The organism is Streptomyces sp. NPDC048751 (assembly GCF_043198595.1).
Classification (GTDB): Bacteria; Actinomycetota; Actinomycetes; order Streptomycetales; family Streptomycetaceae; genus Streptomyces.
The window spans coordinates 508,824-563,904 of the sequence record NZ_JBICUX010000006.1; the positions used below are offsets into that span (position 1 = coordinate 508,824).

56 protein-coding genes and 1 pseudogene (2 of these 57 only partly in view) are annotated in these 55,081 nt (G+C 70.4%); 26 read left to right on the forward strand and 31 right to left on the reverse strand.

Features of this window, described 5'->3' with window-relative positions:
* The 3 genes from lipA to ACGFNV_RS22100 all read left to right on the forward strand — a co-directional run.
* Positions 1-810, forward strand: partial view of a lipoyl synthase gene (lipA, locus tag ACGFNV_RS22090; RefSeq protein ID WP_393624655.1) — the 3' portion only. 156 nt of this gene lie to the left of the window's left edge; 810 of the gene's 966 nt are visible here — the last part of the coding sequence; the start codon falls outside the window, past its left edge; the stop codon is at positions 808-810.
* Between the two features lie 280 nt (positions 811-1,090).
* On the forward strand, positions 1,091-1,297 hold the full coding sequence (locus ACGFNV_RS22095) for a hypothetical protein (RefSeq protein ID WP_133926825.1): 207 nt from the start codon (positions 1,091-1,093) through the stop codon (positions 1,295-1,297).
* A 69-nt stretch (positions 1,298-1,366) separates the two neighbouring features.
* Complete coding sequence (locus ACGFNV_RS22100) at positions 1,367-2,068, forward strand: DUF4191 domain-containing protein (protein WP_393624656.1); 702 nt, start codon at positions 1,367-1,369, stop codon at positions 2,066-2,068.
* Between the two features lie 141 nt (positions 2,069-2,209).
* Here ACGFNV_RS22100 and ACGFNV_RS22105 read toward each other — a convergent pair whose 3' ends face one another.
* Complete coding sequence (locus ACGFNV_RS22105) at positions 2,210-2,677, reverse strand: RDD family protein (protein WP_393624657.1); 468 nt, start codon at positions 2,675-2,677, stop codon at positions 2,210-2,212.
* Between the two features lie 211 nt (positions 2,678-2,888).
* Between ACGFNV_RS22105 and glnA the strand changes: the two genes are divergently transcribed.
* Complete coding sequence (glnA, locus tag ACGFNV_RS22110; protein ID WP_393624658.1) at positions 2,889-4,298, forward strand: type I glutamate--ammonia ligase; 1,410 nt, start codon at positions 2,889-2,891, stop codon at positions 4,296-4,298.
* Positions 4,299-4,301: 3 nt separating this feature from the next.
* Here glnA and xerC read toward each other — a convergent pair whose 3' ends face one another.
* Complete coding sequence (gene xerC, locus ACGFNV_RS22115) at positions 4,302-5,420, reverse strand: tyrosine recombinase XerC (RefSeq protein ID WP_393624659.1); 1,119 nt, start codon at positions 5,418-5,420, stop codon at positions 4,302-4,304.
* 96 nt (positions 5,421-5,516) lie between these two features.
* On the opposite strand from xerC, the gene ACGFNV_RS22120 reads away from it, so the two are divergent.
* Positions 5,517-6,047 carry a hypothetical protein gene (locus ACGFNV_RS22120; RefSeq protein ID WP_393624660.1) on the forward strand — a complete coding sequence of 177 codons (531 nt, stop codon included), beginning with the start codon at positions 5,517-5,519 and terminating at the stop codon, positions 6,045-6,047.
* 107 nt (positions 6,048-6,154) lie between these two features.
* Here the strand turns inward: ACGFNV_RS22120 and ACGFNV_RS22125 are convergent, their stop codons facing one another.
* The 8 genes from ACGFNV_RS22125 to ACGFNV_RS22160 all read right to left on the reverse strand — a co-directional run bounded on the left by ACGFNV_RS22125 (position 6,155) and on the right by ACGFNV_RS22160 (position 11,918).
* Entirely contained in the window at positions 6,155-6,454 is a 300-nt protein-coding gene (locus ACGFNV_RS22125; RefSeq protein ID WP_393624661.1) for a hypothetical protein, read from the reverse strand.
* Complete coding sequence (locus ACGFNV_RS22130) at positions 6,454-6,714, reverse strand: hypothetical protein (RefSeq protein ID WP_393624662.1); 261 nt, start codon at positions 6,712-6,714, stop codon at positions 6,454-6,456. Before ACGFNV_RS22130 ends, ACGFNV_RS22125 begins: the two co-directional genes overlap by 1 nt.
* On the reverse strand, positions 6,714-7,124 hold the full coding sequence (locus tag ACGFNV_RS22135) for a hypothetical protein (RefSeq protein WP_393624663.1): 411 nt from the start codon (positions 7,122-7,124) through the stop codon (positions 6,714-6,716). The genes ACGFNV_RS22130 and ACGFNV_RS22135 overlap by 1 nt, the downstream gene beginning before the upstream one ends.
* A gap of 316 nt (positions 7,125-7,440) precedes the next feature.
* On the reverse strand, positions 7,441-8,229 hold the full coding sequence (locus ACGFNV_RS22140) for a hypothetical protein (protein WP_393624664.1): 789 nt from the start codon (positions 8,227-8,229) through the stop codon (positions 7,441-7,443).
* The gene (locus ACGFNV_RS22145) at positions 8,222-8,371 is read right to left on the reverse strand and encodes a hypothetical protein (protein ID WP_393624665.1); all 150 of its coding nucleotides are present in this window, start codon (positions 8,369-8,371) and stop codon (positions 8,222-8,224) included. Before ACGFNV_RS22145 ends, ACGFNV_RS22140 begins: the two co-directional genes overlap by 8 nt.
* Before the next feature lie 427 nt (positions 8,372-8,798).
* Positions 8,799-10,541 carry a DUF927 domain-containing protein gene (locus ACGFNV_RS22150; RefSeq protein WP_393624666.1) on the reverse strand — a complete coding sequence of 581 codons (1,743 nt, stop codon included), beginning with the start codon at positions 10,539-10,541 and terminating at the stop codon, positions 8,799-8,801.
* Entirely contained in the window at positions 10,538-11,410 is an 873-nt protein-coding gene (locus tag ACGFNV_RS22155) for a bifunctional DNA primase/polymerase (protein WP_393624667.1), read from the reverse strand. The genes ACGFNV_RS22150 and ACGFNV_RS22155 overlap by 4 nt, the downstream gene beginning before the upstream one ends.
* Before the next feature lie 307 nt (positions 11,411-11,717).
* A complete protein-coding gene (locus ACGFNV_RS22160; RefSeq protein WP_393624668.1) occupies positions 11,718-11,918 on the reverse strand; it encodes a helix-turn-helix domain-containing protein in 201 nt (66 codons plus the stop codon).
* A gap of 145 nt (positions 11,919-12,063) precedes the next feature.
* On the opposite strand from ACGFNV_RS22160, the gene ACGFNV_RS22165 reads away from it, so the two are divergent.
* Positions 12,064-12,627: a hypothetical protein gene (locus ACGFNV_RS22165; RefSeq protein WP_393624669.1), complete on the forward strand. Its 564-nt coding sequence runs from the start codon at positions 12,064-12,066 to the stop codon at positions 12,625-12,627.
* A 54-nt stretch (positions 12,628-12,681) separates the two neighbouring features.
* Here ACGFNV_RS22165 and ACGFNV_RS22170 read toward each other — a convergent pair whose 3' ends face one another.
* The 11 genes from ACGFNV_RS22170 to ACGFNV_RS22220 form a co-directional block, all read right to left on the reverse strand.
* On the reverse strand, positions 12,682-13,176 hold the full coding sequence (locus ACGFNV_RS22170) for a hypothetical protein (protein WP_393624670.1): 495 nt from the start codon (positions 13,174-13,176) through the stop codon (positions 12,682-12,684).
* Positions 13,177-13,364: 188 nt separating this feature from the next.
* Complete coding sequence (locus ACGFNV_RS22175; protein WP_393624671.1) at positions 13,365-15,479, reverse strand: FtsK/SpoIIIE domain-containing protein; 2,115 nt, start codon at positions 15,477-15,479, stop codon at positions 13,365-13,367.
* On the reverse strand, positions 15,479-16,204 hold the full coding sequence (locus ACGFNV_RS22180) for a hypothetical protein (RefSeq protein ID WP_393624672.1): 726 nt from the start codon (positions 16,202-16,204) through the stop codon (positions 15,479-15,481). The genes ACGFNV_RS22175 and ACGFNV_RS22180 overlap by 1 nt, the downstream gene beginning before the upstream one ends.
* A gap of 2 nt (positions 16,205-16,206) precedes the next feature.
* Positions 16,207-16,482, reverse strand: coding sequence for a hypothetical protein (locus tag ACGFNV_RS22185; protein ID WP_393624673.1), 276 nt, complete (start codon positions 16,480-16,482; stop codon positions 16,207-16,209).
* A 17-nt stretch (positions 16,483-16,499) separates the two neighbouring features.
* Complete coding sequence (locus ACGFNV_RS22190) at positions 16,500-18,035, reverse strand: DUF2637 domain-containing protein (RefSeq protein WP_393624674.1); 1,536 nt, start codon at positions 18,033-18,035, stop codon at positions 16,500-16,502.
* Between the two features lie 190 nt (positions 18,036-18,225).
* Positions 18,226-18,444, reverse strand: coding sequence for a hypothetical protein (locus tag ACGFNV_RS22195; RefSeq protein WP_393624675.1), 219 nt, complete (start codon positions 18,442-18,444; stop codon positions 18,226-18,228).
* Positions 18,441-18,821 carry a DUF6907 domain-containing protein gene (locus ACGFNV_RS22200; RefSeq protein WP_393624676.1) on the reverse strand — a complete coding sequence of 127 codons (381 nt, stop codon included), beginning with the start codon at positions 18,819-18,821 and terminating at the stop codon, positions 18,441-18,443. The genes ACGFNV_RS22195 and ACGFNV_RS22200 overlap by 4 nt, the downstream gene beginning before the upstream one ends.
* Positions 18,818-19,132 carry a hypothetical protein gene (locus ACGFNV_RS22205; RefSeq protein ID WP_393624677.1) on the reverse strand — a complete coding sequence of 105 codons (315 nt, stop codon included), beginning with the start codon at positions 19,130-19,132 and terminating at the stop codon, positions 18,818-18,820. Before ACGFNV_RS22205 ends, ACGFNV_RS22200 begins: the two co-directional genes overlap by 4 nt.
* 2 nt (positions 19,133-19,134) lie before the next feature.
* Positions 19,135-19,284 carry a hypothetical protein gene (locus tag ACGFNV_RS22210; RefSeq protein ID WP_393624678.1) on the reverse strand — a complete coding sequence of 50 codons (150 nt, stop codon included), beginning with the start codon at positions 19,282-19,284 and terminating at the stop codon, positions 19,135-19,137.
* Positions 19,284-19,697, reverse strand: coding sequence for a hypothetical protein (locus ACGFNV_RS22215; protein WP_393624679.1), 414 nt, complete (start codon positions 19,695-19,697; stop codon positions 19,284-19,286). The genes ACGFNV_RS22210 and ACGFNV_RS22215 overlap by 1 nt, the downstream gene beginning before the upstream one ends.
* The gene (locus ACGFNV_RS22220; RefSeq protein WP_393624680.1) at positions 19,694-19,939 is read right to left on the reverse strand and encodes a helix-turn-helix domain-containing protein; all 246 of its coding nucleotides are present in this window, start codon (positions 19,937-19,939) and stop codon (positions 19,694-19,696) included. Before ACGFNV_RS22220 ends, ACGFNV_RS22215 begins: the two co-directional genes overlap by 4 nt.
* Before the next feature lie 191 nt (positions 19,940-20,130).
* On the opposite strand from ACGFNV_RS22220, the gene ACGFNV_RS22225 reads away from it, so the two are divergent.
* The 5 genes from ACGFNV_RS22225 (at position 20,131) to ACGFNV_RS22245 (ending at position 24,763) form a co-directional block, all read left to right on the forward strand.
* A complete protein-coding gene (locus tag ACGFNV_RS22225) occupies positions 20,131-20,883 on the forward strand; it encodes a GntR family transcriptional regulator (protein ID WP_393624681.1) in 753 nt (250 codons plus the stop codon).
* 352 nt (positions 20,884-21,235) lie between these two features.
* Positions 21,236-21,493: a hypothetical protein gene (locus tag ACGFNV_RS22230; protein WP_393624682.1), complete on the forward strand. Its 258-nt coding sequence runs from the start codon at positions 21,236-21,238 to the stop codon at positions 21,491-21,493.
* Positions 21,494-21,498: 5 nt separating this feature from the next.
* A complete protein-coding gene (locus ACGFNV_RS22235) occupies positions 21,499-23,133 on the forward strand; it encodes a hypothetical protein (RefSeq protein ID WP_393624683.1) in 1,635 nt (544 codons plus the stop codon).
* Between the two features lie 122 nt (positions 23,134-23,255).
* Entirely contained in the window at positions 23,256-24,176 is a 921-nt protein-coding gene (htpX, locus tag ACGFNV_RS22240) for a zinc metalloprotease HtpX (RefSeq protein ID WP_393624684.1), read from the forward strand.
* 2 nt (positions 24,177-24,178) lie between these two features.
* Positions 24,179-24,763 (forward strand): hypothetical protein, encoded by a 585-nt coding sequence (locus tag ACGFNV_RS22245; RefSeq protein WP_393624685.1) that lies wholly within the window; start codon positions 24,179-24,181, stop codon positions 24,761-24,763.
* A gap of 63 nt (positions 24,764-24,826) precedes the next feature.
* Here the strand turns inward: ACGFNV_RS22245 and ACGFNV_RS22250 are convergent, their stop codons facing one another.
* The gene (locus ACGFNV_RS22250; protein WP_133926812.1) at positions 24,827-25,099 is read right to left on the reverse strand and encodes a hypothetical protein; all 273 of its coding nucleotides are present in this window, start codon (positions 25,097-25,099) and stop codon (positions 24,827-24,829) included.
* A 160-nt stretch (positions 25,100-25,259) separates the two neighbouring features.
* On the opposite strand from ACGFNV_RS22250, the pseudogene ACGFNV_RS22255 reads away from it, so the two are divergent.
* Positions 25,260-25,982 (forward strand): annotated as a pseudogene (locus tag ACGFNV_RS22255) (alpha/beta hydrolase); the annotation flags it as partial.
* 10 nt (positions 25,983-25,992) lie between these two features.
* On the opposite strand, the gene ACGFNV_RS22260 reads toward ACGFNV_RS22255, so the two are convergent.
* Positions 25,993-27,333 carry a DUF2252 domain-containing protein gene (locus ACGFNV_RS22260; RefSeq protein ID WP_393624686.1) on the reverse strand — a complete coding sequence of 447 codons (1,341 nt, stop codon included), beginning with the start codon at positions 27,331-27,333 and terminating at the stop codon, positions 25,993-25,995.
* 238 nt (positions 27,334-27,571) lie between these two features.
* Here ACGFNV_RS22260 and ACGFNV_RS22265 point away from each other — a divergent pair, with 238 nt between their 5' ends.
* On the forward strand, positions 27,572-28,759 hold the full coding sequence (locus ACGFNV_RS22265) for a winged helix DNA-binding domain-containing protein (protein ID WP_393624687.1): 1,188 nt from the start codon (positions 27,572-27,574) through the stop codon (positions 28,757-28,759).
* A 101-nt stretch (positions 28,760-28,860) separates the two neighbouring features.
* Here ACGFNV_RS22265 and ACGFNV_RS22270 read toward each other — a convergent pair whose 3' ends face one another.
* Positions 28,861-29,175: a hypothetical protein gene (locus tag ACGFNV_RS22270; protein ID WP_393624688.1), complete on the reverse strand. Its 315-nt coding sequence runs from the start codon at positions 29,173-29,175 to the stop codon at positions 28,861-28,863.
* A 163-nt stretch (positions 29,176-29,338) separates the two neighbouring features.
* Between ACGFNV_RS22270 and ACGFNV_RS22275 the strand changes: the two genes are divergently transcribed.
* Entirely contained in the window at positions 29,339-29,698 is a 360-nt protein-coding gene (locus ACGFNV_RS22275; RefSeq protein WP_393624689.1) for an arsenate reductase family protein, read from the forward strand.
* Positions 29,699-29,813: 115 nt separating this feature from the next.
* Positions 29,814-30,482 (forward strand): hypothetical protein, encoded by a 669-nt coding sequence (locus ACGFNV_RS22280; protein ID WP_393624690.1) that lies wholly within the window; start codon positions 29,814-29,816, stop codon positions 30,480-30,482.
* A 15-nt stretch (positions 30,483-30,497) separates the two neighbouring features.
* On the opposite strand, the gene ACGFNV_RS22285 is transcribed toward ACGFNV_RS22280, so the two are convergent.
* The gene (locus ACGFNV_RS22285; RefSeq protein ID WP_393624736.1) at positions 30,498-31,391 is read right to left on the reverse strand and encodes an alpha/beta fold hydrolase; all 894 of its coding nucleotides are present in this window, start codon (positions 31,389-31,391) and stop codon (positions 30,498-30,500) included.
* A gap of 87 nt (positions 31,392-31,478) precedes the next feature.
* Between ACGFNV_RS22285 and ACGFNV_RS22290 the strand changes: the two genes are divergently transcribed.
* The 8 genes from ACGFNV_RS22290 to ACGFNV_RS22325 all read left to right on the forward strand — a co-directional run bounded on the left by ACGFNV_RS22290 (position 31,479) and on the right by ACGFNV_RS22325 (position 40,820).
* Positions 31,479-31,928: a MarR family winged helix-turn-helix transcriptional regulator gene (locus ACGFNV_RS22290; protein ID WP_393624691.1), complete on the forward strand. Its 450-nt coding sequence runs from the start codon at positions 31,479-31,481 to the stop codon at positions 31,926-31,928.
* Positions 31,929-32,123: 195 nt separating this feature from the next.
* Entirely contained in the window at positions 32,124-33,152 is a 1,029-nt protein-coding gene (gene glnII / locus ACGFNV_RS22295; protein WP_393624692.1) for a glutamine synthetase, read from the forward strand.
* A 79-nt stretch (positions 33,153-33,231) separates the two neighbouring features.
* Positions 33,232-35,046, forward strand: a complete 1,815-nt coding sequence (locus ACGFNV_RS22300; RefSeq protein ID WP_393624693.1) for a HEAT repeat domain-containing protein — start codon at positions 33,232-33,234, stop codon at positions 35,044-35,046.
* A 283-nt stretch (positions 35,047-35,329) separates the two neighbouring features.
* Positions 35,330-35,896, forward strand: coding sequence for a winged helix-turn-helix domain-containing protein (locus ACGFNV_RS22305; RefSeq protein ID WP_393624694.1), 567 nt, complete (start codon positions 35,330-35,332; stop codon positions 35,894-35,896).
* Between the two features lie 70 nt (positions 35,897-35,966).
* A complete protein-coding gene (locus ACGFNV_RS22310; RefSeq protein ID WP_393624695.1) occupies positions 35,967-37,004 on the forward strand; it encodes an NAD-dependent epimerase/dehydratase family protein in 1,038 nt (345 codons plus the stop codon).
* 54 nt (positions 37,005-37,058) lie between these two features.
* Positions 37,059-38,348 carry a sensor histidine kinase gene (locus ACGFNV_RS22315; protein ID WP_393624696.1) on the forward strand — a complete coding sequence of 430 codons (1,290 nt, stop codon included), beginning with the start codon at positions 37,059-37,061 and terminating at the stop codon, positions 38,346-38,348.
* Positions 38,333-38,986 carry a response regulator gene (locus tag ACGFNV_RS22320; RefSeq protein WP_393624697.1) on the forward strand — a complete coding sequence of 218 codons (654 nt, stop codon included), beginning with the start codon at positions 38,333-38,335 and terminating at the stop codon, positions 38,984-38,986. Before ACGFNV_RS22315 ends, ACGFNV_RS22320 begins: the two co-directional genes overlap by 16 nt.
* A gap of 196 nt (positions 38,987-39,182) precedes the next feature.
* Entirely contained in the window at positions 39,183-40,820 is a 1,638-nt protein-coding gene (locus tag ACGFNV_RS22325) for a DUF1996 domain-containing protein (protein ID WP_393624698.1), read from the forward strand.
* Positions 40,821-40,918: 98 nt separating this feature from the next.
* Here the strand turns inward: ACGFNV_RS22325 and ACGFNV_RS22330 are convergent, their stop codons facing one another.
* Positions 40,919-41,338 carry a hypothetical protein gene (locus ACGFNV_RS22330; protein ID WP_393624699.1) on the reverse strand — a complete coding sequence of 140 codons (420 nt, stop codon included), beginning with the start codon at positions 41,336-41,338 and terminating at the stop codon, positions 40,919-40,921.
* A 98-nt stretch (positions 41,339-41,436) separates the two neighbouring features.
* On the opposite strand from ACGFNV_RS22330, the gene ACGFNV_RS22335 reads away from it, so the two are divergent.
* The 3 genes from ACGFNV_RS22335 (at position 41,437) to ACGFNV_RS22345 (ending at position 44,680) form a co-directional block, all read left to right on the forward strand.
* Positions 41,437-41,937 (forward strand): tetratricopeptide repeat protein, encoded by a 501-nt coding sequence (locus tag ACGFNV_RS22335; protein ID WP_393624700.1) that lies wholly within the window; start codon positions 41,437-41,439, stop codon positions 41,935-41,937.
* 49 nt (positions 41,938-41,986) lie between these two features.
* A complete protein-coding gene (locus ACGFNV_RS22340; RefSeq protein WP_393624701.1) occupies positions 41,987-43,891 on the forward strand; it encodes a hypothetical protein in 1,905 nt (634 codons plus the stop codon).
* Between the two features lie 99 nt (positions 43,892-43,990).
* Positions 43,991-44,680 carry a TetR/AcrR family transcriptional regulator gene (locus tag ACGFNV_RS22345; protein WP_393624702.1) on the forward strand — a complete coding sequence of 230 codons (690 nt, stop codon included), beginning with the start codon at positions 43,991-43,993 and terminating at the stop codon, positions 44,678-44,680.
* Between the two features lie 5 nt (positions 44,681-44,685).
* Here the strand turns inward: ACGFNV_RS22345 and ACGFNV_RS22350 are convergent, their stop codons facing one another.
* The 5 genes from ACGFNV_RS22350 to ACGFNV_RS22370 all read right to left on the reverse strand — a co-directional run.
* Positions 44,686-45,039 (reverse strand): 5-carboxymethyl-2-hydroxymuconate Delta-isomerase, encoded by a 354-nt coding sequence (locus ACGFNV_RS22350; protein ID WP_393624703.1) that lies wholly within the window; start codon positions 45,037-45,039, stop codon positions 44,686-44,688.
* A 28-nt stretch (positions 45,040-45,067) separates the two neighbouring features.
* Positions 45,068-50,497 (reverse strand): pullulanase-type alpha-1,6-glucosidase, encoded by a 5,430-nt coding sequence (gene pulA, locus ACGFNV_RS22355; protein WP_393624704.1) that lies wholly within the window; start codon positions 50,495-50,497, stop codon positions 45,068-45,070.
* A 143-nt stretch (positions 50,498-50,640) separates the two neighbouring features.
* Entirely contained in the window at positions 50,641-52,038 is a 1,398-nt protein-coding gene (locus tag ACGFNV_RS22360; protein ID WP_393624705.1) for a glycoside hydrolase family 30 beta sandwich domain-containing protein, read from the reverse strand.
* Positions 52,039-52,150: 112 nt separating this feature from the next.
* Positions 52,151-53,473 (reverse strand): alpha-amylase family protein, encoded by a 1,323-nt coding sequence (locus ACGFNV_RS22365; protein WP_393624737.1) that lies wholly within the window; start codon positions 53,471-53,473, stop codon positions 52,151-52,153.
* A gap of 233 nt (positions 53,474-53,706) precedes the next feature.
* Positions 53,707-55,081, reverse strand: partial view of a glycoside hydrolase family 13 protein gene (locus tag ACGFNV_RS22370; RefSeq protein ID WP_393624706.1) — the 3' portion only. The gene runs 290 nt beyond the window's last position; 1,375 of the gene's 1,665 nt are visible here — the last part of the coding sequence; its start codon lies off the right edge, out of view; it ends in the stop codon at positions 53,707-53,709.

Here is a 55,081-nt window from a genome sequence, read left to right on the forward strand (position 1 = left end):
CACACGGTCTGCCAGGAAGCCGGCTGTCCCAACATCTACGAGTGCTGGGAGGACCGCGAGGCGACCTTCCTCATCGGCGGCGACCAGTGCACCCGGCGCTGCGACTTCTGCCAGATCGACACCGGCAAGCCCGAGGCGCTCGACCGTGACGAGCCGCGGCGCGTGGGTGAGTCCGTGGTCACCATGGACCTCAACTACGCCACCATCACCGGCGTCGCCCGCGACGACCTGGAGGACGGCGGCGCCTGGCTGTACGCCGAGACGGTCCGCCAGATCCACCAGCAGACCGCGGGCCGCGAGGGCGGCCACACCAAGGTCGAGCTCCTCGCCCCCGACTTCAACGCCGTGCCGGAGCTGCTGGAGGAGGTCTTCGCCTCCCGCCCCGAGGTCTTCGCGCACAACGTCGAGACGGTCCCCCGGATCTTCAAGCGCATCCGCCCCGGCTTCCGCTACGAGCGCTCCCTGAAGGTCATCACCGAGGCCCGCGACTACGGCCTGGTCACCAAGTCGAACCTGATCCTCGGCATGGGCGAGACCCGCGAGGAGGTCAGCGAGGCGCTGAGGCAGCTGCACGAGGCGGGCTGCGAGCTGGTCACCATCACGCAGTACCTGCGCCCCTCCGTGCGCCACCACCCCGTGGAGCGCTGGGTCAAGCCGCACGAGTTCGTGGAGCTGCAGCAGGAGGCCGAGCAGATCGGCTTCTCCGGCGTGATGTCCGGCCCGCTGGTGCGTTCCTCGTACCGCGCGGGTCGCCTCTACCGGATGGCCATGGAGAAGCGGGACACGTCCGTCGCCGCTCAGGCCGTGTGACCTGCCCGACAAAGCGTCACCCGCCCTGCCCAACCACGCGTGCGACAAGCGTGTGAATTCGCGCACAAGCCCCTACTCGCCAGTAGTGTCCGATTCGACGCGGTCCCGACCGTCCTCGCAGATGAGGACATACGTCGGGGCCGCGTCCGGCGTTCAGGACTGTCAAATCAAGGCTTCATGGGTGTTTGACCGGTCGGTCACGCCCTGGTAACACCAATGAGTGACGCTGAACTCACAGCACGTACTCCCGTCCCAGGGCTGACCGAGGGGGACCACCACCATGCAGGCCGCGCCCGTTCGCGCCACCGCGATCCCGTCCTTCACCACCGCACTCCGCGCCGTCGAGTCGCTGCTCATGAGCAGCGGCCAGGCCACCGCCCGCCGCAACGCGTGGACCTCCGTCCTGGAGGACCGCCGCCGCGCCAAGGACAGGGTCGAGGCGCAGCGCGTCCTCGACCAGGTCCAGCTGCTCGACGCCCGCCCCTGAACCCCTCCTCCGCCCGCCCCGCGGGCACTGCCGTCGTCGGCACTTGTGGGGCCACGTAGACTTCGTGGCATGGCGAGGAAGGACACGGCAGCGGACGCTGCGAACCCTGGGCGACTCAAGCAGATCGCCCTGACCTACAAGATGACCCGCAAGGCCGACAAGAAGATCGGTCTTGTACTCGCGGCTGTCGGAATCGTCACCTTCGGTGTCTTCCTCGCGATCGGTTTCTTGATCGGTCACCCCATCTATCTAGGCATCCTGGGCCTCCTGCTCGCCTTCCTCGCGATGGCGATCGTGTTCGGGCGCCGGGCCGAGCGGGCCGCCTTCGGGCAGATGGAGGGCCAGCCGGGCGCCGCTGCGGCCGTGCTGGACAACATCGGCCGGGGCTGGACGACGACCCCCGCGGTGGCGATGAACCGCAGCCAGGACGTGGTGCACCGCGCCGTCGGCAAGGCCGGCATCGTGCTGGTCGCCGAGGGCAACCCCAACCGGGTGAAGTCCCTGCTGGCCGCCGAGAAGAAGAAGATGGCCCGTATCGTCTCGGACGTGCCGGTGCACGACGTGATCGTCGGCACGGGCGACGGGCAGGTGCCGCTGAAGAAGCTGCGCACGACCATGCTGAAGTTCCCCCGCGTGCTGAGCGGCCCGCAGGTCACGGTGACCAACGACCGGCTGCGCGCCATGGGCGACCTGATGAGCAACATGCCACTGCCGAAGGGCCCGATGCCCAAGGGCATGCGCATGCCGCGCGGCGGCCCGAAGACGCGCTGACCTTCCTCGCGAGACAGAATCCTCGCAAGACAGAAAGAGGGCGCCCGGATCACTCCGGGCGCCCTCTTCTACGTATGCGCTGGAACTTCTACGTATGCGCTGGAACTTCTACGTATGTGCTGATCCGCTTCCAGGTATGTGCTAGACCCGCACTTCCACGGTCCGCGCCAGCCGGTCGTGGAGACCTCGGCCGTCGCGGTCCCAGATCAGGGGCGGGATGGCGAGGAAGAGCAGAACCGTGCGCAGCAGGGCGCGCAGCGGGTTGACCGTGCCGGTGTCGAGGGCGACCACCCGCAGGCCGAAGAGGCGCTTGCCCGGGGTGAAGCCGATCGTGCCGACGGTCAGGACCATCAGCACGAAGAGGATGATCGGCGCCCAGACCTGCGCGGCGTCGTGATAGCTCTGGGTGATCAGGCCGTATGCGATCAAGAGGCACAGGCCCCAGTCCACGGCCAGGGCGCCCAGCCGACGGCCGGGACGGGCGATCGAACCTGGTCCCTCCTCCGGCAGACCGAGCTGCTCGCCCCGGTATCCGAAGTCGGCACCCGCCTCTTCCGCGGCCGCGCGGGGCCCGGAAAGCCACGATCCGATTGCTTGCCTGTTGTCCACCCGTCCAAGGTACTGCGCCCGTATATGCCCCTGGGAAGGCGGGGTACCCAGGGGCTACGGTGGAACGAAGCCGGTTAACTTCTGCGAAACAAATGAGTCACGCCCGAGAAACCACCCGTCCCTAGGGTCGGGGTCAGCGTGTGCCACCGCACTGGCCGCACGAACGAACTACCACCCCGGCACGGGAACGGCCGGGAGTAGGAGGAGCTGGATGTTCCAGAACGCCGACGAGGCCAAGAAGTTCATCGCGGACGAGGACGTCAAGTTCATTGACGTCCGCTTCTGCGACCTGCCGGGCGTGATGCAGCACTTCACGGTGCCCGTAGAGGCGTTCGACCCGGACGACGAGCTCGCCTTCGACGGATCCTCGATCCGTGGTTTCCAGGCCATTCACGAGTCCGACATGGCGCTCCGCGCGGACCTGTCGACCGCCCGCGTCGACCCCTTCCGCCGGGACAAGACCCTCAACATCAACTTCTTCATCCACGACCCGATCACGGGCGAGCAGTACTCCCGTGACCCGCGCAACGTGGCCAAGAAGGCCGAGGCCTACCTCGCCTCCACCGGTATCGCCGACACGGCGTACTTCGGTCCCGAGGCCGAGTTCTACGTCTTCGACTCGGTCCGCTTCGCCACCAGCGCGAACGAGTCCTTCTACCACATCGACTCCGAGGCGGGTGCCTGGAACACCGGCGCCCTCGAGGACAACCGTGGTTACAAGGTCCGCTACAAGGGCGGCTACTTCCCGGTCCCGCCGGTCGACCACTTCGCGGACCTGCGCGCCGAGATCTCGCTGGAGCTGGGCAAGGCCGGTCTCCAGGTCGAGCGTCAGCACCACGAGGTGGGCACCGCCGGCCAGGCCGAGATCAACTACAAGTTCAACACGCTGCTCGCCGCCGCCGACGACCTCCAGCTCTTCAAGTACATCGTGAAGAACGTCGCCTGGCGCAACGGCAAGACCGCGACCTTCATGCCGAAGCCGATCTTCGGTGACAACGGCTCGGGCATGCACGTCCACCAGTCCCTGTGGAGCAGCGGCGACCCGCTGTTCTACGACGAGGCCGGTTACGCGGGCCTGTCGGACACCGCCCGCTACTACATCGGCGGCATCCTCAAGCACGCCCCGTCGCTGCTCGCCTTCACCAACCCGACGGTGAACTCGTACCACCGTCTGGTCCCGGGCTTCGAGGCGCCGATCAACCTGGTGTACTCGCAGCGCAACCGCTCCGCGGCCATGCGTATCCCGATCACCGGCTCGAACCCGAAGGCCAAGCGCGTCGAGTTCCGCGCGCCCGACTCCTCCGGCAACCCGTACCTGGCGTTCTCCGCGCTGCTGCTCGCGGGCCTGGACGGCATCAAGAACAAGATCGAGCCGGCCGAGCCGATCGACAAGGACCTCTACGAGCTGGCTCCCGAGGAGCACGCGAGCGTGGCGCAGGTCCCGACCTCGCTCCCGGCCGTCCTCGACTCGCTCGAGCGCGACCACGAGTTCCTGCTCGCCGGTGACGTCTTCACGTCCGACCTGATCGAGACGTGGATCGACTTCAAGCGCGCGAACGAGATCGCCCCGCTGCAGCTGCGTCCGCACCCGCACGAGTTCGAGCTCTACTTCGACGTGTAGGCCCTAACTAGGCTCTGAGCTGCCCGGACTCTCTGCGGACTCTCCAACAGTCCGCAGAGGGTCCGCAGCGTTAGCGATCAAAGGTCCCATGGCGCGCTCGACAGCGGCCCTCGTCGACTGGTCCGAGTCGGGCCAGAGGTGACCGTATGTGTTCAGCGTCGTCGTGGCCTTCGAGTGCCGCAGCCGCTGCTGCACCACCTTCACATCGGCGCCGGACGCGATCAGCATGCTCGCGTAGTAGTGCCGCAGATCGTGGAACCGGAACTGCGGAGACAGCCCGGGGACCTGCTTGCGGATCCGGCGCATGTGCCGCTCGACCTTCCACGGCCCCAGCTGGGTGCCATCGCCGTCGAGCAGGACCCACTCACCCGCGCGCCCGTCGAGCAGCCGCTTCAGCTCCCCGACGAACACGTCCGGAATCGGCACGGACGCCATGCTCGACTCGGTCTTCAGCGGCTTCGCCGGGTACTGCACCGCTGGCGTCACCGTCTGGGCGTCGAGATCGACGTCGACCAGGCGCAGCCCACACGCTTCCGCCGTGCGCAGGCCGGCGAACGCCCCCAGCAGAATCGCAGGCCGGTACTTCTCCTCGGCCGCCTCGTACAGCTGCCACAACTGCGCGTCCGTGCAGACATAGGGCCGCTGCTTACCCCCGCCCGGTGAGGTCTCCCGTGAGCACGGGTTCGCCGTAATCTTCTTCGCCCGCACCGCGGCCCGCATCACCTGGGACAGTCGACTGTGCAGGGCGAACCGGTAGGACTGAGAGACGCCCGCCCGCAGCAGCCGGGCCATCCACCGCTTCACGGCCATCTCGTCGACCGCCATCAGCGGCAGCTTGCCGAACTCCTCGCGGATCTGCGCCAGGTGTACCTTCGCCTGTCGCACCGTCGACTCGCGTTTCGCATAGGACTCGATCCACAGGTCGCACCACTGGTCGACCGTCAGCTTCTTGTCCTTGGGGTCGACGTAGTCACCCGTCACCAGCGCGGCCGTGACCTCGTCGAGCCACCGCTCGCCGTCGATCTTCCGGTCGAAGTGCCGCGCATGCTCCTTGCCGGCGAGGTCCCGATACCGGGCCCGCCACTTACCGTTCGGCCTCTTCTTGATGCTCTTGCTCGCCATAACCGTTCCTTTCGGCGCGCCTTGATGGACTCGCGCCCGCTTTCATGCTGCTGATCTGGCGCCTGACGTGCAGGCGTTCGCCGTACACTCCCCGCCATGGAGGGGTGGAACTTCTGGTGGGGTGTTGCCGCGTTCTTTCTCGGCGGCCTGGCAACGCAGTTGAACGGCTGGCTGGCCTACCGTCGGCAGCGCAAGGACCGGGCTGACGACGCTGCCGACGCTCTGAGGCAGCGGCGCGAGGAGTTCGAGCTGCAGCACCTGGTGGCGTTCAACCAGCTTGTGCGAAACGCCGTTGACAAGCTCTACGACTACAACGGCGCAGTGCGTTGGGACATTGCCACCCAACGGAGCACTGCTCGGGACCATGACACTGCTCAGCGGCGTGTGGAAGCCGGCGAGGCCTTCCAAGTCGAGATGTCGAAGGTGACTGCCGAGCTGGGTTTCATCCTGGCTGACGACATCAGGGAAGCTGCCGCGGCCCTTGTGGGCTACATGGCGGAGAAGTCTGCTCTCCTGCACGCCAGCAGCCAGATTCACATCATCGAGCTGGCACACCAGGCCGATTTGGTCTACGTGCCGCTCGGTGAACGGATCCGGGACATCTACGCCGGCCGCGCGGTGACCTGACCGGCCCGGCCAGTATCGCCGCTGATCAGAATGCTCCAATTGGCGCTGCCACGGATTTCCCTCCCCCGCGGTCCCGTGTGCGCGCAGGCGGGGGTGCGCCCCCACGGTCAGGCATCCGGGCGGCGTAGGACGCGGTGCGGCTCCTGCTGCTCGATCCGCTTGAACTCGTCGTGAGACAGACCGCGCATCCCCCACACGACCAGGCCGCGCTCCTCCAGCCACGCATCCCGCTGCCCACGCCAGCGGCGCCGAGCAGCCACCAGGGCCGCCACGGTCGCGTCCTCGCCCGTACACGCCCGCTCGTCCACCCAAGCCTGCGGCGAGAAGCGCCACAACCACTCCGGAGGTGACTCCTCGACCGGCGGCCGGCCCATCCCCGCGCGCGCCGCGCGCCGCTGCGACACCATCAGGAAACCTCCGGCCGGAAGCGGTTATACACCTGCTGCAGAGTCTCGTAGCCGCGGTCGTGCATCCAGTCGCCCCTCTCTCTGTGCCACAGACTGCGGGCCTTGTGCACCTCGGTGAAGTCCAGCGGATTCGCCTTCGACGGCGGACCGGAGAAGCCCCAGTCCGTCCAGCGGAACCGCCAGAACCAGGCCGGGGGCGCGTCATCACCCGAGGGGACACGGTCCAGGCCGGCGCGCGCCGCACGCCTCGCCGACACCATCAGGCACCCCGCAGCGGCACGACAGGCGCCGGATCCGACGGCGCCAGCTGCCAGCCGAGCGCTGCCATGCCCTGCGGCGTCAGGCCGAGACGGTCGCCGAGGTGCCGCGCCTCCTGGGCGTGCCAGGCCGTGGCCCGGGAGCTCAGCACGGCGAACGTGTGAGACACGTACATCGCCACGGCCATGATGAACGAGTCGTCCCACTCATTGGCCTGCGGGCCCGTCCACAGCGTCTCCCACATGTCCCGCTCGGCATCCGTCCACTCCCGGCCGGGCGGCAGATCCGGCACAGGGTCCGAGCACACCGGGGGCAGGACGATGACGCGGCGGCTACGGGCGGCCTGCTCGCTGCCACGGCTGGCCGTGTAACGGGACCGCTCCTTGGCCGGGTTGGGCAGAGGTCCGGGCATCCGGCACACCTCACTTTCAGTGACTGATCGGCCGTCCGGCCGAGGTGATCTTGAGTCCATCTGGGATCGCGGATACCGAGCCACCTCCCCGGCGGTCCGGCTGAGATCTTGGACGGGGGGTCTCCCCCTGGGGTGGCGTTGCTGCTGGTCACGTTGTGTGTTGGCGGCCCGCGGTGCTCGGTGAGCTCGCGCGGGCCGCCGTGGCGCTGGCCGGGTCTCTGCGAGGGAAAGGAGAAGACTCGCTCTCCTGCCATGGCTCCCGACGCGGGTAGGCCTACTGCGCCCGCGCCGGGTGACCTTGACGCCAGTCCGTGGGTCAGAAGCCGGCTGCTCGCTTCATGGGGTTGCCGAGGTGCGCCTCGGCGTCGACGGCCTTGGCCTGCTCGTCGGGCGTCGGCAGCCACAGCTGTCCGCCGTTCGCGGCCATGTAGTCGAGGTACTGGCGCGTGGTCAGTCCGTGCCATGGCGTGCGGACGTTGGCCCATCGGGTGGCGTGCAGCTCGTGGTAGTTGCGGATGAGCGTGTACTTGCCGTTGGGGTCTGCCTCGCACCTGATCGCGAGCGTGATCCACAGGTCGCCGCGTGCGGCGGCGATGGCTTCGTACCGGGCGGCGAGCTGGTCGCAGGTGTCGGAGGCTTTGCGGACCTTGGCTGGTGCGTTGAGCAGGCGCCGCGGCTCGTGGTCGCCGTGCTCGGCGAGGATGCGGTGCGCGTCCTTGTACGCCTTCCACGTCTCGTCGAGGGCGGGGCGCAGGGACCCGGTGAGGATGGCGGGGGCGTGGGTGCGCAGGGCGGACTTGACCCGGTTGCCGGTGGTCTCCAGCACGGCGCCCATCATGTCGACGGCGTCCTGGTAGATGCGCTCTGCCTGGCGGGCCTGCTCGATGAGGGCGACGTCGGGGAGGTCGGTTCCGTCGCGCAGGGCGTCGGCGGTGGCTACGGCGACGTCTTGGACGGTCTCCCAGCTGTTGCGGGGCGGCTGGGGGTAGGGCATGGCGACGGCGGCGGTGTGGGTGTCGCGGGCCTTGATGACGTCGTCGGGCAGGCTGTAGTGCCCGTTGTCGTGGCCGGTGAAGAGCTGGGGGCAGGGCAGGCGGTCAGTCACGGCGGGTCTCCTTGTCGGTGGTCTTCTTCCAGGCGCCGCGGATGACGTCGCCCATCTGCCGCCGGGTGGTGCGGCGGGGCGCTTCGCGGATGAGCCGGTTCATGAGCTGGCTGGGGGTTTCGGGCTGGGGCTGGTCGGTCATGTGGTCGCCTCCTGGGCGTACTTGTCGCGGTGCTGGCGGGTGCCTCGCTTCGGACTGCACGTAGAACAGACGGCCCTGTTGCCGGCGTACTGGCGGCAGAGGCGGCAGGTGCGTCCGCTCCGCTTCTTGTCCTGCTTGCGGCTCACTGTCGGTTACTCCTGTACGTGCCGTGCTGAGAATTCGGGCTCTCTGTTGGGCAGAACTGCGTAACCCTCCATGCGTGCCTGTCGCGGCGCTGTGACCTGCAGATTTTGCGGCGGTGAGGGTTACGCACGGCTGCGTAACCCGGCTCGGTCGGGTCCGGGGTTACGCACGGCTGCGTAACCCGGTGATCGGTGCGCTGACCTGCCGTTTTGTTGGTGGGATGGTGAGTTACGCAGTTGGGCGGAAGAGAGGGGGGACTTCTCTGTGACGAGAGGGGCATCTGTCACTCCCCGTCGTCAGGGTCGACTTCTGTGCTGACGATCTGGCCCGGTGTGAAGACGAGCATCCGGGCGAGGCGACCGTCGAGCTTCTTGGGCACCAAGTGGGCTGGCCGGGTCTTCGTGTTCTTCACGAGGACGTTCGCCTCGAGCCAGCTGGGCAGGACCGCGTCCAGGTCGTAGTTCGCGCGCTGGAGGATCTCCCGAAGGCGCTGCGGTAGCAGGGCCACCGTGGGCGTCTTGTCGATCTGCAGGTCGCGCCCGATCCATCCGCTGAACGGTGCCTTCTCCTTGGTATGCGGGCTCCACAGTTCTGCGCCGTGTCCGGCCACGTACTCCCGGACGACGTCCAGGGCCATCTCCCCACGGTTGTCCGTCTGATCGGAGACTGCGAACAGTCGTTCCCACACGGGCATCTGCGGAGCCTTGAAGGGGACGATGTCCCATGCGTGGGCCAGTTCGGCGGCGAGCGCCAGACAGGCCACCATGGGCGCCCTGCGGGCCGACATGTCGCTGTCGTACCGGTGCGCTTCGGTGAGTTCCTTGTGGCGGGAGACGAGCCGTCGCTTCCCGCTCTCGGCCAGGAGCTCGGACAGCTGCTCGATGTACCGGGCGCCGGCCGTGCCGTAGTTCTCGCTGCAGCCGTCGCGTACCTCGATGGCGGCGGCCGAGGAGTCGGCGCCGTCGGTGCCGAACGGTGCTTCCTTGACCGTGAGGACGCGGGCGCCTGCGCCCTGATCGGTGGTGAACGTGAGGACCGACTGTTCCCCAGTGGAGATCATGACGGTTCGCCAGGGCAGGCCGGACGGCCAGCCTCCGCCGCGGGCCTGGCCGTGGTTCTTGGGGATGGAGTAGAGCAGGGCGTGCACCATCTCCGGGTCGCGCACCAGCTTCGTCTCGTCGAAGACGACGGGCAGGCCGTTGACCAGGTTCAGGCGCTTCTCGGCGGCCAGCATCGTGGTCCGCCACGAGTACATGCCGTCTGCCTTCTCGCTGGGGTCTGCCCAGACGCTCATGCCTGCCATGGCGGCCGTGGTCTTGCCTCGGGTCGACCGGCCGCTGATGTCGACGGTGAAGGAGTTCACACCGACGATCTGCAGCAGTGGAGCGGCGAGCGACGCATACAGGGCCATCTGTGCGGCTGGGTACTCGGCCATGCGCTTGATGGCGGCCTGCCAGCTGTCGAAGGTGCCTGCCGAGCCGTGCGCCGCGAGGGCTGGCTTCTGCTCGTCGTACTTCACCTCTACGCGGTGCGGGGTGTCCTGGGCGAGTACGAAGGTGCCGTCCTCCTGCCAACCCAACTGCCGGGCGAGATGGACCCGCGGGATCTCCTTCTGGTTGATGGACTCGAAGGCGGCCAGGTAGCGCTCGGCGAGCTTGGCGTCAGCCTCGATGACGGGAAGGCCGGCGTCGCCGAGGGTCGCGACCAGGATGCGGCCACGTCGCACAACCGACCGCGGCACGATCCGGGTGACGAGCCGGCCGCCGTCGAGCCAGGCCAGCTCGACGGCCTGGTCCCCGGCCGGGTCGATGTAGATGGAGCGCACAACCAGGGGCGCCCATGCCACGCGGACGGGAATGACGATGTCCTTGACCTGCTTTTCTCCGTATACGCCGCTGTAGTTGATGACGTAACCGGACGGCCGGCGAACGTTCTCGGGGAGTAGTCGGCTGTCGCTCCACTCCTTGGGAGCCTCCGTGGCGTCCTGGGCAGCCTCGGCGGCCTCTTGGGTCATGGTGTCGGTCACGAGACGGCCCTTACGGTGCGGCGTGCGGATTCGATGGTTCGGCGGGCCTCTGCCTCGGCCAGTCCCCGGCTGACAGCCGCGTCAACGAGGGCCGTCTCGACGTCGAGGGCGCCGAGATGTCCGTCTCCTACGTGCGCCCACGCCTTGGCTGCGGCCCAGTACAACTTGGAGTTGCGCTCGCCCTCCTGGGCGCCGACGACTACCCGCACAAGGCCGTCGAGAGCAGCGCTGCGGGTGCGCAGTAGCGCGGGCTCACGACGTGGCGGAGGCGGCGGGGGAAGGATCAGCTGCAGCAGCCCGTGCGGTGCGGGCTGGGGCGGGGCGTAGCCGAGTTGGGGGTGAAAGACGTACTCGCCGTTTTTCCCCGCGCTGCCTGGGCCTACGAGATACCCGCGGGTGCCGCGCACGTCGACGCCGGGCCCTAGCCGTCCCACCGAGTTCGGTACGTCCGCGCCCTCGGGAGCGGTAAGGCCGATATGGAAGCCACCGGACGGGGTGCAGGTGGTCCAGGTGTCCAGCGGGATGGTGAACCCGTTCTCAGCGGCCAGGCGGTTGATGGTGGCCACTCCGTCGACGCCGTTCTTTCGGTCGAGGTCCAGGCCGATGAGGCGGAGACGGCCGCCGCAGGCGACCCCGTACCCGGACGCGCGTGGTGCGTGGTCAAACAGGAGACGGACATCAGCGGCATCGGTGGTGGCGTCGCCGACGCCGTGGCCGGGTGCACCGCAGGTGGTGAATCCTGGGCACTTGTGGCCGCGGACGTGCGGCGATGGGATGGCCGGCACCTTGTTTCGGGAGAGAGGGAACACGGGGTAGCCGAGGGCTGCGGCCCGCAGCGCGTTGTCGAGGGCGCTCCGCCAGGGGCTCATGCGGCGGCCCTCTTACTGGCGAACTCAAGCCGATAATGGGCGCCACAGGGGGCGTCCTTAGGTCCGAGCCCGACGTGTCGGTGCCATGCCTTGCACTGAGGACAGCGAACGGCGAACTCCAGCCGCCCGGACGTCTCCATGGGGACGGGACGGGCCACGGGCAGGGGCGGGTCGGCGGGGAACAGACCGGCCTGCTGCGTACTGCTCGGGCCGTGTGGCAAGCTGGGGACAGACCTGCTGCCGCCCGCTTGCTGGTCGTGACGGTCCCGAGGTGATGTCAGCATCTCGGGACCGTTTTCGTTTGTGGTCATGCGGCGGCGCCTCCGGCCTGCTTTGCGTCCCACTGGTCGAGGACGTCGGGGTCGTACAGGACGCGCCGGCCGCGCTTGACGCCGTCGGGCAGGTAGCCGATGTGCCGCCAGTAGCGGACGGTGCCCGCTGCCACGCGGTAGCGGCGAGCTACCTCTTCTGTGGTCAGGTACTTGTCGATGCGTTCCGCGAGGTTCATCTACGCCTCTCCAGACGTGTCGTGTCGCTTTCGTTCAATCACGACAACCACAGGTGTACAGGGTCGTGTCGTGTTTGCGCAAGGACGTCATCGTGTTTGTGCAGCCACGTTGACTGGCGTTGGTATCGGGCATACCGTCGGCCCCGTGATTACCGACAAGGACCTTCCGGAGCCGTGGCGCGTGGTCGCCTCCCCCATCGAGCAGGAGAGCTCGACGCAACTGGACGCCGTGGCCGGCCTGCAGACCGGCATCGAGGATCCGGTGTCATGGGATCTGATCGAGAACGCTGCGACCGGTCGGCGTCTCATGCTGCGGATGGGGTTCGACGAGAGCGGCATCGTGATCACCGGCGTCTACGTCCCCGGCCCTGGTGCGGTTGGCATTGGCGAGCTGCGCAACTTCCCGCTGGCCGCCATCGAGGCAGCGGTGCGGTCCCGGAAGGCTCACGCGAAGGCCACGATCAGTGCCGCCATGATGGCGGGGCCGGACGCTCATGAGGGGCCGCTCGGCAACCCGGAGGGACCGAACGACACTCGTTTCTACGCACGGCTCGCCCTGCGGTACCTGCGCGTCGCGGCCAGTTCCCCAAGGCCAGCCACCGACTTGGCGAAGGCGGAGGGAGTGACCCCTCGGACCGTCCAGCGATGGACGGCCCGAGCTCGGGAACTGGGCCTCCTGTCTCCCGGCCGACCGGGGCGAGCTTCCTGAGTGCCAGGAAGTGTCAGCCGCCGCAGTCAGGGCGCGCGGCACCCCGTCCTCGGGTCACTTCGGCAATTGGTTGCGGGTCTTTGCCCACACGCCGCGGGTGTTGGTCGTGGTGGTGCTGTAGTCCTGGTGGACGTTGCCCTTGTAGTGGTGATGGTGCACGGGCGGGGTGGCGTGCTTCGCCTTGCGGACCAGGCGGGCGATGGCCAGCACGAGAGCGGTGGGCGCGCCGAGGACGATGCCGCAGACGACCGGGTCGGCGTACTGGGACAGGTACATCAGGACACCGGCAGACACGCTGATCATGGAGACGGATCCCGCTCCGGCGAGCATCAGGACGCTGGCGTCGGTGGCGCCCTGGCTCATGGGCGGCCGACCGGGCTGGGGCACGGGCAGGGCGGTGCCGATGGAGGGTACGGGCGTCTCGTCGCGGAACGATGTGGGGATCTGGTCGAGGGCGGCGAGCAGGCGGGCGGCCTCGGCGCGGTCCTCGGGGGTGGGCTGCCCGACCGGGTCGACGGTGGGCTGCTGAGGGTCGGGCAGCTGGGTCACGGCGGTCACTCCTTGCAGGATTCGCTACGGCGGGTAGTTGTCAGAGTGGGGTGGGTCTGACTGTCAGAGGGGGTGTCAGACCTGGTGTCAGGGCCGAAGTCACGTGACTTCCCTATAGGCCCCCGGCGGGCCTGACTGTCGGAAGTCAGGCCGCGCCGTGACTGTCAGGACGTCACATACGGTGACGGCTAGGCGGGCTGGAGCGGGGAGGCGAGGATCGTGTACTCGCCGTGCCCGTCCCGGCGGATGACGCCCAGTTCGGCAAGCCGCTTCAGCTCGCCCTGGAGCCAGGGGCGCTTGCGGCCGGCCGCCACGGCGGCGGGGATCAGGTCGGCGGGCTCGAACTCCAGGCGCCCCTGCTGCACGAAGCCGTCCAGCTCCACGCAGAGGATGTGCCGGGCCTCCTCGGTCGACGGCCGGTCCTGGGCGTCGAACTCGATGTCGCTGTCCTCGTCGACGTCGGGCACGTCGTCCTCCAGGCGGAGGTGGGCGTAGTCGGCGTCGGGCTCGGGGTCGTCGGGGATGGCGCTCATGACCTCGTCGTAGGCGTCCTGGAGCTCCATGGCGGCGGCCTCCTCGATCTCGGACATGTCGGTGTCGTCCTCCAGGACGTAGGCGGAACGGACGGGCGCCGGGCCCGGAATCGCGGCCAGTGCTGCCGGAACGGCGTCGGCCGCGCCCGGAGTGGTGCGGTTGGTGCCCCGGTGGGAGCGCTGCGCGTACGCCTGGCCCAAGGCCTGCGCGGTGGTGTCGTCCAGCGGGTCACGGACGGCGGCGGCGGCCTCCACGAGCGCGGTCAGGTAGTCGCGGTCGGTCAGGGAGGAGCGCACCTCGGTGGTCCACCGCTCCTGCGGGATGCCCATGCCGGTGGAGAAGGCGTAGCCGGGCCGGAAGGAACCCCATGCCGGGATGGCGCCGGCCGCCGTGACGTGGTCGGGCAGGCAGAAGCTCGCGTCGCCCGGGTCGTCCACGCCGAAGCAGGCCGTGGCCTGGAGGTTGGCGCGCACGTCGGTGCTGAGGTTGGTCCAGGTGGCGCGCTGGAGGCTGATCACGAGCCAGATCCCGACCGACCGCGCCGCGCGGGCAATCTTGTTCAGCTCCTCGAAATCCGCCAGGTCGGCGGCCTCTTCCAGCCACACGCACACCGCGTTCAGGCTGGACTCGGGGCTCCACTGGTCCAGGCCCTCGTCGGCCAGGACGTTGCCGCGGGCGTTGATGGCGGCCGGGAGCGCCTTCAGCAGACGCTTGGCCTCCTTGGTCTCCGTGATGAACCAGTCCAGACCGGCCTTGATGTGACCGACCGTCTGCCGTCCCTTGGCGACGTCCACCAGGAAGATGCTCATCCTCCGGCGGCACATCAGGTGCGTGAGCACCGTGCGGCAGAACTCGCTCTTGCCCGCGCCGGTCACGCCCATCACCATCAGGTGCTGGAGGATGTCCGCCTCGAAGGGGTTGAGCACCCACACCTCGCCGTCGGCGTACAGGCCGACCGGGATGTCCTCGGTGGGCAGCAGCCCCAGACGCACCGGCGGGACGAACTCGACACCGTCCTTGAGCAGGTCGGCCACTCGCAGGGACAGCGATCCGTGCGCGCCGTTGTCCGGGTCGGGGGTGACGACCACGCCGGACGGCGGGACGTGCAGCACGGCGGCGGCCTTCTTCGTCGTCGCCTGCACGTCCTCGATCGTCGCGCCGCCGGTCACCTCCAGGTCCGCCTTCACGGTGCCCTTGCCGGAACCCTTGGCGTCCTTGACCTTGACCTTCTCCCAGCCGATCGCCTCCGCGAGCGCGCCCAGACCGCCCGTGTTCTCCTCGGCGACGTCGCCGGAGGCGCCGTTGCGCATCAGCTGGCGCACGTTCCACGACGCGGCGAACAGCCCGCCGCCGATCAGCCACAGGTCCACCAGCGGATGCCCGAAGGGACCGGCGGCCGTCGCACACGTCAGCCAGCCCATCCCGGCCGCCGTGGCCGCGGTCGCCTGCGCCCGGCGGAACGCGCCGAACTTCGTCGCGGCCGGAGTGGCCTTCCACGCCACCATCGACAGGCCGGCCCCGCCGACCGCCAGCGCGGCCGACGCCAGCCCCGCCGACATCGCCTCGCCGCCCCACATCGTGTTCGTCGCCCACCCGGCCAGCGGTGGCAGCGTCGCGGACGCGGCCCACGGCGACAGGTAGGGCAGCGCCTTGCCCGCCAGGTGACCGACGACGTGCCCGAGGAACCCGCCCCGGCCGACCGGCACGATGTCCGTCGACGTGTTCACCGGCGCCGCCGCAGCGGCCTGGGTGTTCTTCCGGCGCGCCATCAGTCCACCTCCACCGTGAACTCGCGGCTCTTGGGCTTGGTGCCGTTGCGCCGGGCCCGGGCCTCCTGCTCGGGCTTGATGAAGTGCCGGTTCATGGCGTACGCCATCTTCAGCGCGCCCACCCCAAGCGCCTTCGCCGCCTCCGCGCTGACCTTGAGGTGGGCGGAGACCAGACGGGCCTTGACGCGGCTGGAGGCGCCGAAGGTGTACCACTTGCCCTTGTAGGTGCTGAGCACCCCGTTGATCTCCTCCGCGCGCATCCCGAGGATCAGGTGCAGCTCACGCCCGAGGTGGTTGATCGCCTTGGCCAGCGCCAGGATGTCCTTGGAGTTGCGGATCTCGATCCGCTCCACGGCGTAGATCAGCCGGTCGCCCTGGTGCCGGTCGGCCGCACCGCCCGACGCACCCGCGCCGCCGCCGTTTCCACCGCCCCGGCCGCCGTTGCCGTTGCCGCCGCCGATGTTGACGGTGACCGGCGGCACGAACGAGCCGCCCAGGCCACCGAGGAATCCGCCGGCCGCAGCTCCGGCCGCCCCGGCCATCTCGCCCGCCCGGGACTGCCCGTTCCCGCTGTGCCCCCAGTCCCGCCGCGGGTCCTGCGGCGGCTCCTGCTGCCCGGTGCGCTGCGGCGGCGGGTCCTGGAGGAGACGGTTCGACGCGAAGTCCTCGTCGTCGTCAGCCCAGTTGTACGGGGCCTGGCCGTTGGGAGTGGTGGGGGTCGCCATCGTCAGTTCTCCTCGTGAAGAGTGGTGGTGCCGAACCAGATCGGCTGGCTGACGTGCAGAAGCTCGATGTCGGGGTCGTCGCCGACCAGGGCCTCGGCCTTGTCGAGCAGTTCGTGAGCGGCCATGAAGCGGGCGGTCATGGCGGCCGCGTACAGGTCGGTCACGCCCCAGCGGGTCTGTCGGGTGGTGAGGTGAACGAACAGGCGGGCGGCGCGGGTGACGCGTTCGGCGGCACCGGCCAGGTGCGAGATGACGGTCATGCGGCGGGAGCCGTACACGGGATGCCCCTCTCTCGTCAGATGCGGTAGCCGTCGGCGATGAGTCCGGCGGCGTCTTTGCGGTACTCGGAGGCGGTCGACTCGGACACTCCGAACGCCTCGGTGATGGCGGCCAGCGGCAGCGCGGTGATGTCGCCGGCGTACCGGGTGAGGGCGATCCGGGCGATCTTCCGGGCGGCCCGTTCCCGGGGCGTCAGCTTCAGCAGGTCTTCGGCTTCGACCGCGCGGAGCTCGATTTCGGCGGCGCGGGCCCGCGCTTCGGCCGCGCGCTGCTTCGCTTCGGCGGCGTCCTGCTCGGCGCGGACGCGCTCCGCCTCGAGGGCGGCGGCCTGCCGCTTGTTCTCCTCGTCGCGACGCCGCGCCAGGGACGTGGCCTCTTCCATTCCGGCGGCACGCTCGTTCACCTCGGCAGCACGGGCCCGCGCTTCGGCAGCGTCCCGCTCGGCTTCGGCAGCGCGCCGCCGGGCTTCGGCAGCGTCCGCCGACTCAACCGCACGGGCGGCTTCCTGGGCGACCCGGGCCTGCGCCTCGGCCGCCGCCTGAGCCTCCGTGACGGTCGCCTGAGCCTGCGCCGTGGCCGCGTTCTCCTCGGCCTGCGCCGCGATCTCAGCGGCACGGATGTCACTCTTCGTGCGGATGCTGGCCTTACGACGCTCCGCCGCCCGCTGCTCGGCACGCGCCTCGGCCTCGAGCTCCAGGCGCTCGTTCTCCTCGGCGCGCAGCTGCTCGGCTTCCTTCGCCTGCCTCGGCAGGTCGAGGGCCTCGTCGACTGTCAGACCGTACTTGGCCATTGTCAGGGGCAGCATCTCGTCAGCCTGTGCCCGCCGGAGCCAGCCACGGCCGTACTTGCGCTGAAGCATCGCCGCGTACACGGTGCGCTCCTGCTCGATCTTGACGGTCTCCAGGTAGGACCGCTTGTTCCACAGCTTCATGCGCCGCCACAGCGCCGTCGTGACGGTCGGCGACAGCACCCAGCGGGCCGCCGGGATCGTCTGACTGTCACGCCCAGCCTCAATGTCAGACGCCCGCACAACGAGCCGACGAGCGGCTTCCACGGCGGCGATGAACATCAGCGGGATCACTGCGTGCATGGCCGTGCCGATGGGGTCGGCGGACACCGGGCCCTCGGCGGCGGCCGCGTTGAACACGATCGTTGCGGCGGTCAGCAGGTGGGCCAGCGTCCGCAGCATCGGCCACGGTGTGTGACGTCGGATCAGGTACAGGTCCAGGGCGTACAGGACGACGATCCCGGCGTCCACGCCGATCGGGAACGCGTAGGAGAACTGCCCGAACCCGTGCTTGAAGGCGAGGTTCTTGAGCGTGTTGTAGGACCCGGTGAAGCCGATTCCGGCGAGGATCACACCGCCCACGGAGGACACGGCCGTGAGGGCGCGTCCGGAGCGGCGGGCCGCCTTGCCCGAAGCCGCGGCGTCCCCGTCCGAAGTCTCGGCGGGCGCGTCCGGAACGGCCGGGGTCGGAGCCGAAGCGGGACCCGGCGATCCCGGAACGGTCGCGGCCGGGGCTGCAGCAGGGGACAGAGTCGCGGTGCTCATTCGCCCACCTCCGGGGCGGCGGCGCGCACCACACGGTGCGCGGCAAGGCAGATGCCCTCTCGGTCGCTGCGGTCGACAGCGTCGACCAGGGCGGCCATCAGGGCGGGGACAGAAGCGGGGGGCCGAGCCGACCGGCACACCGCGCGCAGGGCGGCATGCTCGGTCGGCCGGCGAACGGGCCAGCGGGAGCTCACAGTTCGTCTCCCGTCAGCGACTCGGCGCACTTGGGGCAGTCGGGCGAGCACCGCTCGTCGTCTCCCTGCGGGCCGAGGATCCACCGGACGGCGATGACGCCCAGCCCCAGCAGGGCGAACACGTCCACCCATGCCTGGTCGTGCAGGACGAACTGGGCGACGCACTCAGCGAGCAGCAGGGGCAGGACCAGGGCGAGGAACAGGGATCGGGTCACCGCTGACCACCCCCGTCGCCTTCCAGCAGCTGCAGCCGCTCGACGAGCAGGTGCCCGGGGCCGACCGCCCAGGCGACGAGCGCGTCGAGCAGGCCGGCGAGGGACGCCGAGTCGTACTCGTGCAGCTCGTCGAACTCCACCGCGGCCAGGATTCGGGCGTCATACGGGGAGAACGGCCGCTGTACGAGGGAGGCCAGCGCGATACGCACCTCGCCGTGGCACGGCGTCGGCACGACGAGCGGGTACTCCTCGCCCTCGTGGGTGATGTCCGCCCGGTATCCCTCGGCGGGGTGTTCCCCGAGGCACCAGTGCGGCTCGTCGAGGGTCACGAGCCCGTGGTCGTCGGTCTGCACGGTCACCGTGCGGCTGGCGCTCACCGGTCCTCCCCAGCGGGGAGGGTGACGGCCTCGGACCAGGACTTGCCCTCGGCGAGCGCGGCGTGCGCCTGGTCGACCGTGACGTAGCCGGTGACCGGGTGCTCGGCGAGCCGCTCACGCAGGTACTTCGCGGTCCAGGCCGGGCCGAGGTCGGGGCCGTCGTCCAGCAGGTTCCGCAGGGCCACCCGAGCGTGCACCACACGGGCCGACAGCAGCCGGTCGTGCACCTCGGCGCCACCGGTCGTGGCCGGGTGCGGCAGGTCGATGGCCTCCAGGACCGCGGCGAACAGGTCGCGAACGTCGGCGTCCATGGTCACCACCCCCGGACGCGCATGGCGCGGCGGCGGGAAGCGGCCTTACGGGGCAGCGGCGGCAGGGCCGGCGTCTCCTCGATCCGTGTCAGGTCGACAGAGTCGATCGCCGGGTAGCGGCTGCGGTCCACGTTCTGGTTACGGCGCGGCATCAGACGGCACCCCCGACCGGGCGCGGGTTGACCTGCTGCGGCTCGCCGTTCTCGTCGAACTCGGAGAGCTTGTACGGGTCGGGGAGGTCGGGGAGCTCGACGTGGAGCGTCTGGCCGAGCATGGCCCGGACGACGATCTCGCGCTCGGCGTCCGGCCGTCCGGCGGGGAGCACGTACTTGATCTGGCCGCGCTTGATGTACGCGATGCCGGTGAACTCGGGCTCGTCGATCGCGACGATGGTCAACTCGATGTCGAACTCGGCGAGGAGCTCGTCGAGGGGCGCGTCCATGATGTGGTCGACGGACGGCCTCGCCACGGCGCGCGACTTGTCGGCGGCCGTCGGCTGCGAGGGGATGGCGGGAAGGGCGCCGGATAGAGCGGCGACGTGCTGGCTGATGGCGGAGTACGTCACAGCGCCACCGCCAGCTCGCTCGCGGGGATGCCGCGCTCGGCCAGGTACTTCGTGAACGCGGCCCGGGAGACACGGATGGTGCCGCGGCCCTGGCCGATCCGGTAGGAGGGCAGGCGCCCCGACTTGATCTCGGCGTAGACGGTGGCGTCGGTGACGCGCAGCGCTTCGGCGATGGTCTTGACCCGGAGCGGCTCGCCCACCGGGGCCTGCGCCTGGGCAGGCGTAATAAGCTCAGCGTGCATCTGAGACCTCGACTCTTGGATGCGAGGCCCTGGCGGGCTCGGTGCTGGAACACCGAGATCACCCCGTCAGGGCTTTGACATGACTGGCTCGCCCTGATCTGTCCTGCTGACCGGGCATGCACCTAGGATGTTCTAGAAGGGTTCACGAAGTCAACAAGCATTCCAGAACGTTCTAGAAGTCGGAGGTTTTCATGGTTCGCAACCTTGAGGGGTTGCCCCCCTATCAGCGCATCGCGGCGCAGATCATCGACCGCATCGAAAGCGGGGACCTGCAGCCGGGGGACCGCGTCCCCTCGGTGAGTCAGATCATGGAGACCGAACGAGTCAGCCGGGCGACAGCCGCGCGCGTTCCCGGCGTGCTGCGAGCCGAGGGCTACGCCACCGCGACGCCCGGCGTCGGGACTATCGTCACCAAGCCGAAGAAGCTCACTGCGGGCGCGGACCGCCTCGCCAAGCTGCAAGCCGGCCGGGCCACTCTCGGCGACAGCGAGCGTGTCGAGATCCTCGACGCCGTGAGGGAAGGGGCATCCCAGGAAGTTGCGGACGCCCTTGGCCTGGAGGTCGGCGCCGACGTTGCGCGGCGACGTCGGCGATACCTCGATGGCACGGGCGTAGTGACCGTGTCCACGACATGGATCTCTGCAGCCATCGCCGACCAGGCGCCGGAGTTCCTCGAGGTTGCACCGCTCCCCAAGATGACGTTCGGGCTGATCGAGGATCGCACGGGCCGTCGTGTCGTCCGACGTAGGGACACGGTGGCGCTCCGCGAGGTACCCGAGGAGGTCGCCGGGCCGCTGGAAGCCGAAGCGGGCACGCCAACCATCGTCGTGATCAACCACTACTGGGACCAGAACGGCGAGCCGACCGAGTACGCCGTCGACTACCTCGGCGTCGGCCGGGAGCTGTCCTCGGAGTACGACCTCAACGATCAGCTGCCCGCATAGTGGAGTCAGGCGGAACGCAGAAAAGGGCCCCTCGCCCGGTGAAGTCAGGCGAGGGGCCCTTTCGCGTGCAGTGCGACTGTCAGTGACGCTCGCGGTCCGCAACCAGTCCGCAGAACATTCCAACGTTCTTAGCGTTTACCAACGCGTGCCAACGGTCAAACATGCAGGTCAACGCACTGTAGGGGCTCCCCCGCAGGTAGCAGGAAGGCCGTTAGAGTTCGAGCTCTACTTCGACGTGTGATCGACCCACGCGTACCTCACGCGTGAGCCGTCCGGCGCCCCCGATTCCTGTTTCTCAGGGCGGGGGCGCCGTCGTATCGTCGTGCCACAACTGTTCGAGAGAGGTACGGGGATGTCCGAACGGGACGACGACGAGCGCGAGTTCGACCTCAGATGGGCGGCGGCCGCCGAGCACAAGGAGCCCTCGGCGCGGGCGCGGATGCTGGCCGCGCGGTGGAAGGAGAATCCGCCGCAGCCGCAGCCCTTCCGGGCCGACCCGGGGCCGGTGGGACCGCGCAGGTCGTCGTGGGTGTCGACGGCCCTGGTGCTGGGCTGCGTGGCCGCCGTGATCGTGTTGTTGGGGTACGCCGACTTCCGAGGGTCGTACTGAAGGGCATGAACGTCGACATCGGGTACGGGGACGCGGCGGCCGTGCGGCTCGCCGAGGGCGCGCCCCTGGGAGCGGCGATCGACACCGCGGATCCGGCGGCCTGGACGGCCCTGGACGCGGGGGTGCGCAGGATCGCCTGGTACACGGACGAGGACCACCAGCCGAACTGGGCCAGGACCGAGGGCGGGCGGTCCCTGACCGCGGCCCTGCGTCGGCCCGAGCGGCTGACCGAGGCGCGGCTGGCGATCGCGCTGTGCCACCGGGACGGGCGGATCCGACGGGGCGCGCTCGGTCAGGTCACCCGGTACCCCGCGCTGCTGCCGCTCGTCGTCATCCGGTGTGCCGACTGGGCCCCGCAGGTGCGCGAGCGCGCCCGGGAACGGCTGGCCGAGGTACTGGACGGCGGGAGCGCGATCCGGCTCGCCCCGCTGATCCTGCGCCTCGGGCGCCGGGGCCGGGGGGACTTCGCCACGCGTCTGACCGCCGAGGTGCTCCGCCGGGAGCCCGCCGAGCGGCTCACGCCCCTGCTCACCCACCCCGACCGTGACGTCCGCCGGTTCGTGTACGGGCTCGCCGTCGAGGACGGGACCCTCTCCCCCGCCGAGCTGGCCGACGCCGCCGCCCGGGACCACGACACCGTCGTCCAGCGCCTGTGCGCGGAGGCCGCCCTGGCCGCCGTACCAAGGGGTCCTTGCACCATGCCCGTCCGATCAGGTCGCGTGGTCTGGTGCCGTGCATCGCAAGGCGCCGGAGCGCCCACGTGGCGGAGTCACGTGGGCGTTTCGGCAACGCGGCGAGGCGCGGTGCCAGGCCGCGCGACCCGGGCGGGCATAGTGCAAGGACCCCTAAGGGAGGGCGGCCCGTACGACGACGTCCTGCTGCCGCTGCTCGGTGCGCGCAATCCGCAGGTCAGGTCGGCCGGGGTGACCGCGCTGCGGCGGGCGGGGCACCCGGAACGGGCGGAGCCCTTCCTCGCCGACCGGTCCGGGCTGGTGCGGGCCTGTGCGCGGTATGTCGTACGGCAGGGCGGCGGTGATCCACTGTCGTGGTACCGGCGCCGGTGTGCCGACCCGGGTGACCCGGGGCTGCCTCCCGGCGCGGTCGTCGGGCTTGCGGAGTGCGGGGGGCGCGCGGACGCCGAGCTGCTGTGGCCGCTGCTCGGGCACCCCGCGGCGGGGGTGCGGGCGCGGGCCGTGGCCGGGCTGCGGACCCTGGACGTCACGGATGTGGCGCGGCTGCGGTCGCTCCTCGACGATCCGGCGCCCGGGGTGGTGCGCGAGGCCACCGCGGCGCTGTTGCCCTCGGCGCGCTCGCTCGACGCCGACTGGCTGACGGAGCGGCTGGGAGCGGAGTGGCCTCGGCATGTGCGGGTGGCCGCGTTCCGGCTGCTCGACGCGCACGAGGGGCTGGTGCGGCTGCGGTCCGCCGTCGCGCTCGTCGACGACGAGGACGTCAAGCTGCGGCACTGGGCCCGGCAGTCCGTGCAGGGCTGGCGCCTCACGGCGGACGTGCCGATCGGGACGCCCGAGGTGGGCGAGCTGCTGGACCGGGGGCGGCATCTGTTCAGTGAGTACGTGCTGGAACGGCGCAAGCGGGAAGCCGGGATCCTAGGCGGAGCCGCGGAGCCGCGGAGCCGCTGAGGCCCTGAGGCCCTGAGGCCCTGAGCCTTTGCTGGTCCTAGGGTTGCTCGCGACCGCTTCATGGCGGGGCCGGGTGCACACTGGCAGTGGGACGGGTGCCTGACTGCGGGGTGGTGGTGCAGATGCGGAGCCGCTTCCAGAGCGACCGACAGCTGACCGTGCGGATGACGGCCACGCTGTTCCTGCTCGGACTGTTGTACGTGGCCTTCGTCGCCGCGTTGATCGTGTTGCTGAAGTCGTGGCTGCTGGTCGTCGTGCTGATCGCGGCGATGTTCGTGGCGCAGTTCTGGTTCTCCGACCGGATCGCGATGTTCGCCATGCGCGGGCGGGTCGTGGAGCGTGAGGAGTACCCCGAGCTGCACGCGGTGATCGACCGGCTGTGCGCGATCGCCGACATGCCGAAGCCGGTGGTCGCCGTGTCCGAGATGGACATGCCGAACGCGTTCGCGACCGGGCGCAATCCCGATCACGCCGTGGTCTGTGTGACCACCGGGTTGCTGCGCCGGCTGGAGCCCTCGGAGCTGGAGGGCGTCCTCGCGCACGAGCTGTCGCACGTGGCGCACAAGGACGTCGCCGTGATCACGATCGCGTCCTTCCTCGGCGTGCTCGCGGGACTGATCATTCGGTTCGCCTTCTACTCGGGGCTGTTCGGCGGGGGCCGCCGGGACCAGAACACCGCTGCCGTGCTCGCCGCCGTGATGGCCGTGTCGGCGGCCGTGTACGCGATCAGCTTCCTGCTCATCCGGGCGCTGTCCCGGTACCGGGAGCTGGCGGCGGACCGCGCGGCCGCGCATCTGACCGGCCGGCCCTCGGCGCTGGCGTCCGCGCTCACCAAGGTCTCCGGCGACATCGCCCGGATCCCGACGAAGGACCTGCGCACCGCCCAGGCCTTCAACGCCTTCTACTTCACTCCGGCGGCCGGCAAGGAGCCCGGCTTCGAGCGCTACTTCTCCACCCACCCGAGCCTGGAGCAGCGGCTCGACCAGCTGGGCCGCATCTCGGCGGAGCTGGGCGAGGCGGCGGCTCCCGGGAAGGCGGGCTGAGCATGGGGCTGCTCGACATCCTGCTCGGTCGTACGAAGCCGGTCGTGCCCGATCTCGACCAGCTGTTCGCGCTGCCGTCGGCGGCGGTGACGCTGGAGGCGGCGGCCGGATTCACGCCGACCGGGCAGGGCGCGGTGTGCTTCGCGACGGTCGAGGGCGCCGCGTTCGAGCAGACGCACCGCGAGGTCCAGGCCCTGCTCGACGCGGACGCCGACCGCACGGGCCCTCCGGTGGAGCTGACGCAGGACGGCTACGGCTACTCCTGGCTGGTCTCGCGCCGGGCGCCCGACGAGCTGTCGTTGCTGGTCAACGATCTGCACGCGGTGAACAGCTCGATGGAGGTCAACGGTTTTGGACCCCAGCTGCTGTGCTCGCTGGCGGGCTTCCGGGCCGAAGGGGGGCGCGGGCTGGCGCTGGTGTACCTCTACAAGCGGGGCACCTTCTACCCGTTCGCGCCGCTGCCCGGCGCGGGGCAGCGGCGCGACAACGCGCTGGAACTCCAGGTGAAGGCCGCTCTCGGGAACGACCTGCGGATCGAGCAGGACCTCGGCCGGTGGTTCCCCGTGTGGGGCGCCCCCGGTCTGTGAGGGGCACGCCCCCGGCCCGTGAGCTCACGACCGAGGGCGCCCGGGCCGGGATCACTCCCGGTCTCACCCGCTCTTCTCGCGCTCCTGACGCCGGGCCTCGAAGGGGCGCTCGCGCCGGTAGCGGCGCTCCCACTTGGCCTGGGTGTCCCGGCGCCGACGGTACGCCTCGTACGTGGTCGGGGCGGCTCCCGGCGCGGACGTCGGGGGCGTCGGGGACGCGCTGTGCCCGTAGCGCACGTACAGGAAGAGCACGGCGACGGCGGCGAGCCAGTAGATGTGGTTTCCGAAGCCCAGGACGACGAGGACGACGGTCCCGGACAGGATGACTGTGCCCATGACGGGTCTCCCTCCGCGGGCGTGGGGTGGGTGGGTGAGTGGTGGCGGACGGTGCCGCCGAGCGGGGAGTGGCCTGCTCCGTATCGCCTCTCCAGCGTAGGGAGACGCTCACCCGGAGTGCATCTCCTTTTCTGCTGAACAGCTGTGCGTGAATGGGGAGATGATTACTCTCTCCGGATTCGCTCCCGTCCCCTTCGCCCATGACCACGACGGTGAGCGCCTCAGCGGTGTGTACGGCGACGGAGGCGGGCCGGGAGCGGCCACCGCCGTGCTGCTGCACGGCGCGGGCAACGGCAGCAAGGAGCGACTGCTGCCGCTGCTCGGCGAGTTCGCGGCGCGGGGCTGCCGCACCCTCGCCTTCGACTTCTCCGGGCATGGCGAAAGCACCGGCGCGCTACGGGAGTTGAGTCTGCGGCGGCGCTTCGAGCAGGCGGTGGCGGTGATCGACGCGTACGTTCCGGTCGAGGGGCCGCTGGTACTGGTCGGGTTCAGCATGAGCGGTCAGACGGTGGCGGACCTCGCCGCCCACTACGGGCAGCGGGTGCGGGCGCTGGGGCTGTGCGCGCCGGCGGTGTACGCGGCCGAGGCGTGGGACGTGCCCTTCGGTGACGGCGACGGCCGCTTCAGCGCCGTCATCCGCAGGCCCGACAGCTGGCGCGCGGCTCCGGCACTGGACGCGCTGCGGGCGTACGAGGGCCGGGCGGTGCTCGCCGTCCCGGGCACGGACACGGTGATCCCGCCGGCCGTGACGGAGGCGGTGGGGGCCGCGCTCAGCAATCGAGCACGCTTCACGCGTCTCGAACTGCCCGATGCCGAGCACAGGTTGGGGCTGTGGTTCCAGGAACACGCGCAGGACCGCGCGGAGTTCGTGACGGCGGTGCTGGGCTGAACGCTCAGACTCCCGGAGTGGCCGTCACCACCCCCGCGTCGACCGCCGCGAGGAGGGTCTTGCGGTCGGCGGCGGTCCGGTCGGCGTAGTGGAGGGCGAACTCGGTGACGGCCCGGTCGAAGGTGTCGGCGCCGCCGAGGTAGGAGGCGATGGCGATACGGTCGCCGGAGCGGGCGTGGGCGCGGGCCAGGGCGGTGCCGCACAGCCGCCCGTACGCGCGCAGGTCGGCGGAGTTCATCCCGGCGACGTCGGCGCTGACCTTCATGTCGCGCAGTTGCCGCCAGTAGAAGGCGCGGCCCTGCGGCCCGGTCATCCAGCCGAGGAAGATGTCGCTGGCGGCCTGCGTCAGCCGTTGCCCGGCCACGACCCGGTGGCCGGGGTGGGCGAAGGGGCCGCTCGGCAGGTGCTCCTCCAGGACCGACTTGCGGGCCTCCTTGAGCTGGAGGAACAGCGGATCACCGTCGTCGCGGCCGGCGAGCAGCACGATGAAGCAGCGCAGACCGACGCTGCCGACGCCGACGGCCTTGCGGGCGGCGTCGACGAAGCGGTAGCGGTCGAGGAGCAGCCGGCGCTCCTCGGTGAGGGTGGAGCGGTAGTCGCTGAAGATCTTGCGGACGGCGGCCGCGTCGGAGGCACCGGCGGGTTCCAGGAGCGGCGGGTCCTGGATGATGCGGCGCCGTCCGTCGACCACTTCGGTCAGCTTGTCGAGGGCCCGCAGGCTGGTGCGGCGGCGGGCTCGGGTCAGGCTCGACTCGATGCGCCGGCGCCGGCGGTCGGAACGGGCGAGGGACAGCAGGTCGTCGGCGGCGATACGGGCGTACCAGACGTCGAGTTCACCGAGGCCGGCCATGCTCCGCATGGTGGTGCGGTACGCCGTCACCGCGTCCAGGGCCGCGCGCACCACCTTGGGCTCGGGGAGGCCGTTCTCGCGGGCGGCGACGGCGACGGAGGCCGCGAGCCGTTTGACGTCCCACTCGAACGGGCCGGGGTAGGTCTCGTCGAAGTCGTTGAGGTCGAAGAGGAGGGTGCGTTCCGGGGAGGCGTACAGGCCGAAGTTGAGCAGGTGGGCGTCGCCGCACAGCTGGACGGTCAGGCCGGTGTGCGGCTGGGTGGCCAGGTCGCCGGCCATCACGGCGGCGGCGCCGCGCAGGAAGGCGAACGGTGAGCCGGTCATCCGCCCGTACCGGATCGGCAGCAGCTCCGGCAGCCGGTCGCGGCCCTGCCGCTCCAGTACGGCGACGGGGTCGGGCCGGTCGACGGCGGGGGCCCAGCGGGCGTGAGCGGAGCGCGGCAGGTGCTTACGGGTCTCCTTGCCACGCCGGGCTCGGTCCGCGGGGGTGGTCATGTGCGGAGCCTGGGGTGGTGTCTGCGGTGCCTCTGGTGGTGTCTGCGGTGCCTGTGCATCACGGCCTCCTGTGCTCCCGGGGTCGCTCCACCTCCTGCTCGCAGTCAAGGGCCGGTGCGGGGGCGTGCGCATGCCGGGTACGGCGAACGGGTGACGGGGGCGTCCCGTCGCCGTCCTCCGATTGTCAGTGGCGTCGGGGAGGATGCCTTCAGGTGTGACCTGAGGGGCGGAGGCCGACGTGGGCGAAGGGCAGCGGTACATCGACGTGGCGGAGCGGCGGGCCCGGCTCGCGCTGCGGCACCGGCTGGCGGGTGCGGCACGGGCCGCTGCCCCCGAGGAGGTCGCCGACTCCCTGGTCGCGCTGCACGGCACGGACCCGGCGACGGTGTACCTGGCGGTGGGGGCGCGGCTCGCGGACCCCACGGGAACCGTCGTGGAGACGGAGCGGGCGCTGTACGAGGACCGCTCCCTGGTCCGTATGCACGGCATGCGGCACACGGTCTTCGTGTTCCCCACCAACCTGACCGCCGTCGTGCACGCCTCCACCGGTCTCGTCGTCGCGGCGCGGGAGCGGGCGAAGCTGCTGAAGGACATGGCGAAGGCCGGGGCGCCGGACGCGGCCTGGCTGAAGGAGGTCGAGGAGTCGGCACTGGCCGCGCTGGCCCGGCGCGGGCAGGCGACGGCCACCGAACTCGCCCGGGACGAGCCCCGCCTGCGCGAGCAGTTCGTGTACGCGGCCGGGAAGGGCTACGAGGGCATCCACACCGTCTCCACGCGCCTGCTGAAGGTGCTGGGCGTCGAGGGCAAGGTGGTACGGGGGCGGCCGCTCGGCTCCTGGACGTCGACGCAGTTCCGCTGGGCCGTGGCGCCCGAACACCCCGAACTGGACGTGGCGGGGGCCCAGGCGGAGCTCCTGCGGCGGTGGCTCGCGGTGTGCGGGCCGGCGACGGAGGGGGACCTGAAGTGGTGGACGGGCTGGAAGGTGACGGACGTCCGGCGTGCGCTGGCCGCGGTGGGGGCGCGGGCCGTGCGGCTGGACGAGGGCACGGGGTACGTCGTCGAGGGCGACGTCGATCCCGCGGCGGGGCCCGCCGAGCCATGGGCCGCGCTGCTGCCCGGGCTCGACCCGACGGCGATGGGGTGGCAGGAGCGGGACTGGTATCTGCCCCGGGAGTGGCGCCCGCTGCTGTTCGACGGGAGTGGCAACGTGGGGCCGACGGTGTGGCTCGACGGGCGCGTGGTGGGGGCCTGGGCCCAGCGCCCGGACGGGGAGATCGTCTGGCGCCTGCTGGACCCGGGCGGGGTCGGCCGGGAGGGCGAGGCACTGATCGCGGCGGAGGCCGAGCGGGTGCGGGGGTGGGTGGGGGCGACGAAGGTGACCCCACGGTTCCGCACACCGCTGGAGAAGGAGTTGGCGGCGGGCTGAGGGGACACAACTGGACGGATTCAGCACAGAGTTCCGCAGCGGGATGCACGCACCGCCCGCCCCCACGGCGAGGGGACGGGCGGTGCACAGGGCGGTCGGGCTCAGCGGCTGTAGCGGATCAGGGCGCGCACCATGTGGCACGTCGTGTCCGACGGCGGGTGGATGCCGATGAGTTCGGCCGTGCTGCGGATCTTCTCGTTGCGGGCCTGGTTCGGGACGTAGACGCCCGAGTCGAGGAGGGCGATGGCGAGGCGCATGGCCTTGAGGCGGCGGTTGTGCGTGATGTACCACTCGCGCGGACGCCCGGGCGGCAGCGGCCGCTTCGCCGTCGGCGCGTACGGCAGGTCGAGCTGGACGGAACGCTTCGCGGTGGACTGGGTCGGCAACGGCTTCTGCTTCAGGGCGGCAGCGGGCACAGGCATCCTCCTGTCGCGGTCAGGGCCCCACCGGAAACCCCGGTGACGCCCTCGAACACTGCTTCTATTCTACTGCCCACCACTGACAAAAGCCCCTGGCCACAAGGCTTGTGAGGGCCCAGTGACACAGGCGCCCAACGGGTTTTCGCGTACGGTGGACCGCATGGAGATCTGGATCAACCCGGCCTGTTCCAAGTGCCGCAGCGCCCTCACCCTGCTCGACGCCGAGGGCGCCGACTACACCGTCCGCCGCTACCTGGAGGACGTGCCGAGCGAGGACGAGATCAGGGACGTACTCGACCGTCTGCACCTCGAACCCTGGGACATCACACGCACCCAGGAGGCCGCGGCCAAGGAGCTCGGGCTCAAGGAGTGGTCGCGGGACGCGGATTCCCGCGACCGCTGGATCAAGGCGCTCGCCGCACACCCGAAGCTCATCCAGCGCCCCATCATCACCGCGGACGACGGCACCGCCGTGGTGGCCCGCACCGACGAGGCGGTACGGGACGCTCTGTCCCGTTGAGCAACGCCCCCCGTGTGGGTCAGGTCACTTCATTGACTCCTGTAAACCGCTGAGTAACCTCGTTCGGTATCTCGTACATAGCGGCGTACGCTCCCCTATCTCTCAGGAGGCGCGCATGTCGCGTAGGAGAAGGCTCAGTACGAAGAAGAAGGTCGCTCTGCTGGTCACCGCCGCGGCGGTGGCGGGAGGCGGTGCCTTCGCCATGGCGGCCACCTCGAACGCCGCGCAGTCCCCGCAGACCGCCGCGCAGTCGTCCGTCTGCCAGGGGCTCGCCACCGCCCTCGGCAACAACCAGAAGTTCATCGACGGGCAGAAGGCCGGTCCCGATGCGCAGTCGGCCGCCCGGATCGCCAACCGCGAGGCCGTCATCGCGCAGATCAAGGTCCAGCAGGAGGCGTCGGGGTGCGTCGTTGGGGAGTCGGCTCAGGGCTCCCAGGCGACGGCCCCGCAGCCTTCACAGCCCTCGCAGCCGGCGCAGAGCGCACCCGCCGACAACGCGGGCGGGACCGGTGACGGCGGCGGTGCCGCGGCCTCCGGTCAGCAGGTCTGCAACGGCTCCACCGTCACGCTCTCCGGCGAGGGCGGTGCCCCGGCCGCGTCCAGCAACCAGTTCCCGGCGGGTACGAAGCTGAAGGTCACCAACCTGGACAACAACAAGTCCACGACGGTGGAGGTCACTTCGGTCTCCGGTAGCTGTGCCCTGCTGAACAACGCGGCGTTCGAACAGGTCCGCGAGCCCGGCAAGTTCCTGATCCGCCGGGCACTGATCGAGAAGGTGGGGTGAGAATCGACCGGAGCCTCAGCCGGCGAGGAACTCGCTGAGGCGGCGGCCCAGTTCGGGGGGCCCGGCCTGCGGCAGGGCGTGATGCGAGACGTCGGGAAGGACGTCCGCCTCCACGCGCGGCAGCAGGCCGGCCGCCCTGGTCGCCACCTCGTACGTGATGGGGGTCCCCCCGCTCGAGCGAAGCCGAGAGTGGGGGAGGGTTCTGCTGCCCCCGGCCAGGAGCAGCAGAACCGGCACATCCAGGCCTCGCAGCGCGTCCGGCGCCGGGCGTGGGCCGGTCACCGGTTTCGGGGACGGGAATCCGGCCGCCGCCTCCTGGAGGCGGAGCCAGTCGGGGTCCAGGTCCGCTCCCCCGGTCTCCCACTCCAGGAAGGCGCGGACACGGCGGGGCGTGGGCCGCAGCAGCATCGGCAGGGCGTGCAGCAGGTACGTCGCCTTGTATCCGGCGAAGCACTGGGTCGGGTCGAGGAGGAACAGGCGGCGTACCCGAGCGGGGGCGCGCAGGGCGTAGTGCAGGGCGATCCAGGCACCGTAGGAGTGTCCGCCGAGGTCGGCCGCCCCGACGCCCAGGCCGTCGAGGAGCGCGTCCAGCCAGGCGGCCAGGTCGGCGACCGTGCGGGGGTGACGGTCGGCGGCCGGGACGCTCAGGCCGGGGGCGCCGATCAGGTCGACGGCGTACACCCGGCGCCGGCGGGCGAGGTCGTCCGCCTGGGCGTACCAGGACGCGGAGGTCGCTCCCCCGCCGCCCGGCAGGAGGAGCAGCGGGGGCGCGTCGGGCGGGCCGCACACGTTGACGTACGTCGTGCCGAACGGCGTCGGCACACGGACCGCCTCCCGCTCGGCGGGCCACTTGGCCATGACCTTGTCGTACACGGCCCGAAAAACTTCGAAGTCGTACGCACCGCGCATGCTCACCGCACCATCCATCCCGTCACGGGGCCTAATATCTCGCTCACCGAGATACTCGCCGAACGTGAAGATAACCGAAGGAGCACCATGCCGTCCCAGGAACCCGAGATGGAGATCGTCCACCTGCTGCGCGCGGTGACGGTCGAACTGGGCCTGCACAGCGCGCGGTTCGCGCAGCGCAACGGCATGCATCCGACGGACGTACGCGCCCTGATCGCCCTCATGGACGCCAGACGGGCGGAGGAGGAGATGACGGCCGGGCGGCTGGGCGCGGCGCTCGGGCTGAACTCGGCGGGGACGACGGCACTGGTCGACCGTCTGGAGCGGGCCGGGCACGTACGGCGGGTGCGCGCCGAGGGGGACCGTCGCAAGGTGCTCATCGAGGTGGACGAACGGGCGGTCGAGCTCGGCCAGGCCTTCTTCGGGCCGCTGATCGGCCGGGTGGTGGAGCTGGTGCGGGGGTACGACGAGCGGGAGGTCGCCGCGATCCGGGGGTTCCTGGGCGGGGTGCGGGAGGCGGCGGCCGAGGGCGAGTGACCCTCTCTACCCCGTCCCTGGGGCATACAGGCCGTGAGGTGCGCCACAGCACCCCCAGGTAACACGGGGTTCACACTCGGGCAATGACCGGGAAATCGCCTGTTGACAGGCTCGCGGGCAGCAAGCGGCGCCCCAGTGCCGTAGCGCCGCAGCACCCGCATACGCGCCGAGACCCACCCCCGAAGGATGTGGCCCGTGACCTTCAAGGCTGAGTACATCTGGATCGACGGCACCGAGCCGACGGCCAAGCTCCGTTCCAAGACGAAGATACTGGGCGACGACGCCAAGGGTGCCGAGCTGCCGATCTGGGGCTTCGACGGGTCCTCCACCAACCAGGCCGAGGGCCACGCCTCGGACTGCGTGCTCAAGCCGGTCTTCTCGTGTCCCGACCCGATCCGCGGCGGCGACGACATCCTCGTCCTGTGCGAGGTCCTGAACATCGACTTCACGCCGCACGCGACGAACACCCGTGCCGCGCTGACCGAGGTCGCCGAGAAGTTCGCCGCGCAGGAACCGATCTTCGGCATCGAGCAGGAGTACACGTTCTTCAAGGACGGCTACCCGCTCGGCTTCCCCAAGGGCGGCTTCCCGGCCCCGCAGGGCGGCTACTACTGCGGTGTGGGCGCCGACGAGATCTTCGGCCGTGACGTCGTCGAGGCGCACCTGGAGAACTGCCTCAAGGCCGGCCTCGCCATCTCCGGCATCAACGCCGAGGTCATGCCCGGCCAGTGGGAGTTCCAGGTCGGTCCGGTCTCCCCGCTGGAGGTCTCCGACCACCTGTGGGTGGCCCGCTGGCTGCTCTACCGCACCGCCGAGGACTTCGGTGTCGCCGCCACCCTCGACCCCAAGCCGGTCAAGGGCGACTGGAACGGCGCCGGCGCGCACACCAACTTCTCCACGAAGGCGATGCGCGAGGGTTACGACGCGATCATCACCGCGTGCGAGTCGCTCGGTGAGGGCTCCAAGCCGCTCGACCACGTCAAGAACTACGGCGCCGGCATCGACGACCGCCTGACCGGTCTGCACGAGACCGCGCCGTGGGACCAGTACTCCTACGGTGTCTCCAACCGCGGTGCGTCGGTGCGTATCCCGTGGCAGGTCGAGAAGGACGGCAAGGGCTACATCGAGGACCGCCGTCCCAACGCCAACGTCGACCCGTACGTGGTGACCCGCCTCATCGTCGACACCTGCTGCTCCGCCCTGGAGAAGGCCGGCCAGGTCTGATCCACGGTTCTGCCACGTTCTTCCAGGAAGGGGCGTCCGCCGTCTTGGCGGGCGCCCCTTCCGCGTATCGTGCGCCGTCATGGGGAACGACGGGGTGGAACAGGTGGCGGCGTACGGCTCGGCGGGGGACGTGTCCGGGCTGCTGCGGGCGATGGAGTCCGAGGACGCCGAGGTGCGCGAGGAAGCCCTGGAGTGGCTGGTCTCCGCCACGTGGCGCGGCGACGACCTCACCGTGGCGACCGCCCGTGCGGTGCCGGACCTGGCCCGGCTCGCCCTTGAAGGGACCGCCCATCGGACCGAGCTGCTGGACCTGCTCGCCTGCCTCGCGAACCGGAGCCGCTGGCCCGACGAGCTGGAGCCGGCGTGGCAGACGGCGACAGCCGCACTGCCGCCCCTGCTGCCCTTCGCCCACGACGCCGACCCGGGCGTACGCGAGGCCATGGTGCGGCTGATCGCCGCGTGCGGGCATGCCGAGACCCAGGGCGGCCCCGACACCCTGGCACTGCTGCGCACCCGGCTCGCGCGGGAGACCGATCCGCTGGTGCGTGCCCGCCTGGTCACGGCGCTCGGGCTGCTCGACCCGGGGGACGGCGAGTGGCGGCACGGTCTGTTGGCGGACCCCGAGCCCCGGGTCGCGCTCGCCGCCGCCGAGGATCTGCTGCGCACGGCCGACCTGCCCCTGCCCGGCGCCCTGGTGGACCAGTGCGCGCGGGCGTACACGGCCGACCCGCACGAGCCGGAACTGGCCCTGTGGCCCCCCGCCCACAAGCCGTACACGGAACGGCTCCTGGAGGACCCCGAGGCCGCGCTGCGGGCCGCCGCCGGGGGCGTGCCGCTCGCCTTCGAGATCACCGGGCGCTGGCGGGACCGCGAGGCGGACGTGCTGCCCTGGGCGCTGCGCGAGACGGGCGGCGAGAACTGGGAGCTGTACCGGCTGGCGCAGCTGACCTGCGCGCTGCCACCGGAGCTGCACACGCGCGTGCGCGACCACGCGCTGCCGTACCTGGCCTCCGGCCCGTCGGAGGCCAGGGCGGGCGCGATCGCCGTGCTCGCCCGCGCGAAGGTGCCGAGGGCCGTCGAGGAGGCCGTGCGGCTCGTGGAAGAGATACCCGGTTCGTACGACGCCGTCCGCGTCGCCCACGCGGTGGCCGAGGAGTTCGGAGCCGGGGCTCAGGCCGTGGCACGGGCCGTGGCCCGGCACTTGGGGAGCGCTCACTCGGAGCTGGTCGAGGTGCTGACGCGGTACCCGGACGTGGCGGTCGACGTCGTCGAGGAGCTCACCGAGCTGCTCGCCCGCACGGGCACCGGATACCCGCCGGTCGCGGTCGCCGTGCTGGACCGGATCGGTCCCGCCGCCGGTGACCTGGCGGAGCGGGCGCTGCTGGCCTGTGTGACCGAACGCGCCCACACCTCGGTCTCGGCGGTCGCCGCGGTCGCGTACCACCGGGTCAGCTGTGACCCCGAGCCGGCCCTGTCCTTCTTCCGTGAGGAGATGGACCGGTTCGGCCCCGGCCTGATGATGGACTGTGCGAGCCAACTCGGTCCCGCGGCCGCGCCCTTGCTGTCGTTCATCGAGCCCTGCCTGACCCGCGACGCCTGGCCCATGGCCGCGCTGGCCGTCTGGCGCATCACCGGCCGCACCGAGGACACGGTGGAGCCCTTGGCCCGGCAGGCGGTCGAGTGGGGGAGGTTCTACCCCCGCACGCCCCACCCCGTGCTCACGCTCACCGAGATGGGGCTCCTCCCGCGCTTCGCCGTGGACCCGCTGCGTCGTGGGGCCGAGGCCCGGCGCCGCGTCGTCCGCGACTTCATGTTCGGCGACGATCTCCACCCGGACTACGTCGCCCGAGCCGCCGTCCGGAACCTGCTGGAGACCGCGCGCATCGTCGACTGACGCCGACTTCACGCCAGGAAACGTCCAAGCAGTGAGAGGACTCTCCTGTCACGCGCGTGTGTCTGCTTCAATGGCCCCATGGCCAGCTTCCAGAAGTACTCCGCGACAGGTCGCCATGACCTCGAGCCCTTCTGGCCCTCCCGCCAGCACCACGACTTCGACCGGGTGTGTTGCCGCGCGACGAACGCGCCGGCCCTCTAAAGCCGTACACCCCGGCCTTCGGCCAGCGCGAACCGGCGTACGTCCCCCCGACGAACCTCTCGCGCGAAAGAGCTGACCTCTCATGGCGACCACTCGTTCTCTCTCCACCGCTGCTCCCCTCCCCGCGTCCGCCCGTCACCACCTGCGTGCCGTGGACCGCGACGAGGTGGCGACCGTCGCGGACTTCCTGCCGCCCGGTGCCACCTGGATGCCGGCGCCGCAGCACACCCTGCCCACGCTCCCGGGCCGCCCCCCGATGATCGGCTACCTGGTGCTGGTCCCGGCCGACCAGCAGCCGCCGTTCCTGCCGGTCGCGGTGCCGGACCGGCCCGCCTCGGACGACACCGCCGGCGGCGACCCGCTGGTGCGCATCGACCCCGTGCAGCGCACCGCCGAGCTGGACGGTCGTCAACTCGAGCTCACCTACCTGGAGTTCGAGCTGCTCGCGCATCTCGTCGCACACCCGGGCCGGGTGCACACCCGCGACCAGCTGGTCGGCACGGTGTGGGGCTACGGCCACGTGGGCGACGGCCGTACGGTCGACGTCCACGTCGCGCGGCTGCGCCGGAAGCTGGGCGCCGAGCACCGCCAGGCGATCCAGACGGTGCGCCGGGTCGGATACAAGTACGTCCCGCCCGTGGGACGCTGAGTCGGTTCCCCCCTCTGCCGTCAGCAGATCGCCGTTCCGTCCCGCCGCTCCGCCGGGCAGGGTCACCCGCATGAGACTTCTTGTGCTGGGTGGAACGGAGTTCGCGGGACGGGCCGTGGTGGAGGCGGCGCTGGGGCGGGGCTGGGACGTGACGGTCTTCAACCGGGGGCGGCACGATCCCGTCCCCGGTGCCCGGACGCTGACCGGCGACCGCACCTCACCCGACGGGCTCGCCGCCCTGGCCGACGGTGAGGACGAGTGGGACGCCGTCGTCGACACCTGGTCGGCGGAGCCGGTGGCCGTCCACCGCACCGCGCGGCTGCTGCGGGGCCGCGCGCGGCGGTACGTGTACGTGTCGAGCCGCTCGGTGTACACCTGGGCCCCGCCCGCCGGGTACACCGAGGAGGCGCCGCTGGTCGAGGGCGCCGAGCCCGACGCGGGCCACACCGACTACTACCGTGACAAGCGGGGCGGCGAGCTCGCCGCCGTGGCGGCCTTCGGGGCGGACCACTCCGTGCTCGTACGGGCCGGGCTGATCCTCGGTCCGTACGAGAACGTCGGCCGGCTGCCCTGGTGGCTGAACCGGATCGCCCGGGGCGGGCCGGTCCTGGCGCCCGGCCCGCGCGATCTGCCCCTGCAGTACGTCGACGTACGCGACCTCGCGGGGTGGATCCTCGGGGCGGTGGAGGGGGAGTTGAACGGCCCGTACAACCTGACGAGCCCCCAAGGGCACGCCACCATGGGCGAGTTGCTGGACGCGTGCCTGCGGGTCACCGGGTCTGCGGCCGAACTGCGCTGGGTCGCGCCGGAGGTGATCCTCGACGCGGGCATCGAGCCGTGGACTCACCTGCCCGTGTGGGTGCCGCCCGGCAGCGACATGCACGACGCCCTGCACTCCGCCGATGTCTCGCGGGCGGTGGCCACCGGACTGTCCTGCCGACCCGTCGAGGAGACGGCCGCCGACACCTGGACCTGGCTGCAGAACATCGGCGGTACGGCCCCCCAGCGTCCCGACCGGACCCGCGAGAGCCTTGACGCGGAGACCGAGGCGAAGGTGCTGGCCTCGCTGGGCAACGCGGCGGGAGGTGTACCTGGCACCACCCCCTGACCGGGGGCCTGAAGCCCATGCCCGCTGCCCCGCGGGTCGGCCAGACTGACACCCATGAACACCAACACGAAGAGTGACGGCGGCAGTTCGAGGGCGCGAGCGATGCTGCTGGCCGCCGGGCGGGGGTTCGTGCTGGCTGTGGTGTCACTGCCACTGGCCGTCCTGTGCCTCACCCTCACCGCCGTGTCGATCGCCCTCATCCCCCTCGGCATCGGGCTCGTCACCACTCCGTGGGTGCTGGCCGGGGTGCGCGCCTTCGCCGACCGTCGGCGGGTGCTCGCCGCCGAGTGGGGCGGGGTGCGCATCCCCTCCGCCTACCGGCCGATACCCGAGGGCGCCAACCCGTGGACACGCACCTTCGCGCTGCTGCGGGACCCGGCGACCTGGCGGGACCTGCGGTGGCTGCCGGTGGACATGACGGCGGGGTTCGTCACCGCGCTGCTGCCGACGATCCTGGTCTTCTACCCGCTGGAGGGGTTCGCGCTGGCGGCCGGGCTGTGGCGGGTCATGACGGGCGGGAAGTACGGCGAGTACGGGCCTTACTGGTACGGCTTCGTGCCGGTCAGCGGCCAGGTGTCCGCCCTCGGCGCCGGCGTGCTGGGCGCCGCCGTCCTCTTCGCCGCCTACCGGTACGCCCCGAGCGCCTTCCAAATGCACTTCCGTCTCACCCGTGCCGTCCTCACCCCCACTCAGGCCGAACTGGCCGAACGGGTACGGGTGTTGACCGAGACCCGGCGTGACGCCGTCGACACCTCCGCGGCGGAGCTGCGCCGGATCGAGCGGGACCTGCACGACGGGGCGCAGGCGCGGCTGGTCGCCATGGGCATGGACCTCGGGACCATCGAGATGCTCCTCGACAAGGACCCGCGGGCCGCCAGGCAGCTCCTGGCACAGGCCCGCCGGTCCTCCGTCGACGCCCTCACCGAACTGCGCGACCTGGTGCGCGGCATCCATCCGCCGGTGCTCGCCGAGCGGGGTCTCGGTGACGCCGTACGGGCATTGGCGCTGCGGCTGCCGGTGGCGACGGAGGTGACGGTGGACCTCGCCGGCGGCCGTGCGGACGCGCCGGTGGAGTCGGCGGCGTACTTCGCGGTGAGCGAGGTGCTCACCAACGCCGTCAAGCACTCCGGCGCCGAACGGATCTGGGTCGACCTGCACCACGCCGACGGCTGCCTGCGGGTGTCCGTCACCGACAACGGCAAGGGCGGCGCGGTGGTCGGGGCGGGTTCGGGCCTGGCCGGGATCGAGCGGCGGCTCGGTACATTCGACGGCGTCCTGGCCGTCAGCTCCCCCGCCGGCGGTCCCACCATGGTGACCATGGAGATCCCTTGCGCGTTGTCCTAGCCGAAGACCTGTTCCTGCTGCGGGACGGACTGGTCCGACTTCTGGAGGCCCACGACTTCGAGATCGCGGCCGCCGTCGAGAGCGGTCCGGAGCTGGACCGGGCACTGGCCGAGCACCGGCCCGACGTGGCGGTGGTGGACGTACGCCTCCCGCCCACCCACACCGACGAGGGCCTGCAGTGCGCGCTGCGGGCCCGCCGGGAGAGACCGGGCCTCCCGGTGCTGGTCCTCTCGCAGCACGTCGAGCAGTTGTACGCGCGTGAGCTGCTCGCCGACGGCACTGGCGGCGTGGGGTATCTGCTGAAGGACCGGGTGTTCGACGCGGAGCAGTTCGTGGACGCGGTACGCCGGGTGGCGGCGGGCGGTACGGCGATGGACCCCCAGGTGATCCAGCAGCTGCTGGCACGGCGGTCGGGCGAGGGCCGGCCGCTGGACCGGCTGACACCCCGGGAGCTGGAGGTGCTGGAGCTGATGGCGCAGGGCCGGTCCAACGCCGCCATCGCGGGCAAGCTCGTCGTCACGGAACGGGCCATCGCCAAGCACACCGCCAACATCTTCCACAAACTGGGACTCGAGGTCTCGGACGATGACAATCGGCGCGTGCTGGCGGTGCTGGCCCATCTGAACCGGGACCGCTGAACACAAAATCTTCGCAACCCAACTACCAGCGCCGATGAGGCAGTTGGGGACGAATTGTCTCGTCCCTTGACGCACCGGTCTCTCACCAATTCCTGAGACGGCTGAACACCTCTGGGACCACGTGCGTAAGAGAGGACGCCGCTTCACTCCTGTCGGGCGCCTCGATGCTGCCCCGCAAGGAAGTCAGAGGAGTTCCATGGGACGCAACACACGTAAACGCCGTTCGTCGATGGCCACGAAGGCCGTGGCAGCATCGGCGGCCCTAGCGCTCGGTGGGGGCGGGCTGATCTGGGCGAACTTCTACGCTTCGGCGCACGAGTCCAGCAACTCGGCGCAGAACCAGACCAAGGCCGCCGCCGCCCAGGTCGCGACCATCGCCTGCCCGGACGTGGGCCAGAAGCTCACCAACGTGCCGAGCGGGGCGCGCAACGGGGTGGCGAAGGAGCTGGCGCTCCTGGACAAGCAGATCACCGAGGCCTACGCCCGGCTCGCCTCCACGCGCCAGGCCCAGGCCGGTGACGCCGGCTTCGTCCAGAACGCGATCGTCGGTCCGCTGAAGGAAAAGCGGGCCGCGACGATCGACCGTATCCGGATCGACATCCAGCGCGTCGGCGGCCAGTTCAACAGCCAGCTGAGCCAGCTCGCCGCCTGCACCACGCAGGGCACCGCTCCGCAGACCAACGCAGGTCAGGCCAACGGCGGTCAGCAGCAGGGCGGCCAGCAGCAGAACGGCGGTCAGCAGCAGGGCGGCCAGCAGCAGAACGGCGGCCAGCAGCAGGGCGGCCAGCAGCAGGGCGGTCAGCAGCAGGGCGGCCAGCAGAACGGTGGCCAGCAGCAGGGCGGTCAGCAGAACGGTGGCCAGCAGCAGGGTGGCCAGCAGGGCAACGGTGGCCAGGGCGGCAACGGCCCGGTCGCGGCCGACTTCGTGGACATCACGAAGGTCCAGGGCAACGCCCAGCTGGGTGTCGGCCAGAACGGCCTCCCCGCCAACGGCAACAGCGGTTCCCGGGGCACCTTCACCTCGAACTGCGGCACCAACGGCAACGACAACCACAACACGGACAACGTGATCGTGGCCCCCGGTGTCACCAACGGCGCGCACCACCTGCACGACTACGTCGGCAACCAGAACAACAACGCCTTCGCGAGCGACCAGCAGCTGGCCGCCGCCGGCACCAGCTGCCAGAACCAGGGCGACAAGTCGTCGTACTTCTGGCCGGTGCTGCGTCTGCAGAACGGTCAGCAGGACTTCGACCAGAACAAGGACGGTGGCGGCAAGGAGGGCAACGTCGGCCAGATCCTTCAGCCGGCCCAGGCCCAGCTGAAGTTCGTCGGCAACAAGAAGGGCAACGTCGTCGCGATGCCGCAGGCCCTGCGCATCATCACCGGTGACGCTAAGGCCTTCGTCAACGGCAACGCCAACGCCAACGTGAACTGGTCCTGCACCGGCTTCGAGAACAAGGTGCAGCTGAAGGACAAGTACCCGATCTGCCCGCAGGGCAGCCAGGTCGTCCGCACGACCAACTTCCAGAGCTGCTGGGACGGCAAGAACATCGACAGCGCCAACCACCGTACGCACGTGGCGTTCGTCCAGGGCGACGGCAGCTGCGCCAACGGCTTCAAGGCGATCCCCCAGCTCCAGGTCCGTCTGGTCTACAACGTTCCGGCCCCCAAGCTGCAGAACGGCCAGGTCGTGAACCCGTACGCGGTGGACACGTTCCCGGAGAACCTGCACAAGCCGATCACCGACCACAACGACTTCATCAACTTCTTCAGCGCGAACACGATGAACCAGATGGTCAACTGCATCAACACCGGCAAGCAGTGCAAGTGAGCCACCCCCGGGTGAGCCACGGCAACTGAGCCACTGAGAAAGCCGGCGGTGAGGATTCCTCACCGCCGGCTTCTTCGTGCGCCGGGGCCGATCGGTGATCAGTGCGACCCCTGGTGCGCGGAGTGGTCCGCGCCCTCCTCGATGTCGCCGCCGAGCGTCTTGCGCAGTGCCGTCATCGTGCTGGTCTCGCCCACGGCCACCCACTTGCGGCCGACCAGGTAGTGGCCGCCGTAGTCCTTGGCACCGTTGATCCACTCGCGCTGGCCGCGGTCCGTGGCGAAGGTCGCCAGGATGAACTTGCCGTCGGTGTTCTGGCAGATGGCCTGGCGGATCTCGTCCGCGTCGGTCTGCATGTTCGGCTTGCACTTCACCTCGGCGGCCAGGTGCTCCAGGCTGCCGGTGGCCGCCGACGGGACGGCCTTCGTGTCCGTGTCGGAACCGGAGCCTGAGCCGCAGCCCGCCAGCGCCAGCACCAGTGCGGCGCCGCTCAGCGCGAGCATCGGTCGGGTCACCTTCATCTGTCCTCCCTGCGAGAGCCTCTTCCTGAGTACGGCTCCCGGGTGTGGAGCGCTCAAAATACAGGTCACCACGGGCACACCCGTGCGAAAGTGACCCGGTGAACCAAGACTGGGAAGACCGTGTGACCGCCGCCTGGGCGACCCTCGACGACTACCCCGAGGAGGAGGCGGCGACATTCCGGGCCGTGATCGACGCGCTCGTCGCCGAACTGCCGGAGGACAGTCCTCTCGGCCCGTTCGAGCAGGCGTGCGCCTGGGACTCGACGGGCCACTCGGACAGGGCCGCCCCGCTGTACCGGGAGGCGCTGGCGCGCGGCCTGAACGGCTACAAGGGCAGGCGCGCCAAGATCCAGCTGTCGAGCTCGCTCAGGAACATCGGGCAGGCCGAGGAGGGCGTCAAGCTGCTGACGCCGGAACTGGACGGGCCTTCCGACGAGTTGGACGACGCGGTACGCGCGACCCTCGCCCTGTGCCTGTCGAGCCTGGGTCGCGACCGCGAGGGGCTGTCGCTGGTGCTGGGCGCACTGGCGGCCCATCTGCCGCGCTACCAGCGATCGATGGCGAACTACGCGAAGGCACTGGTAGAGCCGGAAGAGTGAGTCTCCCGGGTGTCGGTGACCATCGACCGCATCGCTCGTTCTGCTGAACGTGCAGTCACAGGATGTCGCCCAGCACCCCTCTCCCACGCTCTCCGCCTCGCTCGAACAGGCCGAGGCCGCGCTCGTCGAGCACTATCCACGGCTCGTCCGGATCGCCTATCTGGTGCTGCCGCCGAGTCTCGGCCGGGGCCGGCGCGTCCTGACCGCCCACGCCCTCACCCAGCGCGCGCTGCCCCGGGGCCGGTCGTCCACGACCGTGATCCCGGCCCAGTCCAAGGGCGCCGACGCCGGCTACTCCTACGTCCGTCTCCAGGTGCTGCGTACAGCACTGGAGGCGGGCCTGCCGCTGACGCCGAGGGCCTGGCCCAAGCGCTCCCAGCTGCCGCCGCTGCTGCCCCAGGTGTGGGGCCTGCGCCTCTTCCCCCGTTCGGGCGGCGCCGACGAACTCGTCCTGGATCAGCGGCTGTCGGCACTCTCCGGCCCGGCCCGGGCCGCGTACGTGCTGCGCGGTCTCGAGAAGCTGCCCGACCCGGACGTCCGCAAGGTACTGAGCGCGGTCGGCGTCGACGACCCCACAGCCGCGCTGCGGGAGGCGGACGAGATCGACGCGCAGTACGCGCTGCTCGAGTCCGCCGAGTTCGACCCCTGCTCGCTCCAGGCCCGGCCCACCGACCTGAGGCGGCGCAGGCAGCACACGAAGGCGGCGCTCGCCGCCGCCGCGGCCCTAGCCGTGTGCGGCGCGCTGTTCGCCCTGCCCGGTGACGGCTGGGGCCCCGACGGCGCCGCCGCCCCGCCGTACGCGCGCAACGCCGCCGCCGAGGCCGCCCTGGACCCGGGCAGGTTGACCCGGGTCTCCTCCACCGCCTGGCGCACCGCCACCCGCAGGGACTTCTCCGTGTGGCCCGCGCGCGGCGCCCTCGCCGACGACTCCGCGCTGCTGCGCCGGGCGCTCGCCGTCTGGGCGCGCCCCGGCGGGTCCGTCAGCGTCGCGGCGACCCCGGGCACCCAGTCCGGCGGCCCCGCCGGACCGCCCCAGCTGCTGTACGCGGGCGACGTCGACAACGCGCGCGTGGTGATCCTCTACGACGGTCTGCGCGTCGCCCGGTACGCCGAGGCGAAGGACGGCACGGGCAGGGCCGCCCTCGACTTCGCGCGGGCCGACGGCGCGACCGGCGCCGAGGCGAGCGCGGTGGTCCTGGGCCGCTCCGACGGCAACGTCCGCTATCTCGTGGCGCCGTGGGTGAGGAAGGCGGCCGAGCGGGACCTGGCGAAGCCGGGCGCCGGTTCGATGGCCCTGACGGTGACCAAGGGGGCCACCTCGCCGCTGGCCAGCCCCGCGACCCGGACGAGCGCGTGTACGTCGTGGAACGTGCTCCAGGTGACCGACGCCTCCGGCACACGGCTGCTGAGCGACCTGGGCGAGCTGCTGCCCGCCCGCCTCTCCACCGGGCGGCCGGGGAAAACTCGCGAGGTGAGCGGGTCGGAGGCGCTGCGTACCTGGGCCCCGTTCGCCTGCTCGCTGGCGGACGCGCGCGGCCTGGGCGTGCGGTCGGTGAACGCGTGGAAGTACGCGAGCCAGCCGCTGCCCGACCGAAGCGGGTCCGGCACGTGGGTGTGCACGCGGGCGGAGACCTGGCGGGGCGAAGGGTCCCGGGTGTTCGCGCAGTTCGGGACACCGGGCGGAACCTACGGCGCGGTGGCGGCCAAGGCCGCGGACGTGCCGGCGTGCGGGCCGCGCGACCCCCATGTGCTGGCCGGGGTGCTGTGGAAGTCGGCCGGCGGGCACTGGTACCTGCTCGCGGCCGGCAGCAAGAACACGACGTCCATCACGGCGACCGGCGGGGTCACCGCCTCCGCGACGGGCCGGCTGCTGGAGGCCCGCGGACGGCAGGGAGCCCGGGCCGAGTTGAAGGGAACCCTGACGAACGGGCGGACGATCAACGGGCTGGGGTGAGTTGGGTCCCACCGGAAGTGGTCAGCCGTGCGCGAGTATGTGAACGTCCCCGACTGATCCGGTCGGTTCGCGGCTGGAATCGATCGGTAGAGTGTTCGCATGACTACCGGGGTTCGTCGTCGCATGAGTGTCGAGGAGCGGCGGCAGCAGTTGATCGGCGTCGCCCTCGAACTCTTCAGCCGGCGTTCGCCCGACGAGGTCTCCATCGACGAGATAGCGTCGGCCGCGGGCATCTCGCGCCCGCTCGTCTACCACTACTTCCCCGGCAAACTCAGCTTGTACGAGGCCGCGTTGCAGCGCGCGTCGGAGGACCTGGCGGGCCGGTTCGCGGAGCCTCGCGTGGGGCCGCTGGGCACCCGGCTGCTGCGAGTGATGCGCCGGTACTTCGACTTCGTCGACGAGCACGGGCCCGGTTTCGCGGCGCTGATGCGCGGCGGCCCGGCGGTGGGCTCCTCCACCACCAACGCGCTCGTCGACTCCGTACGCCAGGCCGCGTATGACCAGATCCTTTCGCACCTGGACGTGACCGAGCCGCCCGCGCGACTGGAGCTGGTGGTCCGTTCCTGGATCTCGCTCGCCGAGTCGACCGCGCTGATCTGGCTGGACGGCCGGCGCATCCCGCGCGCCGAACTGGAGGCCCAGCTCGTGCACGACTTCGCCGCGCTCACCGCGATCAGCGCCGCCTACGACGAGGAGATGAGCGCGATCCTGCGCGGCATGCTCAAGGACGAGCCGGCCGACGGTCCGTTCAGCGAACTCGTCGGCCGGCTGATCACCCTGGCGTCCTGAATCGTCTAGTTCTCGAACTTCCGGTACGACGGGTCGAGGTCGCGCACCTCCGCCGAGGCGTGCAGGGCGAACCCGTCCGACCGCACATGCTCGCGCAGCGCCTCCAGCACGGCCTCGGTGAGCCTCACCTTCGTCTCGTCGGTGCGCCCGGCGAGCAGTCCGATCGTCACATGGACGACCGCGTGTCCCTCGTCGTCGAGACCGACGGCCGTGAACTCGCTGGGACGGAACTGCGTCTTGCACGCCTCCGGCTTGGCGGCCGCGATCTCCACCACCCTGCTGTGCAGAGACTGCGCGAAGCCGGCCCGGTCGAAGGCGGCAGCCATCGTGGCGGAGTAGTCGACGGTGATCTGCGGCATGGGCACTCCTGTTCTAGGGCAACAGGGATCACCCTAGTTGCCGGAACACCGCGACGGTCCGGCCCGGCACCGCGAACGTACCGGTCTTCACCTCGTACGACGAGCGCTTGACCACCGGATCCGCGCCCGACGCCTGCATCGGATGCAGCCGGTAGCCCGTACCGGCGAGCGAGGCCACGCGCTGTTCCTGTGTGGTCGGAGTCGCGTTGAAGACGACGACCAGGTCACCGAGGCGCATGGTGATCACACCGGGCGTCTCGTCCTTCCCGGACAGCGGGAAGGACAGCCGGGACTGCACCCGGTCGGCCGTACCGAGGGAGAAGTCCTTCTCCGTCGTACGGATCTTCAGCAGGTCCCGGTAGGCCGCCGAGGCCCCCTCGATCTGCGCGCAGCCCACCGCGACCGTGCCGAGCAGAGGCTTGGCATACGGCCACTTGGAGGCGTTGTCGGCCGCCATCGGCAGTCCGCGCCCGAAGCCGTTGCCGTCCCGGCAGTCCCAGTGGATGGCGTTGAACCAGTCGCCGCTGTCGAAGGAGTTGCGGTCCAGGGACTTGGAGCGCAGCAGGTCGGTGCCCGCCTGGGACAGGGACGGGCCCTGCGAGAGGGTCGCCGTGGCCATGGCGAGGACCTGCATCCGGGCCCGGTCGGACGCGCTCACCGACGCGGGCAGCTTGTAGGCCAGCGCGTCGAACAGTGACTCGTTGTCGTGCGCGTCGGCGTAGGCGAGGGCGTCGCCGGGGGCGTCCGCGTATCCGGCGGGGGCGCCGTTGTAGTCGACCTCGGCGCCGGTGACCTCCTTGCCGCCGGTGTCCGTGAAGCGGTAGCGGGCGAGGTTGCCGGAGAGGCCGACCTTGATCAGGTCCTGGTAGTGCAGCAGGCGGGCCTTCTGCTCGGCCGAAGTGCCGTTGCCCGTGGAGGAGTTGGGCTCGGTGTACAGCCCGGACGCGAAGCCCTGGACGCCGGGGTCCTCGTCGAAGGGGCCGCCGCCGCGCACCGCGTCACGGGCGCGGTCGGAGAAGGTGGCGATGCCGGTGCCGGCCATGTTCTGCTGCGTGGCCTGGACGAACCGGGCGTCGTCGGCGACCTCGCCGAAGTTCCAGCCCTCGCCGTAGAGAATGATCTTCTTGCCGTCGACGCCGTCCTTCTCGGGGGTCAGCGCGTCGAGCGCCTTCCTCACCGCGAGGATGTTGGCCTTCGGGTGGTGGCCCATGAGGTCGAAGCGGAAGCCGTCGACCTTGTACTCCTTGGCCCAGGTGACGACCGAGTCGACGACCAGCTTGCCCATCATGGCGTTCTCGGTGGCGGTGTTGGCGCAGCAGGTGCTGTTCGCCACCGAGCCGTCGGCGAGGAGCCGCTGGTAGTAGCCGGGCACGATCCGGTCGAGGACACTGGTGTCCGCCTGGCCGCTCGCGGCGGTGTGGTTGTAGACGACGTCCATGACGACCCGCAGGCCGTCCTCGTTGAGCGCCTTCACCATCTTCCGGAACTCGACGGTCCGCCGCGTGCCGTCGGGGTCGGTGGCGTACGAGCCCTCGGGGACCGTGTAGTGGTACGGGTCGTACCCCCAGTTGTAGGCGTCCTTCGCGGCGATCTTCCCGACGCACTCCTGCTGCCGGTCGGAATCGGCCGGGTAGGAGGCGAGATCGCAGTCCGTAATGGCCTGGTCCGCCTTCTTCTCGGGGATCGTGGCGATGTCGAACGCGGGCAGCAGATGGACGTAGGACGTGCCGGCCCTCGCCAGCTCGCGCAGGTGCTTCGAGCCGTCACTGTCCTTGTCGGTGAAGGCGAGATAGGTGCCGGGGTGCTTCGCCGTCCGGTCCGCGACGGAGAAGTCCCGGATGTGCAGCTCCTGGATCTGGGCGTCCTTCAGCGGTACGGCCTTGGGCTTGGCGAGCCCGGACCAGCCGCTGGGCGCGAGGGCCCGGTCGTCGAGGTCCACGACCAGACTGCGTTCGGAGTTCCCGGTGAGGGCCACCGAGTAGGGGTCGGTGACCTTGTTGGTGACGACCTCGCGGACACTGGGCGCCCACACCTGGACGACGTACCGGTACGGCTTGTTCTTCCAGGACGCGGGCCCGGTGACGGACCAGACGCCGGTGGTGTCGTCCCGCTTCATCCGCACCGTGGAGCCGTCCAGCTCCAGCTTCACCGATTGCGCCGTCGGCGCCCAGACGGCCAGCGTCGGACGCCCGCCGCGGAACGTCGGCCCGAGCCGCGCCTTCGTGGCCCGCGGGTACAGATCGTCGAGTACGCCGGCGATCTGGACGCCGGTCGCGGCGAGCACCGCGCCGTTCACCGCCCGCTGGGAGGCGACGAGCTGCCCGCGCAGCGCCTCACGCACCCGGTCGCGGTCACGCGGGTCGACCGACCAGGCGGCGTAGTCCTTCAGGTGCGGGAACTTCGCCTTCTGGGCGTCCGTGAGGGTGGTCCTGGACAGCCGGATCCAGCGCTCGTCGTCGCTGGTCAGCGCACCGCCCTTCACCTCGATCGAGCCGTCGTGGGAGTACAGCAGCTGAGTGGAGGCGGCCGCGTCGGAGCCGTTCCAGGCCACGGTGTTCCGGTCGATCCAGACCGCCTTGGAGGTGGTCAGGTCGAGAGCGGCCGCGCTGCCCGCGGGCTGCGGCAACAGGTACTTCTCCTGGCCGTTCAACAGCCACACCTCATGGCCGTTCGCCGTGAGGTCCAGCGACTGGTCGGCGGGCAGGTCCTTCTCGTCACCCTTGTGGATGATGTAGCTGAGGCTGGTGGCACCCTCGGTGAGCGGCACCTCGAAGACAGCGCCATAGGCATCAGTCTTCACCGGCTTCAGCGGGTTCGACCACTCGGTGGGGTTCGCGGCGCCCGTCCAGACGTGCAGTCCCCAGCCGTCGTAGTTCCCGTCGGCGCGGTGGTAGTGCAGGACGGCCTTGCTCTTGTCCTGCGCGGGGTAGTCGGGCCGTTCGGTCCGTACGGTCTCCTTGCCGTGCTCGATCCAGACCTCACCCGTCCTGGTGACGTCGATCGTGCGCTCGGCCGAGACGTCCTTGTCGCCCTGCTGGTCGATGACGAGGAAGCCGACGTTCGAGGCGCCCGGCTTCAGCTTGACGTAGGCGAACGCGCCGTAGGCGTCCCGGCCGACGAAGGGGTGGCTGTCGGGCCAGTTCGTGGACTCGCCGTCGGCGAGGTCGCCCCAGGCGTACAGGCCCCAGTTCCCGTAGTCGCCGTCGGTGCGCTTGTAGTGCACGACCGCGTGGTCGCGGGAGGAGGCGGTGGGGGTCTCGGGAACGGGCGGGGTGCCCGTGAGGCTCTCCGCGGTGGCGCTCGACGCCCGTCCGGCCGAATCGATCACGACCGCCTTGTAGCGCAGGGCCGTGCCCGCCGGTACGTCCTTGGCGAGGGCCTGGGTGACCTTGTACGGGGCGTGGTCGGCGGAGCCGAGCGTCCGCCACTTGCCGTTGCCGACCTGGGCGGCGAAGACGACCCTGTTGAGCTGCCCGCCCTCGACGTCGGCGCTCAGCTCCACGGTGCCGGTGGCGCCGGTGGCGCCGGTGGCGCCGGTGGCGCCGGTGGCGCCGGTGGCGGGAGCCTTGAGGGTGATGCTGGGCCTGGTCGCGGGCTGGGCGAGCCTGCCCGCCGCCTTGAGGACGAGCGCCGAGCCGGCCGGGACGGTGACGGTGAGCTTGGTGTCGGCACCGGATCCGAGGATCTCCGTACTGCCGTAGATCCCCCGGAAGGCCATGCCCGCCGAACCGGTCGCGAACGTCGCCGACTTCGCGTCGTCGGCGTTGTTGAAGGCGACGACGTACTCGGTGCCGGTCTTCGCGTCGGTGCGGGAGAAGGCGTAGACGCCGGCGCCGTCCGCCGCGTACCGCTCGGTCTGCACTCCGTCGGTGAGGGCCGGGTTGGCCTTGCGGAGCTCGGCCAGGGCCGCGATCTGCCGGTACAGGGGTGCCCGGGTGTCGTAGGCGTCGCTCGCGTGGGTGCGGTCGGTGCCGATCTCGTCGTCGTCGAGGTAGTCGGCCGTGCGGGAGGCGAACATCGTCTGGCGGGCGTCCTTGTCGCCGCCGGACCCGGTGAAGCCCTGCTCGTCGCCGTAGTAGACGACGGGGTTGCCGCGGCTGAGGAACATCAGCTCGTTGGCGAGCCTGTCCTTGGCGAGCAGTTCGGCGTCGGTGGCCTTCGGGTTGTCCTGGTTCAGGAAGTACCCGATGCGGCCCATGTCGTGGTTGCCGAGGAAGGTGACCTGCTCGTACGCGTTGGCCTTGTCGGTCGTGTACTTGTAGTCGTCGCCGAAGACGCTCGCCAGCGTGCGCGCGCTGCCGCCCTGGGAGGCGTACTGCCGGGCCGCCTCCTGGAAGGGGAAGTCGAGGGTGGCGTCGAGGCGGCCCTGGGTGACGTACGGGGCGGTGATGTTCGTGTCGGCGGAGTAGACCTCGCCGAACATGAAGAAGTCGTCGCGCCCGTGCCTGGCCGCGTAGGCGTCCAGAGCCGTCGCCCACTGGGTCCAGAACTCCATGTTCACGTGCTTCACGGTGTCGATCCGGAAGCCGTCGATGTCGAAATCCCTGACCCAGCGCTGGTAGATCTTCTCCATGCCGCTGACGACCTCGGGACGCTCGGTCCACAGGTCGTCGAGCCCGGAGAAGTCGCCGTACGTGGTCGACTCACCGGCGTAGGTCGAGTCGCCCCGGTTGTGGTACATCGTCGGGTCGTTGAGCCAGGACGGGACCTTGTCGTTAGCCGTGACCTTCGGCGTGCGCGGGAAGGAGTCGGTGTCGACGGCCGGGAACCCGGAAGTGCCCGCGTAGTCGGCGTCGTCGAAGGGCTTGCCGTCCTTCGTCAGATAGGGGAAGGCACCCTTGGAGAGGTAGTCGTAGGACTTCTCCTCGTAGTCGACGACGTCCGCCGTGTGGTTGGTGATGACGTCGAAGAAGACCTTCATGCCCTTGGCGTGCGCCTTGGAGACGAGGGTTTCCAGGTCCTTGTTGGTGCCGAAGTGCGGGTCGACCTGGGTGAAGTCGGTGATCCAGTAACCGTGGTAACCGGCGGAGGCGTTGGCTCCCGTCCCCTGCACGGGGCGGTTCTTGAAGATCGGGGCCATCCAGATGGCGGTGGTGCCGAGGCCCTTGATGTAGTCGAGCCGCTTGGTCAGGCCCTTGAGGTCGCCGCCCTGGTAGAAGCCCTTGTCGGTGGGGTCGTAGCCGGTGGACAGGCGCGAACCCGTCAGTCCGCCCGTGTCGTTGGCGGTGTCACCGTTGGCGAAGCGGTCCGGCAGGACGAAGTAGAACTGCTCGCGCGTGTCGTCGTGCCGGGCGGGCTCGGCGGCGAGCTTCGCGTCGGACGGCGGGGCGGGCGGGGTGTCGGCCCGGGCGGCCAGGGGCTGGACGAGTGCTGCGGCCAGCGCGGTCACGGTGACCGCAGCGACCCGTCCGGCATGTGCGGTACGGCGCCTCGACGGCACCGGCCATCTGGGTATCACTGACGTGGACTCCTTGCGATGACGGCTCTGTTGGGTCCGACCCCGCGCGACCGTATCGCCGTGGAAACACTTACAGCAAGAGTCCTGAAATGATTGGAAAGAACTTTCAGCAGGCTGGTGCCTTGAGCGGGTTGGGACGGGTCCTAGCGCTTGATGGTGTAGGTGACCAGTGAGCGGGCCGGGACCGTGGCGGTCAGCGAGCCCCCGCCGACCGCGATGGCGGCCTGGCGAGCCGTACTGTGGGAGCCGTCGGTCAGATACGGCGTCGCCGTCCCGGTGGTGATCCCGGTGCTCCGCAGGCTGAAAGACACCTCCCTGGCGTCGGCCGCCGCGTTGAGCGCCACGACCGTCACCGTGCCGTCGGTGTCGCGGAACGCCGACAGCTTGAGGTCGGCGTCGGAGGTCGTGGCACCGATGCGGGTGGCGCCGGGACGGATGAAGCGGCTGTAGTTGGCCATCGCCCACAGGCGCTTGGAGACGTGGTGGTCGGCGCCGTCCATCCGGATCAGGCCGCGGGTCGCGCCCGTCGAGGCGCCGTACCAGTACACGTAACCACTCGTGTTGCCCTTGGTGAGCGCGTCGTGGATCGCGGAGGCGACGGTGAAGCCGTCGTAGCCGCTGCCGTCGTCCCAGTTCTCGTTCCACGTGGTGCCGTTGGGCGACCACTCCGACATCCAGGTGCGCTTCCGCGTCGGCAGCGGCCCGTCCACCGCGCTCGCGTAGGTGTGTCCGGTGTGGGTGGCGACGTACCCTCGTGCCGTCGCGTCGGCCTCGATCGCGCCGCTGTAGCTCTTCTGCTGGTTCCAGCCGAAGGAGTCGCAGCAGGCCACCTTGTATCCGGCGGCGTTCGCGATCGGCCCGAGGACCTTGGTGAACTCGACGGCCTGGGCCGGGGTGAGCCGCATGGAGTCGTACGTCGCGGTCCAGTCGGGCTCGTTGGTGAAGCCGAGGTCGGTGACCCGGACGCCGGCCTGACCGTAGAACTTGGCGTACTGCACCAGGAAGTTCGCGTACGCACGGCGCCAGTCGCCGCTGGGGCAGGAGGCGCCGGACAGACCGCACAGCGTGCCGCCGTCGGCATCCGTGCCGTTCGTCTTCATGTAGCCGGGCGCGGTCCAGGCGTCGGCGTAGAACCGGTTCACGCCGTAGGCCCTGGCCTGCTGGGCGAGCCACAGCTGGCCCTTGTCGTTGCCGTCCCAGACGTACTTGGGGGTGGCGTTCGGGCCGCCGGGGTCGGTCGGCTGGATGCCCGAGTCGATGCCGAGGCGCAGGATGCTCAGGCCGGCACCGGTGGTGCGGTTGAGCAGCAGGTCGAGGATCTCGCGTTGCTTCTGCGCGGGCAGGCCCTGTGAGCCGCGCATGATCTCGGCCCGCCCGAAGTGCTCGGAGAAACCGAAGCCGTCGATGGGCTGGTAGGTGGTGGAGCCGTTGATGGTCGCCGTGGTGGCGGCCGCCTCCGGCAGGGCGGCGGCGGTGACGCCGGTGGCCGTCAGCAGAGCCGCCACGGAGACCAACGCCCACTTTCGGAGTCTGCGCTGCATGTTGCTCCCTTCACGGGGAACGGCATGGGAGCGCTCCCATACACAGCAGGGAACGTAGGACGACACTCGATGAGCGTCAATCCCACGTGCCCCTACAGCTGTTCCCTGTCGCTCAGCAGCTGCTCCTGCCCGCGTAGATCGCCAGGGCGGTGTTCGCCCCGAGGGTCGCGGTGAACTGTCCGCCGGAGTTCACGCTCACCGTCGTGTTGTTCTGCACGTTGCAATACGTGCCCGCCGGGAGGGACGTCTGGTACGTCCGGCTCAGGCTGCTCGACTCGTGGTTGATGGCGACGTACCCCTTGGCACCCCGCCCGAAGGCGATCGCGTCGCCGCCGTTGTCCCACCAGTTGGTGACCGACTCGCCGCGCGTGGCGTTGCGGAAGGCGACCATGCGGAGGATCTCCGGCCAGGCGTGCTGGCACTTCCAGCCGTCCTGCCAGCAGGCGTTGACGGTGCCGCCGTTGGGCGGGCCCGCGTCCGTGTCGGACCACTCGTAGCCGGAGTTGATGTCCGGGGCGCCGTACGGGTAGGCCAGCATGAAGACGTTGGCCAGGGTGTAGTTGGCGCCGTCCTTGTAGTTGAGGGTGGAGCCGTTGCGCTCGGTGTCGTGGTTGTCCACGAACACGCCCGCCACCGAGTTGTTCAGGTAGCCCCAGCCCTCGCCGTAGTTCTTCAGGTAGGCGAGGTTCTCGTTGTTGAAGACGCGCTTGAGGTCGTAGGCGTAGCGGAACTCCTGCACGTCCCCGTTGCCCGTGTACTCGGTCGGCTGGACGGCCTCCCCGCTGCCGTAGATGACCTCCTGCTTCCAGTACGCGTTCGGGCTGGTCAGCCGCGACTTGATGTTGGCGAGGTCGGCGGTGTCGATGTGCTTGGCCGCGTCGATGCGGAAGCCGTCGACGCCGAGCGTCAGCAGGTCGTTCATGTAGCCGGCGATGGTCTTGCGGACGTACTCCTCGCCGGTGTCGAGGTCGGCGAGGTCCACGAGTTCGCAGTGCTGGACGTTCCGGCGGTCGCTGTAGTTGGAGACCCGGGACGTGCAGTCGTCGAAGTCGTAGGAGGAGTACAGGCCGGGGTAGTTGTACTTCGTGTACGACGAACCGCCGGTCCCCGTACCGCTCCCCGCCGACATGTGGTTGATGACGGTGTCGACCACGACCTTCACCCCGGCCGCGTGGCAGGTGTTCACCATGTTCTGGAAGGCCGTGCGGTCGCCGAGGCGGCCCGCGATCCGGTAGCTCACCGGCTGGTACGAGGTCCACCACTGCGCGCCCTGGATGTGCTCGGCGGGCGGGGAGACCTGGACGTAGCCGTAGCCGGCCGGGCCGAGGGTGTTGGTGCACTCCTTGGCGACCGAGGCGAACTTCCACTCGAAGAGGACGGCGGTGACGTCCTTGGTGCCGGGCGGGGAGGCGTGCGCGGTGGTGGCGGGTGCCATGAGGGCTGCCGCCGTGGCGGCGAGCGCGGTCGCGGTGACGGACCATCTCGATATCACAGGCGTGTACTCCTTGCGATGACGGCCAGGCGTCTTTGCCGGGCGCCGGCGTGAACGTACCGCAACGCAAGGTTTACAGCAAGGGTGTTGAAAACCGGAGCAAGCACTTTCACAGCAAAAGCACGGCCCGTCCCCCGGGGAGACCGGGGTCCGGGCCGCTCAGCGCTGTTGAACTCTCAGGCCGTCGTCCACCACACCGTCGTGTCCGCCGGCACCTTCGTCTCGCCGTCCGTCTCGGCGATGTCGCCGCTGGCGAGGAGGAGGCGGCCGTGGGCGGGAATCGTGACCGACTCGCCGCTGGTGTTGGCGACGCACACGAACTCGCCGCGTCGGAAGGCGAGGACGCCCTCGGGAGCCTTCAGCCACTCGACGGAGTCGCCCGCGCCGAGGTCGGGCTGTGCGCGGCGGACGGCGATCGCGGTGCGGTACAGCTCCAGGGTGGAACCGGCGACGCCGGTCTGCGCCTCCACGCTGAGCTCGCCCCAGCTCTCCGGCTGCGGCAGCCAGCTGCCCCCGCTGCCGAAGCCGTACGACGGTCCGGTGCGGGTCCACGGGATCGGCACCCGGCAGCCGTCACGGAAGCCGTCCTGGCCGGCGCCGCGGAAGTACGCGGGGTCCTGGCGCACCTCGTCGGACAGGTCGACGACGTCCGGGAGGCCGAGCTCCTCGCCCTGGTAGATGTACGCCGATCCGGGCAGCGCCAGCATGAGCAGCGTGGCCGCCCGCGCGCGCCGCAGGCCCAGCTCGCGGTCGCCGGCCAGACGGATCTGCGTGCCGAGGCCGGGCGGGTTGGCGAAGCGGGTGGCGTGCCGGGTGACGTCGTGGTTGGACAGCACCCAGGTGGCTGGGGCGCCGACGGGGCGCATGGCCTCCAGGGTGAGGTCGACGACGTTGCGGAGCTCCGTCGCGTCCCAGTCGGTGCTCAGGTACTGGAAGTTGAACGCCTGGTGCAGCTCGTCGGGGCGGACGTAGTTCGCGGTGCGCTCGACGGTCGGGGTCCACGCCTCGGCGACGAAGATGCGCTCGCCCGAGTACTCGTCGAGGATGTGACGCCATTTCCGGTAGATCTCGTGCACGCCGTCCTGGTCGAAGAACGGCATGACATCGTTGCCCAGCAACTTGAGCTGGTCGTGGGATCCCAGGTCCGGGAGGCCTTCCGCCTTCACCAGTCCGTGTGCCACGTCGATGCGGAAGCCGTCCACGCCCATGTCCAGCCAGAAGCGCAGGATCGAGCGGAACTCGTCGCCGACGGCCGGGTGTTCCCAGTTGAAGTCGGGCTGCTCGGGCGCGAAGAGGTGCAGGTACCACTCACCGTCCGCGACGCGTGTCCAGGCGGGCCCACCGAAGATGGACTCCCAGTCGTTGGGCGGGAGTTCGCCGTTCTTCCCCTTGCCGGGGCGGAAGTGGTAGCGCTCCCGCAGCGGCGAGCCGGGGCCGTCTGCGAGCGCCCGCTTGAACCACTCGTGCTGGTCGGAGGAGTGGTTGGGCACCAGGTCGACGATGATCCTGAGGCCCAGTTCGCGGGCGTCGCGGATCAGCGCGTCGGCGTCG

What these genes read in the sequence shown, in the direction of transcription:
- ACGFNV_RS22095 (WP_133926825.1), top strand. Translation starts at nt 1,091, where the DNA reads ATGCAGGCCGCGCCCGTTCGCGCCACCGCGATCCCGTCCTTCACCACC.
- ACGFNV_RS22100 (WP_393624656.1), top strand. Translation starts at nt 1,367, where the DNA reads ATGGCGAGGAAGGACACGGCAGCGGACGCTGCGAACCCTGGGCGACTC.
- glnA (WP_393624658.1), top strand. Translation starts at nt 2,889, where the DNA reads ATGTTCCAGAACGCCGACGAGGCCAAGAAGTTCATCGCGGACGAGGAC.
- xerC (WP_393624659.1), bottom strand. Translation starts at nt 5,420, where the DNA reads ATGGCGAGCAAGAGCATCAAGAAGAGGCCGAACGGTAAGTGGCGGGCC.
- ACGFNV_RS22120 (WP_393624660.1), top strand. Translation starts at nt 5,517, where the DNA reads ATGGAGGGGTGGAACTTCTGGTGGGGTGTTGCCGCGTTCTTTCTCGGC.
- ACGFNV_RS22125 (WP_393624661.1), bottom strand. Translation starts at nt 6,454, where the DNA reads ATGGTGTCGCAGCGGCGCGCGGCGCGCGCGGGGATGGGCCGGCCGCCG.
- ACGFNV_RS22130 (WP_393624662.1), bottom strand. Translation starts at nt 6,714, where the DNA reads ATGGTGTCGGCGAGGCGTGCGGCGCGCGCCGGCCTGGACCGTGTCCCC.
- ACGFNV_RS22135 (WP_393624663.1), bottom strand. Translation starts at nt 7,124, where the DNA reads ATGCCCGGACCTCTGCCCAACCCGGCCAAGGAGCGGTCCCGTTACACG.
- ACGFNV_RS22145 (WP_393624665.1), bottom strand. Translation starts at nt 8,371, where the DNA reads ATGACCGACCAGCCCCAGCCCGAAACCCCCAGCCAGCTCATGAACCGG.
- ACGFNV_RS22155 (WP_393624667.1), bottom strand. Translation starts at nt 11,410, where the DNA reads ATGAGCCCCTGGCGGAGCGCCCTCGACAACGCGCTGCGGGCCGCAGCC.
- ACGFNV_RS22160 (WP_393624668.1), bottom strand. Translation starts at nt 11,918, where the DNA reads ATGAACCTCGCGGAACGCATCGACAAGTACCTGACCACAGAAGAGGTA.
- ACGFNV_RS22175 (WP_393624671.1), bottom strand. Translation starts at nt 15,479, where the DNA reads ATGGCGCGCCGGAAGAACACCCAGGCCGCTGCGGCGGCGCCGGTGAAC.
- ACGFNV_RS22180 (WP_393624672.1), bottom strand. Translation starts at nt 16,204, where the DNA reads ATGGCGACCCCCACCACTCCCAACGGCCAGGCCCCGTACAACTGGGCT.
- ACGFNV_RS22190 (WP_393624674.1), bottom strand. Translation starts at nt 18,035, where the DNA reads ATGAGCACCGCGACTCTGTCCCCTGCTGCAGCCCCGGCCGCGACCGTT.
- ACGFNV_RS22205 (WP_393624677.1), bottom strand. Translation starts at nt 19,132, where the DNA reads ATGGACGCCGACGTTCGCGACCTGTTCGCCGCGGTCCTGGAGGCCATC.
- ACGFNV_RS22210 (WP_393624678.1), bottom strand. Translation starts at nt 19,284, where the DNA reads ATGCCGCGCCGTAACCAGAACGTGGACCGCAGCCGCTACCCGGCGATC.
- ACGFNV_RS22220 (WP_393624680.1), bottom strand. Translation starts at nt 19,939, where the DNA reads ATGCACGCTGAGCTTATTACGCCTGCCCAGGCGCAGGCCCCGGTGGGC.
- ACGFNV_RS22225 (WP_393624681.1), top strand. Translation starts at nt 20,131, where the DNA reads ATGGTTCGCAACCTTGAGGGGTTGCCCCCCTATCAGCGCATCGCGGCG.
- ACGFNV_RS22230 (WP_393624682.1), top strand. Translation starts at nt 21,236, where the DNA reads ATGTCCGAACGGGACGACGACGAGCGCGAGTTCGACCTCAGATGGGCG.
- ACGFNV_RS22235 (WP_393624683.1), top strand. Translation starts at nt 21,499, where the DNA reads ATGAACGTCGACATCGGGTACGGGGACGCGGCGGCCGTGCGGCTCGCC.
- htpX (WP_393624684.1), top strand. Translation starts at nt 23,256, where the DNA reads ATGCGGAGCCGCTTCCAGAGCGACCGACAGCTGACCGTGCGGATGACG.
- ACGFNV_RS22245 (WP_393624685.1), top strand. Translation starts at nt 24,179, where the DNA reads ATGGGGCTGCTCGACATCCTGCTCGGTCGTACGAAGCCGGTCGTGCCC.
- ACGFNV_RS22250 (WP_133926812.1), bottom strand. Translation starts at nt 25,099, where the DNA reads ATGGGCACAGTCATCCTGTCCGGGACCGTCGTCCTCGTCGTCCTGGGC.
- ACGFNV_RS22260 (WP_393624686.1), bottom strand. Translation starts at nt 27,333, where the DNA reads ATGACCACCCCCGCGGACCGAGCCCGGCGTGGCAAGGAGACCCGTAAG.
- ACGFNV_RS22275 (WP_393624689.1), top strand. Translation starts at nt 29,339, where the DNA reads ATGGAGATCTGGATCAACCCGGCCTGTTCCAAGTGCCGCAGCGCCCTC.
- ACGFNV_RS22280 (WP_393624690.1), top strand. Translation starts at nt 29,814, where the DNA reads ATGTCGCGTAGGAGAAGGCTCAGTACGAAGAAGAAGGTCGCTCTGCTG.
- ACGFNV_RS22285 (WP_393624736.1), bottom strand. Translation starts at nt 31,391, where the DNA reads ATGCGCGGTGCGTACGACTTCGAAGTTTTTCGGGCCGTGTACGACAAG.
- ACGFNV_RS22290 (WP_393624691.1), top strand. Translation starts at nt 31,479, where the DNA reads ATGCCGTCCCAGGAACCCGAGATGGAGATCGTCCACCTGCTGCGCGCG.
- ACGFNV_RS22300 (WP_393624693.1), top strand. Translation starts at nt 33,232, where the DNA reads ATGGGGAACGACGGGGTGGAACAGGTGGCGGCGTACGGCTCGGCGGGG.
- ACGFNV_RS22305 (WP_393624694.1), top strand. Translation starts at nt 35,330, where the DNA reads ATGGCGACCACTCGTTCTCTCTCCACCGCTGCTCCCCTCCCCGCGTCC.
- ACGFNV_RS22310 (WP_393624695.1), top strand. Translation starts at nt 35,967, where the DNA reads ATGAGACTTCTTGTGCTGGGTGGAACGGAGTTCGCGGGACGGGCCGTG.
- ACGFNV_RS22315 (WP_393624696.1), top strand. Translation starts at nt 37,059, where the DNA reads ATGAACACCAACACGAAGAGTGACGGCGGCAGTTCGAGGGCGCGAGCG.
- ACGFNV_RS22325 (WP_393624698.1), top strand. Translation starts at nt 39,183, where the DNA reads ATGGGACGCAACACACGTAAACGCCGTTCGTCGATGGCCACGAAGGCC.
- ACGFNV_RS22330 (WP_393624699.1), bottom strand. Translation starts at nt 41,338, where the DNA reads ATGAAGGTGACCCGACCGATGCTCGCGCTGAGCGGCGCCGCACTGGTG.
- ACGFNV_RS22345 (WP_393624702.1), top strand. Translation starts at nt 43,991, where the DNA reads ATGACTACCGGGGTTCGTCGTCGCATGAGTGTCGAGGAGCGGCGGCAG.
- ACGFNV_RS22350 (WP_393624703.1), bottom strand. Translation starts at nt 45,039, where the DNA reads ATGCCGCAGATCACCGTCGACTACTCCGCCACGATGGCTGCCGCCTTC.
- ACGFNV_RS22360 (WP_393624705.1), bottom strand. Translation starts at nt 52,038, where the DNA reads ATGCAGCGCAGACTCCGAAAGTGGGCGTTGGTCTCCGTGGCGGCTCTG.
- ACGFNV_RS22365 (WP_393624737.1), bottom strand. Translation starts at nt 53,473, where the DNA reads ATGGCACCCGCCACCACCGCGCACGCCTCCCCGCCCGGCACCAAGGAC.